Source organism: Pedobacter sp. 01N310 (assembly GCF_056399805.1).
This window is the reverse complement of the sequence record NZ_JBFTSB010000006.1, coordinates 1-57,671: the sequence shown is the minus strand read 5'-3', so window position 1 is coordinate 57,671 and position 57,671 is coordinate 1. Positions and strand designations below refer to the sequence as shown.

Sequence of the window (57,671 nt, the reverse complement as noted above, 5' to 3'; positions counted from 1 at the left end):
ACTTCTACACAAATAGTATTAATGAGTATTAATAAATATACATAAACATATTTTTATGATGATTTTTATCAATACAAAAATAATGCGTAAAAAACTAACTCCGTTTTTTTATTGTTGGCCGATTTAAACAAATAGCGTTAAAAAACGTTGTTAATTAGGCATTGACCAATAACATTGAATTATAATGGACAATGAAACTATGCATTATTCATCACCTCCTTAAAAGACAATAAGTAAATCTTACTTTTCAGTTTATTTTTTTTTAAGCATCTTTAACCCATATATTAATCATCTTTAACCATATTTTGCGTGTAAGCCATTGCACAAACTTATTTCCTCATCCCAAATTATGATCCCAACAAAAGCAATATTAAAATCTGTCTGTATTTTATTCATTTGCTCAATTTTTGTAGGTTGTGCTTCCAGAAAAGAGCATAGTCTGTTTAATGCCCCGAGTGATATAGTTACCGACACCATTAAACAGGTATATGTGGTAAATGATCAGGGAATTAGTGATGCCTATTACAAAATAAAGGTGAATGATCAGTTGGCCATCCGAAACCTGCAAAATAAAGAATTTGGTGCCACGGCCTCTGCCAACAGTAGTACAAGCAGTAATCAAACAGCAGGTGGATCCATCAATAATAGCCTTTCTTACTTAGTGGATACCGATGGGAAAGTAAATCTTCCTGCTATCGGAAAAGTGGAGGTATTAGGCCTCAGCAGGCGGGATGCCGCTATTAAAATTCAGGATTTATATGCAAAACAACTACTGCGCGATCCTATTATAGAACTGAGTGTGATAAATTTAAAGGTTACTTTATTGGGAGAATTCAGCAAACAAGGGAATTTTTTACTGGAACGCGAAAACACTACCTTAATTGATATTATTGGTGAAGCAGGAGGAATTAACAAAACAGCAGACCCTAAGACCCTGAAAATTATTCGTGGCGATAGAAGCAACCCGGAAATTATTTATGTCAATCTGAATGACATCAACAGTTTAGCCAGTAAAAATTTAGTCCTTCAGAATAATGACATTATTGTACTGCAGCAAACCAAGAGCTCAGCATTGACCGAAAAACTAACAAGTGTTAATAATATCGTACAACCGCTGCTTGTGGTAGTCAATCTTGCTGTATTAATCTTTACCTTAACCCGCTAATGGATAATACTACACCAACAGAAAATAAGAAGTTAGCTAGCCAGACCATTAACTATTGGAAAATCGCGTTGATTTTTCTAAGCAGGTGGTATTGGGTTGCTGGGACGGTATTGATCAGTTTTGTGATGGCCTGGCTATATGTACGCAGCATTACCCCTATTTATATTACTTCTGCTTCGCTAAAGTTAGATGGCGATCAGCAGCAACAAATGCCACCACTTCCTGGTTCGCCAGTAAATTATCGCCCCTTTAATCAAAACCAGATTCAGACTGAGGGAATCATTATGCGTTCGGAAGACGTAATTTTAAACGCATTAAAGAATCTTGATTATAAAATTAGCTACTATTTAGAAGGAAGGGTACGGGTGACCGAACTTTATCCGAAACAGCCTTTTCAAGTTGATATTTTAACCCAGGATTCAGTTAATTTCAGTAGGGCTACCTATTCTGCTAAGCCGGTTGATAGCAAAACCTTTGAATTATCGAGTAGCGACGACAATAACAAGAGTTCTAAAAAGTATCGTTATGGTCAAGCGATTAACGTTGGAAATATGGTGTTTACGGTTAAAACCGAAATTCCGTCTACCGGGAATTACAGTTTCAAATTCAATGGGATCAGAGATTTATATGGCAGAGCTGCAGGGGGATTAAATGTATTCGAACAGGAGAAAAACACCAATATTATGGGTGTTACCCACACGGATAGCAATCCTGTTTTCTCTGCCAATGTGCTCAATGAGATCATTAAACAATATGTAAAAAATGATGCAACGCTTAAGAAAAGATCGGCCAAACAAACTATAGATTACTTGGATAGCCAGATCGCATTTTTAGATGCACAGGTGAATAAATCTGGCAACAAACTTTCTAGCTTTCAAAGCGATAATAAATTAATCGATCCAGCGAGCGACCGGCAACTCGGAAATTCGAAACTGAGCAATCTACAAAACCAGATTGCAGAATTACAATTACAAGAACTCGGTATCCAACAATTAGAAACTCAGGTAAAAAACAATAAAGATAGAATACAATTTAATCTTAACCTGGAAGGCACCAATAGTACCCTCTTAACCGGTTTAATTACACAGCTTAATGGACTTATCATTAATAGAGAAAATAAGTTACAGAATTTTAATGCCGACGCTCAGCCCATCCAGGATATTAACCGGCAGATTAATGAAGTGAAACAGGCCATTGTAACCAATATCCGTTTATTGCATGAACGTAACCAAAAAACAATCAGTTACATCAATGGGCAGATTGGCCAGGCAAATCAGGCACTGGGCAGCATACCGGCCAAACAAAATGATTTCGCCAAATTACAGAGTAATTTCGATATCAACCAACGTATGTTTTCGATGCTATTTGAACGAAAACTCTCTGCGCAGATCAGCTCCGCAGCCGTAATTTCTGGTGCTACAATTATCAGCGTAGCACAGCCTTCTTTTTTTCCGATTTCTCCTGTGCCTAAGAAAATTTATTCCTCTTATTTATTTATGGGTTTGTTTTCGGGGCTGGGCTTAATTCTATTGGTCAGGATATTAAATCCTTATCTCTACGATATCGAAACCATCGAGGGTCTAACCGCAACCCCGATTATTGGTGTAATTTTAAAATATCCCAAAAAAGTTCAACCAGGCCAGAGTGTTTTGTCTATAGAACGACCAAAATCAATATTTGCCGAATCGGTTAGGTCGGTGAGAACAAATTTGAGTTTTATGGCGAGTGATCAGGACACTAAAGTAATTTGTATCACTTCTGAAATTTCGGGTGAAGGAAAATCGTTCGTAAGTTTAAATCTTGCAGGTACCCTTTCCATTATAGACAAGAAAGTGATTCTGATTGCCGCAGATTTACGAAAATCTAAACTTCACCATGCCTTTGGCTCAGACAACCACATTGGTTTAAGTAGTTATTTATCAAAACAGGCCGATTTAGCTGATATTATCTTTACCGATGAACGGCACAATATCGACTACATCACCTCTGGCCCAGTACCCCCAAATCCTTCAGAATTGCTGCATCACAAGGCGATGGAAACACTGATCGAAACACTGAGAGAGCGCTATGAATATATCATTATTGATACCGCTCCTGTAGGCCTGGTTTCAGATTCTGTACCGCTCATTAGAAAAGCAGATATTAATTTATTCATTATCCGTTCAGGTGTTTCCAAATTCAGAGCCGCCACTATTCCTGATCGTTTATCAAAAGAATATGGGCTAAACAACATTGCTATTATTTTAAATTCATTTGGTGATGAGAAGTTACATGCGAACATTTATACCACCAATTATGCCCATAGTAATACCGGAACCTACTACTATTCTAATTACACAGGCTATGGAAAAAGTGGTTATTACGATGATGAGAAGAGCTGGTGGGAATTTTGGAAAAGAAAATGACCTCTCCCCCCGCCCTCTCCTGGAAGAGAGGGGGGCTAAATAGCACGACGGAGAAGGTGAGAAGGATGATGGAAGGACTGGTTTAGGGCTTAGTGGTTAGAAATGGAAGATGGAAAAGATTAATCGCTAACTGTTTAGATTGGTTAATTTACAAGATGGAGTTTAATCATTGATATAGTATAATGATAGATCAAAATTACAGGTGGTATCCGGTTTATACACGTTCGAGAGCAGAAAAAAAGGCGAATGAAGAATTGAACAGGAAAGGAATCCAAACTTATTTACCTCTTAAAAAGGCAGTTAAGCAATGGAGCGACCGTAAAAAAATCGTCGAAGAGCCCTTGATTAAATCTTATCTATTTGCGTATATTTCGGCCAGAGAATATGCAGAAGTTTTGATGACCAATGGTGTTGCCAGATTTATTTATTTCTCCAGCCAAGTCGCTTCTATTCCTGATCAACAAATCCATGACCTTAAGCTCTTGCTCGCTACAGACGCCGATCTGGAGCTCATTGATTATGACATTAAACCAGGTGAAAGCGTATTGATTAAAGCTGGACCTTTTAAAGGCATAATTGCCGAATTGGTATCGTTACAGAACAAACAGCGTATTATTTTACGTTTACAAAATATGGGCTATTCGATTAATATTAATACATCGATAGCATTTGTAGAGCCACTCTAGGGTGATGTGAGATCTGAGATTTGAGATAGGGCTCGACAAGATATAAAAAAATGATCAGTTCATTTTGAAAATAAGATGTGACTGAGGGGGCGAAGCTGTATCCAATACACATTAAAAAGCTTCTAATTGGTTGATAAAATAAGATTATGTGTCGCATAGCGGGCATTGTAAACAGTAGAAATTCATTCGAAAAAGTTAATCAACAGGTAAAAGCCATGTGCGATAGTATGCAACACGGCGGGCCTGATGATCATGGTATTTATGCTGATAAAAAATCATCCGTATGCCTGGGTAACCGTAGGTTAGCCATTCTAGATCTCAGTTCTAGCGGTCACCAGCCAATGTTAAGCCACAAAGAAGATATTGTTATCACATACAATGGAGAGATTTATAACTACCTGCAAATTAGAACCGAGTTAATTAATTTAGGCTACATTTTTAAAACACAAACCGATACTGAGGTAATACTTTATGCCTACCAGCATTGGAGAGAAAAAGCTTTCGAAAAACTGGACGGAATTTTTGCTTTCTGTATTTTCGATAAGCGGCATCAATGTATCTATTTGGTAAGAGATCAAAACGGGATCAAACCATTGTATTACCACTTTGCCAATGGATCCTTGATTTTTTCATCAGAAGTAAAGGCTTTTAAACACGTCGATATTTATCAGGAAAATGAAAATTGGCGGATTTACTATCTTGCATTCGGCCATATCCCAGAGCCATACACCACATTAAAAGATGTTTGCAGCTTAGGTAAAGGCTGCTTTCTGAAATATAACATCAGAAACGCTGAGTATTCTACACAATCATACCATGAGTTTGAAAGCACATCTTACATTAATAATGAAAGCTACGCGATAGAAAGAATCCGCGAACAACTTGGCCATTCTATCAAACAGCAGATGATTTCTGATGTTGATATAGGTGTACTATTTAGTGGTGGCCTCGATTCGAGTATCATTACGATACTGGCTAATCAATATAATAACAAACAGTTATCCAGTATTTCTGCCAATTTTAATGAAATAGATTTTTCCGAAAAAAAACAGCGGAATAGCCTATTTGAAAAAATAAATATTCAAAAAATTGAACAGCTTATTACCTATCGCGATTTCGTACAGAATTTCGAAACCGTTTTAGCCGATATGGATCAACCTACAAATGATGGAATTAATACCTGGTTTGTGTGTAAAACAGCAAAAGAGCAAGGAATAAAAGTGTTGTTATCAGGTTTAGGTGCCGATGAGCTTTTTGGGGGATACCCTTCTTTTGATCGGATCCATAAAATACAAAACCTAAATTGGCTGAGTAAAAGCGTTCTGCGGAGCATGCGTTTCTCCAACAACACCAAATTTAAACGGTTATATTACCTTAGCTTAAACTCTCCCATTGGCGAATACCTGTGCTTGCGGGGCGTTTACTCACCAGATGTAATTGCAGAACTATTAAACATCGATATGAAAACGGTTATCGATTGCCTGGAAGATATCCCGCTTCACCCCGGAATAAAGAAAACCAGTAATGAAACACGTGCAAGCTGGTTTGAATTTAACATGTACATGCAAAATCAGTTGTTAAAGGATACCGATTTTATGAGCATGAGTCATGGCGTTGAAGTAAGGGTTCCGTTTCTAGACCGTAATTTTGTCGATCTGGTTCTTTCCATTTCAACAGAAATAAAGTTTAGTTACGAACAGAAAAAAAAACTCCTCGTAGAGGCTTACAAAGAAGATCTACCTGTAGAAACCTGGAAAAGGCGGAAAATGGGGTTTACTTTTCCATTTCAGGAATGGATGAGAAAAAACTGCGACATTGCCGATCCATCCCGATATGCAAATAAACGGGCAAAATCGCTCATACAAAACTTTGGAAAAAACAAATTGCACTGGAGTTCTGCCCTAGCCTTATACAGAATATATCATGCCGATTAAGATTTTATTTTTAACGCTTAAAACTTTTAGTTTTACCGGTGGTATTGAAAAGGTTTGCAGAAGTTTATCCCGTGTGTTATACGACTTAAGCGAGGAAGAGCTCGTTCAATCGACAGTATATTCCATGTATGATAAAAATACCGACCGCGATTCCAGGTACCTGAGCAAACAACAGTTTCAAGGTTTTAATGGAAATAAAGAACGCTTCGTGGTGCAATCTTTTTTAAGTGGATTAAAAGTAGATGTGATTTTGTTAAGCCATATTCATTTGATCAATATTGTCTATTTCATCAAGAAAATACATCCCCATAAAAGAATCTATTTATTGGCCCACGGCATTGAAGTTTGGAAAAAACTATCAGATTCCAAACTCAAAATGTTAAACCAGTTGGATAAGATTATTTGCGTAAGTCATTTTACTGCCGATAAAATTATGGAAATGCATCACATTTCTGCAGATCACATTGAAGTATTAAACAATTGTCTTGACCCCTTTTATTATCTGCCTACCCAGTTCGAAAAACCACAGCGTTTATTGAATCGCTATCATTTAAATCGCGAAAACTTAGTGCTATTTTCACTATCACGCTTATCTTCTTCAGAGAAGTACAAAGGATACGACCACACCATTGAGCTATTGCCACAACTCTTGGAGAAATACCCAAACCTGGTTTACCTATTGGGTGGAAAATGGGATGCCGTGGAAAAGAAACGATTAGAAGATTTAATTGTAACGAACCAACTTCAAGATCATATCAGAATGGTCGGTTTTATTGATGAAGCTGAACTTACCGAGCATTTCCTATTGTCTGATCTTTTTATTCTACCCAGTAAAAAAGAAGGTTTCGGCATTGTATTCATCGAAGCCCTGGCCAGTGGCCTCAGGGTTATTGCCGGTAATAAAGATGGCAGTGTAGATGCGCTTCAAAACGGGGCGCTTGGTGCATTGGTTGATCCTGACGATCAGCAAGGCATTCTAAGCAGCATATCTATACTGCTAAAGCATAGCCAAAATGAAAATGAGAAAATGACCCTTCAGGAGAAATGTATCAAAGCATTTGGTTATACACACTATCTTCAATCGGTCAAAAACTTGATTGTAAATGGCTCAATTGATCATATAGGATCTAATAATGATAAACAAAACATGCAGCTAAACAAACTTAATAGCTATGGTTAAGGAAGAAGAGCAATGGACCATTGAGGCAAAATCATCCTTGTTCGACCTAAAACTGTATGAAGTTTGGGCCTATCGCGACTTGTTGGTACTATTGGTCAGGAGAGATTTTGTTTCATTCTACAAGCAGACCATTTTAGGACCGCTCTGGTTTTTTATTCAACCCTTGTTTACCACCATTATCTTTACCTTTATTTTTGGCAACCTCGCTGGTATCTCAACTGATGGTTTACCAAAACCCCTATTTTACATGGCTGGCATTACAGCATGGAATTATTTCGCAGATTGTTTAACCAAAACCTCCTCTGTTTTTAAAGACAATGCCAGTATTTTCGGCAAAGTATATTTCCCACGGTTAATTATGCCATTAAGCATTGTGGTGAGTAACCTCGTGCGTTTCGGGGTACAGATGGTATTGTTTCTCATCTTATTGGCTTATTATTATTTCTCTGGCGCAAATTTTAACATCACCTGGGCAATCTTATTATTCCCACTAATATTGGTTTTAATGGCCTTATTGGGCCTGGGTTTGGGAATGATCATCTCTGCTATGACCACGAAATATAGAGACTTGTCATTCTTGATCGGTTTTGGCGTGCAGTTGCTAATGTATGCTACTACCGTAATTTATCCACTATCTACAGCGATTGAAAAATATCCTAAGTACAGTTGGTTAATCGAATTTAACCCAATGACAAGCCTTATTGAAACTTTCAGATATGGTTTTCTGGGGAATGGATCTTTTAGCTGGGCCTATTTAGGCTATACCTCAGTGTTAACGCTAATCATTCTGCTCATCGGAATAATAACCTTTAATAAAGTGGAAAAGAATTTTGTTGATACTGTTTAACCACCCATGTCGAACATAGCCATTAAAGTAGAAAACCTGAGTAAAGCTTACCAATTGGGCCAAATAGGCACTGGAACCATTAGTAGGGACTTGGAACGTTGGTTTGCCCGCATCCGTGGCAAGGAAGATCCTTTTTTAAGAATTGGCGAAACCAATGACCAAAATACCAAAAGCAATAGCGATATAGTTTGGAGCTTAAAAAACATTGATTTTGAGATAGAGCAAGGCGATGCCGTAGGAATTATTGGCAGAAATGGAGCTGGCAAAAGTACCCTTCTAAAAATTCTAAGCAAGATTACTGCCCCTACTACTGGAAAAATATCAGGTAAAGGCAGAATTGCAAGTTTATTAGAAGTAGGCACTGGTTTCCACCCAGAGTTGAGCGGTAGAGAAAATATTTTTTTAAATGGCGCCATTTTGGGCATGCGTAAAAAAGAAATCCAACGTAAGCTTGATGAAATTGTAGATTTTGCTGGGATAGAACGGTATTTAGATACGCCAGTAAAAAGATATAGCAGCGGCATGTATGTCAGATTAGCCTTTGCCGTAGCTGCGCATTTAGAAAGCGAAATATTGATTATAGACGAAGTATTGGCTGTTGGCGATGCAGAATTTCAGAAAAAATGTTTAGGCAAAATGGGAGAAGTGAGCAAGGGAGAAGGAAGAACAGTGCTGTTTGTGAGCCATAATATGGGCGCGGTAACCGAACTTTGTAGATCTGGGATTGTACTTGAAAATGGACTGTGTAACTTTACAGGAACATCACAAAAAGCTGTCGACTATTATTTGAAAAACCAAAGCCAATTTTTATTTAGCGAATACACGACGTCAAATATTGTCTCAAACCCAAAATTTACAAACATCGAATTACAACTTGGAGGATCCCAACCCTCTCATACACTTCAAATAAAATTTAAGGTTAACAAAACATTATTCTCAACAGCTGCATTTGCCGTATTTGGCATTAAAAATAGTGCTAGTGTTACTATAATGGAGGCAATTCCATCTTTAGATAATTACATTAATTTTGAGGATAAAGATAAAGTTTATACCTGTATTGTACATTTAAATAGCTTCATACCTGATGAATACACCGTTTATGCCTGGCTAGGTGCTAGTGAAGCAGAAACTTACGATTGGGTAGATGATAAGTTAGGATTTGAAATTATTGATTCGCCCACACCAAAACGTACTTTTCCATTCTCTACCAGAACAGGATCGCAAATTGCAAACTCTTACTTAATCCCATGATCGAAGAAGTAAAAAACCGAGAGCAACTTTTATCAATAATAATACGCGCCCACTATAAAAAGGAAGGTATTTCTTTTTTTACCCCTGGCGACTTTTCTCAACAGCTCGGTTATATGAACCGCCCTAAAGGGTATGTTATAGATCCTCATGTGCACAGTCTAGTTGAGCGAAAGGTTGTTCTTACCCAAGAAGTGCTTTATATTAAATCAGGAAAAGTTAGGGTAGATTTTTATGATGATGAACGAGTCTACCTGCAAAGTAGAATTGTAGAAACTGGCGATGTAATTTTATTGGCAGCTGGCGGACATGGTTTCGAAATGTTAGAAAACTCCGAAATGATCGAAATTAAGCAAGGCCCCTATTGTGGTGATGAAGACAAAATTAGATTTGACTACAAGCCTGAAAACATCAACTTAATAACCAAAGGTAATGGGCCAAAACTTTAAGCTTTATAGTCAATATTACGATTTGCTTTATAGAGACAAAGATTACGTGGCAGAAACCGCCTATCTAATTGGTTTACTTGATAAATACCACTCTAAAGGCAATAAAATTATAGAGTTAGGCTCGGGAACTGGCAAACATGCAAACTTGTTGGCAGAGAAAGGATATCAAATTCTCGGTATTGAGCAGAGTGCTGAAATGGTCAAAATTGCGAACCAGAATAAAAAAGAGGGAGTGAGTTTTCAAATTGCAGATATTACTGACTTTAGATCAAACATCTCTTTTGATATTGCCATATCTCTTTTCCATGTGATCAGCTACTTAACTACCAATGAAAATTTGATCAAGACATTCAAGAATGTTCATCAGAACTTAAACAGAGATGGTCTATTCATTTTCGATGTTTGGCACAGTGCTGCCGTACATTTCCAAATACCGGAAAAACGAACTAAAATACTTCGAAATCAAAATATTGAGGTTACTAGAAATGCAAATCCTGTAATCTATCCCGAATTAAATGTTGTTGAAGTTAATTATGATATTACCGTAAACGACCTTAAAGACGGTACAATTCAATCCTTTAAAGAACAACATCCAATGCGGCATTTCAGCAGGCCAGAAATAGAATTACTAGCTTATGCCACAGGATTTGAGCTAATTCACAATGAAGAATTTCTGAGTCAGAACATACCCACAGTCGAAACTTGGGGCGTTTGTTATATTTTAAAAAAATTATAATGCATCCGATCCCGGTTAACACTCCCCTGCTCAATGGCAATGAATTAAAATACTTAACTGAGTGTATTGAAACAGGCTGGATCAGTAGCGAAGGCCCTTTTATTACTAAATTTGAGGAACAGTTTAGTAAATATATTGGTAGTTCGTACGGAATTGCGGTTAGTAACGGTTCTGCAGCCTTAGATATTGCGATTAAAGCTTTAAATATTGGCCATGGAGACGAAGTAATTATGCCTACTTTCACGATTATCTCTCCAGCGCAATCTGTGGTTACCGCTGGTGCGTTGCCAGTTTTAGTAGATAGTGATCCAATCACTTGGAATATGGATGTGACCCAAATTGAGTCCAAAATAACCGCTCGTACGAAGGCGATTTTGGTAGTACACATTTACGGTCTCCCAGTTGATATGGATCCCATATTAGCATTGGCAAAAAAATATAAGCTAAAAATAATCGAAGATGCAGCAGAAATGCACGGCCAAACCTATAAAGGCAAAATGTGCGGTAGTTTTGGTGACATCAGCATTTTTAGTTTTTATCCAAATAAACATATTACTACCGGCGAAGGCGGTATGCTCCTCACTAACAGCCGAGAGCTGGCGGATAGATGTAAAAAACTCCGGAACCTGTGCTTTGAGCCTGATGGTCCTCGCTTTGTCCATCACGAAATAGGCTGGAACTACCGAATGACAAACCTACAGGCAGCCCTAGGTTTGGCCCAGCTAGAACAACTTGAAGGTTTTATAATCAAGAAAAGAGAAATAGGTGCAAGCTACCAACAAGGGCTTTCTTTCTTACGAGAAAAAGGGTACCAGCTGCCTCTTGCAAAAACAGATTTTAGTAAGAATATTTATTGGATATTCGGTTTGATTGCACCAACCTTAGCCGAAAAAGAAAACATAATAGCGCATCTCACCAAAAACAAAATCGGTACCCGGCCTTTCTTTTGGTGCATGCATGAACAACCTGTATTTCAAAAAATGGGGTTGTTCAAAAATGAAAATTATCCTGTTGCAGAAAGGTTAGCTAGAAATGGCTTTTATTTGCCAAGTGGTTTGGGCCTTACAGAAGAAGAAGCTAACCAAGTAGTAAAAATAATCTTAAATGGAAAAATTTAAAATTGCTGTTTGGGCTGACAAAGAGACATCTCCGCATAATGGAGGCTCATTCACTTATCCTGAAGCGCTGATTACAAATATCGACACTTTCGAGTTTGATCCTGAGTTAGAAATTGTATTTACTGGCTTTTTAAAAGATAGCAAATTCAAAAAACCTTATATTAAACTTGAAAGCGAGGAAAGTTTTTTAAGCAGAAAACTAAGCAACTTATTCCATAAATTATTTCGTTGTGACGTGAATCTTACCGGAAGATCTAGAAGGAAGCGAAAACAAATCAATTTTGATATCCTGAAAAAGAATAGGGTAAAATTGATTTTCTATCCCGTTAATTTCATGCAGTATACAGACTTCCCATTTATTGTTAACAATTGGGATTTAGGACAACTTAGCACCTATGTTTTTGATGAATTTGCCTATACCTTCGATAGTAGGGAACAATATTTTACATTGATAAAAAAGGCGCTCTTTATTTGCGCCGATTCTGAAGCAGGTAAGATAGAAATGATCAATTACCTCAATTATTTCCCCAATAAAATCAAAGTATTGCCATTTTTCCCTGCGAGTTTTGTTGGATCCGAAACCACTCCCGTAAAACCTGATTTCATGGGGCAGAGTGATGAATATTTCTTCTATCCTGCCGCTTTTGGCGCACATAAAAATCATTATGGACTGATTATGGCCTTTAAGCAGTTTTTGGATAAGTATCCTCAAGTAAAACTGGTATTTACCGGTGGCGATTATAAGAACAAGCTCTATCTTCAAGATTTAGTTAATGAATTAAATATTGCTGATCGCGTTTTTTTTGCTGGATTTGTCGAAAAATCGGTCATCAAATGGCTCTATATGCATTCTTTAGGTTTAGTGATGCCTACATATCTTGGGCCAACCAATATGCCATTGTTGGAAGCACAAGCCTTAAATTGTAGAGTAGCTTGTTCCAATTTTGACGGACATAGGGAGTTATTGGGCGATTATGGCATATATTTCAATCCAGAAAGTACGAATGAAATTCATGACAGCCTCATTCAACTCTACAATTTGCGAAATCAATCGGTAACCCAAAAAGAACTTTCAAAATATAATATTGAAGAGACCATGAAAAAACTAAATCAAATCTTCATTGAGTCGATTAATGTAAGAAGTACATGGGATTATTAGCTTGATGTAGCATGTCAATTTTCGGAAAAATTCGCAGTTTTCTGCACCTTCAAAAGCGAGCGATAAAATACATGAAGGCTTTTGGTATCGAAGGATTAAGTATCTTACGTCAAGTTGAACTGGAAGACAATGATGAACTGATCGTACTTCAACTACCGCGATTAAAGGAAAAAATCTATTTAAGAAAAAACACTTCTGATATTGGGGTATTCCAAGAGATATTTATAGATCAAAATTATGAGGCCTTATTAGATTTAAAAGACCACAATATTGTTGTTGATGCTGGAGCAAATATTGGTCTTTTTGCTTTATACATATTGAAAGAACACCCTAATGCACAGCTTTTCTGTATTGAACCCGAGGATTCAAATTATGAAATGCTCAAAAAAAACACAGCAGGATACCCTCACATCACCATCTTAAAACGTGGTCTATGGAACTGCGAAACCTATTTAAAATTTATTGATCTAAAGGCTAGCAAATGGGCATTTCAACTTACAGAAAGTACAAATAATAATTATGACATTCATGGAATTTCAATTGCTGACATTTATCGTGATTTTAATTTAGACCATATTGATATTCTTAAAATCGACATTGAGGGAAGTGAAAAAGAGCTCTTTGAAAAGAACACCTCATGGCTATCAAAAGTAAAAAACTTAATGATAGAAACCCATGAAGACATGAGACCTGGTAGTACATCATCAGTAATGGATGCGCTATCACCCTATTACTTTGCGTATGTAAAACTTAACAATAATCTTTTTTTCACAACAGTTCTGAACCAATCATGCATTTAAACAGTGAATTATTATTCAAAAAATATGCAAAAACATATTTTAAAAATAACCTAAAAGTTTTAGAGATTGGTCCTGACATGATTCCTTCTAGCTTTTCTACTATGATTGGCAATCCTACTATCACCTGGCATACTTTAAATATAGTGGCGGGCGAGCGAACTAGCAATGCTAAGAATGAGGATTTAGACATTTTGTCGACTGATGAATATAATTATCCGATAGCAAATGATACTTATGATATTATTATTTCTTCTAATGTGCTGGAACATGTACGTAAATTTTGGACCTGGTTTGCTGAATTGAAAAGAATATTAAAACCAGGAGGGCTGATCATTACTATCTCACCAATTAGTTGGCCTTATCATGAAGCTCCGGTAGATTGTTGGAGGATTTATCCCGAAGGAATGGCTGCACTATATGAAGAATTAGGCTTGATGAATGTACTCACACTTTTCGAAAGCTTGGAGAGAGAAAGATTTACAGACCAACCTTACACACCACTTATTCCTTGGGCTTCTACGGTGAATGAAAATAAAATAAGATACATCAAATGGTACAACAGATTATTGGCATTTTTTCCATTTACTAAAGCAATAAGAGCAGGGATTACCATTTCCTATGATCAAATTTCTATTGCGACCAAATAATGTCTAGGTCCTTTGTAACCATTGTTCCGCACATCGAAAACCTTGAACTAAAAAAGGATACTGGTCAAATTCCCTATCAATTTTTTAAAATTTTGGGGTATAATTCAACATTAGTATCTTATTTCCATTCATTAGAAGGAGGTCGAAAAGCCGGCCCATGGAAAAAACCTCCAACTGAAACAAATGTTATTGAGGCTAATTATCCTTATTTAAAAACTGAAGTTCCTGGTTTAAAACTCCACTTTTTACCAAACGAAGGTAGAGGTAAATTTTTTGAACGATCTATTTATGCCTATATCAGGCAGCATGCGAAAGAAATAGAAATCCTCAACTTATTCCATTTTAGCTCTGAGAATATTTTTTATGCCATTGTATATAAATTTTTTCATCCTCATGGGAAAATTTACCTAAAACTAGATATTGATTTAGATTTCCATAAAAATCAAGCCAGCATATTCAACTCAGCTGGAATATTAGGAAAAGTAAAAAGCTGGGGCTATCAGCAAGTGCTATTACCGTTATTCTTTAGGATGGTAAAATTAATTTCTGCAGAATCTATAGATGGTTACCGCTATTTTAAAGATAGATATCGAGTGCCTGAAAAGAAGATGGCAATGATACCTAATGGTGCCGATTTGGATCGTCTTTTTGCCCTAACCAAAGGGGTGAAAAGTTTTGCGGAAAAAGAGAATATTTTACTTTCTGTTGGAAGAATTGGTAATCCACAAAAAAACAATGAGCTATTGTTAGAAGCGATTCCAAAATTGTCTGTCCCAAATTGGAAATTCTATTTCGTCGGGCCAATCGAACCTGAATTTAAAGGTTATATCAATAAATATTTCGAAAATTATCCTCATTTAAAAGATCAGGTCATATTTACTGGAAATATCTCCGATCCTGCCCAATTGTATGCCATTTACAATCGCTCAAAATTATTCTGCTTAAGTTCATTGTGGGAAGGTTTTCCATTGGCAGCAGTAGAGGCAGCTTGTTATGGAAATGTTTTAGTATTACATAATAAAATTAAAGCTTTCAGCACGTTGACCGATCATGGAAAGAATGGGGTCAGTTTTAATCAAGACAATATTACAGAAGTCTTAGCAGCTATTCTAGCGGATGATGAATTACAGCAAAAAATGTATCAAAATGTACTGATTTATGCCCACGAGCAATTTTCTTGGCACAATTCTGTAAAAAAAATAGATACAATTCTTAATTTTTGACCACCCCCACAACAATTTATTTTTCAAGTACCATTATTCCATTGAAAGATGGAGGTGGTGGCAGTGTAGTGATCTACAGGCATTTGAAGAGATTCCAACAAGAAGGGCATCATATCGTCTTTTTGAATTGTAGTCCAAATCATGGAGTAAGGACTGAATTTACCCAAATCAATATCCCAAAGAGATGGTGGCATCCGCCCTTGCGAAAATATACTCCATTGCTTTCAACATTCCGATTTTGGCTTCACTACCGTTTTTTGAAAAACAGATTAATTTTTCAAAAGGGAGATAAAATTCTGGGGATTTTAGAAGACACGGGCAGTCTTTTAGCACAAATCATAGCTTCACAAACAAAGTTGCCTTACTATCTTTTTTTCCACGATGACAATATTTTCAGCAAATATTTTGAAGGCCATCTATTCAGCTTGGGCAACCTCAAAAACATCATTCGTCACTGTAAACATTTCTTTGTTGTTTCAAAACCTATGCAAGAATTGCTGAAGCAAAATGGTGGGAAAAACGCTATTGTAATCTATCCTATTCCAGAAGGCAGCTCCAGAAAGAAAGATTTGGCTAAAGTAAATTTTAAGGGACTTCAGCTTTGCTATGCTGGAACGATACTTCCATTTCATGACCAACTGATCAAGAAAATATTTAAGGCAGCACAATCGATGAATGGGCAATTAACTTTGGTTACGAATTCAGACCTCGCCATAGCTGATCGATTTCGAGATTGTGAAGGAATAAAAATAAGGAGGCCATTGGAAAAACTTCATGACCTTTTCACCATGTTACTAGAAAAGATGGATGTATTGCTCATATTTTACTCTTTTAACTTAGCTGAGGAAATTAGGGCAACACACAGTTTTCCGAGCAAATTCGCTGAATTTTGTCATTTAGGAATGCCAATTCTGATCATTGCACCTGAGAAGAGTGCTATTGGCCTTTGGGCGAAAGAACATAAGTGGTTATGCTACGTGAATAACGATTCGGTGATTCATATTTCCGCTATGATCAAACGTTTACAAACCAAAGATTTTTGGGAAGAATGCCGCCTTCAAGCTATTCGATTGGCAGAAACTGATTTCAATCCTACCATTATCCACCAACGGTTATCCCTGATTTTAAATGAATGATTTAGTTTCAGTTATTATTCCTACATATAACGCAGAGCGATTTATCGAAGCGACCATTCAATCTGTATTGGATCAAACTCATCAGAATCTGGAAATTATTGTAGTTAACGATGGCTCTACAGATCAGACCTTGAAAGTAATTGAGGATATTCAAAACTCAAAAATCAGGGTCATCACGAAAGAAAATGCTGGAGCAAGCGCTGCTAAACAAACTGGGCTGGAAGCGGCAACTGGGGAATTTATCCAGTATTTAGATGCGGATGATCTCTTGAGCGAAGATAAAATTGCTAGTCAAGTTGAGATTTTAAAACAGCATCCAAAGGCAATCTCATTATGTTCAACAGTCCATTTCTTTGACCAAACAGATCATCAAAGCTATCCGGTGATGGAGGATTGGTACGCAAATGAACAAAATAGTTCGATTGATTTTCTAATTAAACTTTATGGAGGAGGCTATATCGGACCAATTTATGGCGGAATGATTCAACCTAATGCATTTTTAACGCCCATCGATATCATTAAAAAAGCTGGTCCATGGAATTACTCTATTTCTCCTTGTCCGGATGAAGATAGTGAATATTTTTGCAGGGTGATCTTGGCCTCAGATGAAGTGATATTTGCAAAAAAAGGAATCAATTACTATCGAAAATTCAGGCAACAAAATAGTCTAAGTGCGGTAAGAAGCTATATTGCCTGTAAAAACACGCTCCAATCTACCTTGCTCAAAACTGAATATCTGTTAGCCGCAACACCTAAACTTGAGGCAAAAATAGCCATGAGCAATCAGCTATGGGGCGATGCTTTTATCTTCTATCCAAAATATAAAGATTTATCAGCAATGGCTGCCCAAAAAGCTAAGGAGTTGTACCCTAAATTAAAGATTGAGCCTTTCAAAAGTCCTGTCAAAAAAGTGATAAGTCGGCTATTTGGATGGAAAACTGTGATGAAAGTTGATTATTTTAGATTTAAATAATGAGAAGATTAATTGAACGCTTTTTCATCAAAATATTGAAACTCCTAAAGGTAGACCTCTTGGCTCATGCTCATATTCAGTTGGGAGTTGGTCATAACACTTACTTTTCTGGAGAAGCATATATTGTCACTACAATTGTTCCCGACTTACTCCAAGATGAGCCCAAAGTAATTTTTGATGTGGGGGCAAACATCGGTGAATATGCTTCTTTCCTTCGGAAAAATTACAAGCAATCAACCATTCATTGCTTCGAGCCTATTGCTAAGACTTTTAAAACCTTGGAAGAACGCTCCAAAACGGATTATTTCATCTGTAATCATTTTGGTTTGAGCGATAAGGCGGAACGAGCGAACCTTTACATTGCCAGTAAAGATGATGATGCAAGCATGGCTACTGCCTATCCTGCTTCCATTAATGATATTTTCACTTTTGTAGGGAACACATCCGCAGGAACTGAATGCAATTTTGTTACCTTGGATGAGTATTGTGAAACCAATCACATTAACCAAATTGATTTCTTGAAAATTGATGTTGAAGGTCACGAATTAAGCGTACTAAAAGGGGCGAAAAAAATGCTCAACAAGCAGGCCATTTCAATTATCCAGTTTGAATTCAACGAATTTAACATCACCTCAAAAAGCTTCATGATTGATTTCTACAAAATTTTGCCGAATTATAAGCTCCATCGGATCATGCCCAACAATAGATTACTGCCAATGGGTGAGTATAATTCTAAACATGAAATTTTCAGGTATCAAAATATATTGGCTATAAAAAATAGCGAAATAAGCAAAGCTGCTGTCGATATATGATTTCACTTGTCATTTTTACTTGCGAAGGACGTGAGCATCTGTTAAGTCAAACCATCAACTCATTTCGCAAACATTTTAGCTATAACTGGACGAAGGTTATCCTTGCTATAGATGGACAAGTTAATCCTCAGCTGATCAACGAGATCAAACCTGACGTTATTCTTCAGCATCCTCAAAGAAGCGGATATGTAAATAGCATCTCTACTACGCTGAAAACAATCAATACCCCTTACTTTTTTTGGTTGGAGGATGATTGGACTTTTCATTCTTCGGTAGCCCTAGAAACGCTTGCCGAACAGCTTGAAAACCATCAAGATTGGGCAGAGATTGTGCTCAGCAAAACCGGACCATTAACCCAAGAGGAGAAGATTAATCCATTGATGGGGAATTTTTTTAATTCTATCTATGGGTTTTCCGCTAATCCATGCCTTTGTAATACTAAACAGTTGCAAGATGGATTTTTCGCATTGGAATTAGCGCCAAAGGGTGGACAATTAGGTCAGGATGGTTTTGAGAATTTCCTCACTAAAAAATTTTCCGATGAAAATATTAAAACTGTGGTTTTAGACCCAGTAGATCAATTCTCCATTTCACATGAAGGTTATCTGGAAACAACGCCAAGAAAATGGCACATGACCAACTCCTTAGAAGGAGCTAAGACGCAAGAACATTTGATGATTATTCCCGTTCCTCCTTTTTGGCGACGCGTGACCATGGTTTTTAAGTTGATAGGTACTTTCTTTAAACTATTCGTTGTTCAACTCTACAACAATAAGATTTACGAATTCTGCTTTAGAGTTGTAGCTTCAGCCCAATCAACACTCAAAAACAAAGATTGATGAAATCAGCTTCTGATAATCAACGCTATAACAATTTCTGTAGCATAGCAGCTACCGATGACACTGTGTTCAACACATTCAGGCAAAATGAAGTTTATCAGGAAATCCTGGAACATTTCTCTTATGAGGATGGTCTAACCTATCTCAATCAACTCAAAAAACATGCGCCATCATTATTAACGCAAATCAATGTATTCAAAACAAATGATGATTTTGGTGGCGCCGATATCCACCATTATGAAGAAATTGGGGATATTGCTCCTTCTACTCTGCATTACATCCGCCAGTTGGCTTATCTAGAAAGCAGCTTTGGAAACCTAGACGGTTTACATCTGGTAGAAATTGGCGGTGGATATGGTGGTTTGGCCAAATTGGTGATGGACGGTTTTAACATCTCTTCCTACACCATGTACGACCTGCCGGAAGTGAACTTACTCACCGCGAAATATCTTGGAAAGTTTGGAAATCAATATTTGGATAAAGTAATTTTTGGGAATTTGGATGAAGCGGAAAATCGAATCTATGATATCTGCCTGAGCAACTGCGCTTTTACGGAGTGTACACCATCCATTCAAGATCAGTACTTAGAAAAAGTAATTGGACATGCCAAGAGCGGTTTCATGATCTATAATTTCAGGATTGAATCTTATCATCCTGTTATCATTTTCAATAAAATGGAAGCCCTCGGTTTAAAGAAAATGGGTATACTTCCAATTGAAAATGCCAATGGGAATATTTTCATCCTGGCTTGGAATACGCGATTATCGCTGAATGCACTCCCTTATAAAAGAAGATTTATCCATAAACTTTCTCCAAAACTTTACCATTTCGGATTAAAAGTCTTTCAACGAATTAAAAATAGGTGATGCAAAGGCAAGTCATCACCTTAGCAACGGGGAAAAAATTATATGTCGACTTAGCTGTTCATTTAGCAAGGTCGTTTAAGAGATGGAATGATCCTGAATCGATTGCTTTCATCATTGTTACCGATCAGCCTGCATTTATTCCGGACGATATAAACGCTTGGGCAAAAACAATCATCATCGAAGAAGGGGCTTTCGGACTTGGTTTCTCCCCAAAACTTCATCTTGATCAAATTGCACCTGCCGGACAAACGCTTTTTATCGACAGCGATTGTTTGATTTTCGGAAACATTGAGCCCATTTTTGAGCAGTTTCTAGGAAAAACGGTCAGCGTACTTGGTGGATATATCAGCGATGGGGAATGGTTTGGAGATGTTAAATCGGTTCTTCAACAGTTCAATCTTGTTCAGATGTCCAAATTTAACGGCGGCATTTATTACCTAGAAAATAGCGCAACAGCAAAAGCCATTTATGAAACAGCAAGAGAGCTGGAAACGCGATACGATGAAATTGGCTTCAAAAGATTGAGAAACCGGCCAAATGATGAGGTGATCATGGCCTTGGCGATGGAGCTTCATCAAATGCAACCTTTATTCGACGATGGAACTGTAATGAGTGATCCGCAAGCTTGTCCCGGTGGCTATCAAATTGATGCGGTGAGTGGTGAAAGATGGTTGATCAATCCGCCAAAACCTCATCCCTTACATCAGGATTGGTATCCATTTGAAAAAGTTGAACCCCTCATTTTTCATTTCCTAGGCTACTACACCAAACATTACCCCTATCAAAGAGAGGTTTTCCGCTTAAAACATTTCTTAAACCAAAAGTTAAATTGGCTAACGGAATTACAAGCGAAATTTGGCATCGAATGGCCAGCAAGAATGAAGATTGCTGCGAAAAATACACTCCGCCCGATTTACAGAAAATTGTTTGGGATTAGAAAAATCGAGCAATCTGAACGTACAGTATAAATGGATATCAGCATCATCATTCCAACCTATAATCGTTTGTGGAGCTTACCTCAAGCCATAGCAAGTTGCAAAAATAATTCCTGTTCAACTGAAATCATTGTAATCGATGATGGCAGTACCGATGGCACTTGGGAATGGTTAGCGGCACAACCCGATATCAAAGCGATTAAACAAGAAAATTGGGGCAAATGCTGGGCAGTAAATCGATGTTTTGAATTGGCAAAAGGGAAATATATTCGCTTTTTGGATTCTGATGATCTACTTTCTCCAAAGGCCAATGATGAACAATTCATCTTGGCAGAAGAAACGGGAGCTGATGTGGTGGTGAGCGGTTATCGGGTAATTGATGAAAACAATGATGTGCTGAGAAGTCAGCAGTGGATAGACTGCGATGATTTTATCGCACAACAGTTGGGAGAATGCGATTCGTCACATTATTCATCTTATCTGTTTAGAAAAGATTTCATTAAGGATATTCCGCATCGCCCAGATTTTGCTTTTCGCGATGATCGTTTATTTGTACTTGAAACAGCACTGAAAAATCCAAAAGTCTCTATCCATCAAGAATATGCACTTTTACATCGTGTACATACTCAAGGAAGGTTGCAGTTTACCTCGGCGAGCAATTACGTTATTCAAAATTCCCAACATTTAAAGATTTACCAAAAAATATTGGGCCAATTAGCTAACAATAACTCCTCAAGTCAAAGGAGAAAAGATGCTGGTTTACCAGTTTTGTGGGCTTTGGCACATTGGATTGCCAAATATGATCTCAAAGAAGCTGTCTCTGTTGTCGATTGGATTTTTGAATTGAATCCGAATTTTAATCCGCCAGAAAAAGGAATGCTTGGCAAATTATACCGTACGCTTGGATTTAATCGTACAGAAAAGATATTAAGTCTTAGAAGAACTTTGCTTAGAAAATGAAAATTTTCATCTCCTTTCTTCAATCACCGATTCAGCATCCCGTTGCGCCCTATAGTTTTTGGGAATATTACATCAAAAATGGAATCGAAGAATTCGGTGCAACCTGGGTTGAATGTAAAGACATTGATTGGGCAAAAGGTTTGGTTCAGCAGAGCGATGAAGAATTTTCAGCGTGGAAAACCTCGTCTTGGGAAAAAACAGTCGCTTGCTTGAAAGAAAATCCAGTTGATCTTTTCTTAAGCTATCTTTATCCGGAACAGGTTGATACAGCTGCCATTGCCGAAATACAAAAAATGGGCATTCCATGTGTCAATTTCTTTTGCGACCATGTGAGGATGTTCAAGAAAGTACCAGAGGAATTTGCTATTTTCGACCTGAACTGGGTTCCAGAACACAAAGCCGTCAAATTTTACCAAAAAGCGAAATTACCTTTCCTGAACCTCCCCATGCCGATGTGGGTGGAACAAAAATACCGTAATATCGCCGCTGAAGAAACAGATCAGATTGTATTTATCGGTTCAAAAGATATTCAAAGACATCTATTTTTTGAACAGCTACTGCAACAGGCGCCAAGCAGCAAAATCGATATCTATGGAAGTGGTTGGATAGATAAAGCCCCAGAAAGTGCCAGTCCGGTTTTTTCTACCTTAGGAAAACTGAAGAACCAGATCAACTTTATATCGAAATATGGCATCCGTTCATTTTATCATAAACTCAAACATAAATCTTATGATCCAACGATTAGTGAACTTTTATCAGTGCTACTGAAAGGCAAACCTCGTTTTGATGATTATGTAAAAATCACTCGAGAAAGCGCCATCACCTTAGGGATCAATCGCTACCCGTGTTTCAACTTTCCAATGCATCAACCCGATACCTATTCAAGATTAAGAGATATTGAAGCACCTATGCTAGGGGCATGTTACCTCACTGAATATACAGAAGGATTGGAAGATTTATACGATTTAGATCGAGAAATACTAACTTACCAGCAAGTTGACGATTTTCTAGACAAGTGCAAAATGTTGGCTCAAGATAAACAACGCAGAACTAATCTACGTACTGCTGGACAGCAAAAAGCATTAAATCAGCTAAATATTTCTAGCACCCTTCAACAAATTATTAATGTTCTAAATGGGCAAAATAGAAAATAGAATTATCATTTATTTCCATTTAGAGAAAAGCAAAGACCGTTTTATTCCCGGCGATCGTTACCTTATTCCTTTGCTACGCAATCTTATCAAGAAGAAAAAGACCAGTGGAATTGAAAAAGTTTTTAAAAATCTCTGTAAATCCTTTGATAAGCTGAATATTAAATATGAGATAAACATCCCATTTGAGCGCTTAACAACTAAAGATCAAATCATTGTATTAGGTGGGCCCAAGGTATTGGAGCATTACCATCAATCAAATAAAATTGTTGCAGGTATTGCATTAATGACACATCCAGCTGAATGGCCAGATTTATTTGAGCAATATCCTGTAGCTACTTATCTTCAGCATTCTCCATGGACAGTATCACTTTACAATCGATGGTATGGTACAGGAAAATGTAAAACCTGGCCGAGTGGAATAGATACAGCATTTTGGAAGCCTAGTTCAGGTGCAGCTAAAAGAATGCTGATTTATGTGAAATTCCTTTGGAATAAGGCTGAAAACGAAGAAACATTACTCAAGCCTATATTAAATCAACTTGACCAAAAAGGTATTGACTATCACCTCATTCGTTATGGATATTATGATATCAAGACCTATCAAAAGCAACTATCCAACAGCTATGGCATGATTTTCCTTTGTGAGCATGAAAGTCAAGGTATAGCCTATCAGGAGGCAATGGCCATGAATGTTCCCATTTTGGCATGGGATCAGGGATTTTGGTTAGATCCTCATCGATTAGCGTGGGGCGAAACGGAAGCTGTACCTGCAAGTTCAGTCCCCTATTTTTGCGAAGATTGTGGAGAAAAATTCAAAGATTTCAATGAATTTAAAGAAAAACTACCTTTATTTATGAAGGGCGTGTCAAATGACAAATATGCCCCAAGGAATTACATTTTAAAGCATTTGAGCTTGGAAAGAAGTGCCGAACGGATCTTGGAAATTTTAAACGAGGTTTATTCATGAGAATTTTATTGATCATGGACCCTGGAATTCCCGTCCCACCGCCACTATATGGCGGGCATGAAAGACTGGTTTTTATGTTTGCCGAAGAATACCATAAACTTGGGCATGAAGTAAGCTTATTGGCTGGGCCAAATTCACACATCAGTGGAAAGGCTTACAGCTTTGGCAAAAATGATTTGAAACGGTCTAAATTTCAGCATTTTAAAGAGGTATTATCTGCTTGGAAGTTTCTTTTTGCTAAAAGAAATGAGTTTGATCTCATTCACAATTTTGGTCGCTTAATTTACCTTTTACCCATTCTAAATGCTAAAGCCCATAAAATCATGACTTATGGTAGGCCTGTTGCACAAAAAGGGATTAAATTGGCGACATCGTTGCCAAATAAAAATTTAGTATTTACTGCCTGCAGTAATTATTGCGTGAGTACAGGTAATGTAGCGGGAACCTGGAAAACTGTTTACAATGCCATTGATTTTTCCAATTATCAATTGCAAGAAAAGGCAGTTCATGATGCCCCATTAATGTTTTTAGGGAGATTAGATAAGATAAAAGGCCTTCATACAGCCATAGCTATTGCAAAAAAAACAGACCATAAACTATGGATTGGAGGAAATATCCCAACTACTCTAGATAATTATACCTACTTCAAGAATGAAATTGAACTTTTGTTTGATGGAGAGCAAATTATTTACCTAGGTGCCTTAAATGATGAGCAAAAAAATGAATATTTAGGAAAAGCAAAAGCCTTACTTTTCCCCATAGAATGGGATGAACCTTTCGGGATGGTGATGGTGGAAGCCATGGCATGTGGCACTCCTGTGATTGGTTTTAAAAGAGGCTCTGTTCCTGAAGTAATTGACGAAGGAATATCTGGTTTCATTGTAGAAAATGAAGAAGAGATGCTTAAGTCTTTGTTAAAAGTTAACGCCATAAACCGAAAACTTTGTAGAGAGACCGCTAAGCATAAATATGATACCACAGTTATCGCTAAAGAGTATTTAACGTTACTAAAAAATGATAAAAAAACTGATTATTAAGCTCATCCCCAAAAAGCTGGTTGAGATTATAAAAACTAAATTTGAAGTACCTTCCCAAAAATCTTCATTTACAAGACTGAAGAAATTGGGTTTCAATCCTAAAAAAATTATCGACATTGGTGCTTATGAGGGGCAGTGGGCTTTGGAGATTAATCAGATTTTTCCGGGTGTGCAGCTATTGATGATTGAAGGACAGCAAAATAAAAAACCTCTTTTAGATCAGGTATCAAAGCAAATCTTTGGTTCAAAAGTAAATATTGCCCTTTTGGGTGCTGAAAAAAAATATGTTGAATTTAATATTTACGAATCAGCGAGTTCCATTTTCAAAGAGGATAATGAAACCAATGCAAAAGTGGAGACTATACAACTTCAACTTCTAGATGAAATTGCTGTAGAAACAGGTTTCGAATCTGTAGACCTTATTAAACTTGATACCCAAGGGTCGGAAATTGAAATCTTAGAAGGCGGTTTGAACGTTTTAAAATCTGCTCAGGCAGTACTCATAGAAGTTTCCATGCTGGGGATCTACAAAGGTGCACCATTAGTTAGCGACGTCATTTCATTTATGAAGGATAATGGGTTTATCTTATATGATATATGCTCAATTATGCGTAGGCCTTACGATAAAGCACTGTTTCAATCAGATTTTCTATTTATTAAACAAACACATCCGTTAGTTTCATCAACACGATGGCTCTAGCTAAACTATGAAAGTTGTATTGATTACATCAGGACAACCCTCCACAAACCCTAGGCTTGTGAAAGAGGCTTTTGCCCTAATAAATGCAGGCTATGAAGTAACTTTGATTTACCAATTTCGTATAGCTTGGGCCGAACGCCTGGATTTTGAAATTTTAAACGAGACAAGATTAAAATCCATCAAGGTTGGAGGGCATCCAACTGAAAGTAGAATAACTTATCTTTCCACAACAATTAGGCATAGGCTGGCACGATGGTTAGCAAAGCTTATTGGTATTAAATTTACAGCACTTTATGCTATTGGAAGATGTACTCCTGAATTGGTTAATCAGGCTAAAAAAATAAAAGCAGATGTTTATATCGCCCATAATTTAGCCGCACTCCCAGCAGCAGCACTCGCTGCAAAGAAAAACAAAGCGAAATTGGGCTTTGATGCTGAGGACTTTCACCGCCATGAAGTATATGATGACCCTCAGCAATTTGATGTGCGTTTAAAGGCACATTTGGAAGATAGATATTTACCAATTTTAGACTACTTAAGTACTGCTAGTCCGTTAATCAGTAAAGCTTACCAGCATCTCTATCCAAACTTAAGACCACACACCATTCTTAATGTTTTTCCAAAAGAAAACATTAATGAAGAAATTATACATGATTACCCTATTAAATTGTTTTGGTTTTCTCAAGTCATTGGTAGAGATAGGGGCTTGGAAGCTGTTATCAAAGCTATTGGTAATTGTAAGCAAAAGTTTGAATTACATTTATTGGGTGAGCTTAAGGATGGAGTTAAAGATTATTTTAATCAAATTGCGTTAGAAAATGAGGTGTTTCATCCAATATGCTATTATCATCCTATTTCTCCGGACCAAATTATTTCATTTGCCCAAAAGTTTGACATCGGCTTAGCAACAGAAATTGGAATTCCGAAAAATCGAGATATCTGTTTAACCAATAAAATCTTTACTTATATCCAGTCTGGATTAGCAATTATTGCATCAGACACCACTGCTCAAAAACTATTAATTGAAGATTACCCTAACATGGGAATAATCTATAAGAAAAACGACCCTGAGTCTTTGACCCATGCCTTAAAAATGTATTTAGAAGATAAATATTTATTATTTGCTCATCAAAAACAAGCTTTTAAGTATGCAGGTGAAACTTTAAACTGGGATATTGAAAAGGAAAAATTTCTATCTAATGTAAAATATACAATCGAAAATTGAAATTTAGTTGAAACGCGTTCTCATCATATCTCCTTATTTTCCTCCTGCCAATACAGCGGATATGCAACGCATTAGAATGAGTTTGCCATACTTTGAAAACTTTGGATGGGATGCAGAAGTTGTAACTGTTGAAGATGAATATATTGATACAGTAAAAGACCCACTTTTATTACAATCTATACCAGATAAGATAAAAATTCATCACGTAAAAGCGCTATCAAAAAAATGGACAAGTAAGCTTGGACTTGGGAGTTTAGCTTTACGCTCTTTATGGTTTTACCGAAATAAGGTAAATGAGTTACTAAAAAAGGAAACATTCGATTTAATATATTTTTCGACTACTGCTTTTCCAATTTGTATTTTGGGCGCTTATTGGAAAAAAAAACATGGTATACCTTATGTTATCGATATGCAAGATCCTTGGCATACTGATTACTATCAAAGTAAAACAAAAAAAGAAAGACCTAAAAAGTATTGGTTCTCCTACCGTTTGAATAAATATTTAGAACCAATTGCCATGAGAAGTGTTGATGGCTTAATCAGTGTTTCAGCAGGTTATATTGATACTTTAAAAATTCGTTATGCATATTTAAAAGATAAACCAAGTGCTGTGATTACTTTTGGCGCTTTTGATTTGGATTTTAAAATTGCAACAATCAATGGTTCAAACCTAAAAATTCGATTTGACAGCAGTCACATTAATTTGGTTTATGTAGGCAGAGGTGGCTATGATCTGCATCCAGCGCTGAATACACTTTTTACATTATTCAAAAAAGGACTAGAATTAAACCCCACTGTGTTCAAGAAAATTAGAATGCATTTTATAGGTACAAGTTACGCACCACAAGGAAAGGGTGAGCACACAATTTTACCTATGGCCCAACGCTTTAACATCTTACCTTTTGTGCATGAGCAAACGGATAGAATTGGTTTTTACGATAGCATAAATTGCTTGCAACAAGCTGACGGTTTGCTTATCATTGGATCGAATCAAGCTGCATATACAGCTTCAAAACTTTATCCGTATATCTTAGCTAAAAAACCGCTGCTTGCTGTTTTGCACCAAGCAAGCAGTGCTACACAAATCATCAACGATTGTAATGCTGGATATCATTTGGATATTGATGCAATTGAAAATTCTGCCTTTGATCAACTAAATGAATATCTACAAAATGTTGTGCAAAAATTAATCCCTCAAACAAATTGGAAAGCATTTCAACCCTATACAGCATCTGCAATGACAAAAGAGCAAGTAAACCTATTCAATAAAGTTATTTAAATGCAATCCATTTATAAATTTATTTTAAAAAGACCTTTTTTTAGAGGGCAGGATAGAATATTTAATTATCTTTTTACTAAGCATAAATTAAAAAAAGCAGTCCAAATTGCCGAACCATTGGAAGGTAATTTCAAAATCTATTGCGATACTTCAACATGGATTGGAGGAAAAATTGCTTATACAGGAGATTACGAACCAGAACTTAAAAAAGTTTTTAAATCTATTATTAAACCAGGCGATCATATTTTAGACATCGGAGCAAATATTGGATTTCATACCATATATTTTGCTCAGCTTACAGGAAATACGGGTACAGTGACTGCCTTTGAGCCTGTTCCACATAACTATATTGCCCTCAAGAAAAATATTGAGTTAAATAATTTTACGAATATTAACCCCCAAAATATTGCTTTAAGCAATAAAAATGAGCAAATTAACATCCAAGCAGATTTAAGGAGTACCAATCCTGGTGCTTACAATCTATTCGACCAAAATGGCGATGTTTCTATAAAGTGTTTTGTAGGTGATGAAGTTATTGGGGATCGAAAAGTCGACTTCATAAAAATTGATGTTGAAGGGTATGAAAGTTTTGTTTTAGATGGATTGATAGAAACAATAAAGAAAAATAAGCCAAAAATCATTTTCGAGTACGATAAACATTACCATATAAAAACTGGTCGGGCAGAAGATTATATACTTACCTTACTGGCTTCATTAAATTATGGCTTTGAATATATCCATAGAAATGGGTTGAAGAAAATTATCAGCTTTGAAAATTTAGTTTCGGGTAATATTATAGCTATGCCTAATGATTAAAAAACTCGCTATAATTACTACCCACCCTATCCAATATTATGCGCCAGTTTTTAGGCTTTTAAGCAACAAAGTCGAACTTAAAGTATTTTACACGTGGGGAGAAAGTTCACTAAATAAATTTGACAAGGGATTTGGAAGGCAAGTTGAATGGGATTTACCACTTTTAGATGGATATGATTCTGCGTTTCTAGAAAACATAGCTAAAGATCAAGGCACACATCATTTCAATGGTATTGTGAATCCCAATCTCATCGACACGATACAAAGCTTTAAACCCGATGCCATTTTAGTTTATGGATGGGCATGGCGCAGCCATTTAAAAGCAATTCGATATTTTAAAGGGAAAATCCCAGTTTATTTTAGGGGCGATTCTACCCTACTCAATCATCAATTTGGTTTAAAATCTATTGTGAAAAATATTTTTCTTAAATGGGTTTACCGTCATATCTACGTAGCTTTTTATGTAGGTAAACAAAACAAGGCTTATTTCAAAAAGTATGATGTAGATGAAAAACAACTGGTTTTTGCACCGCATGCGATAGATAATGAACGGTTTGCAGAAGATAGACATATAGAAGCAAGTTCTTTAAGAACTAAGTTCGGCATAGATTCTAGTGAAATATTAATTCTTTTTGCAGGTAAGTTTGATCTTGTTAAAAATCCTTTCATTTTATTAGATGCTTTTATTAATCTTGACTTGAAAAATACACATTTACTTTTTATTGGAAATGGAGTGTTAGAGGGGAGTTTGAAAAGGAAAGTTGAGGGATTAGGAACGAAGAGATCCTTCGACTACGCTCAGGATGACAGTATAAAAAAGAGAATTCATTTTATTGATTTTCAGAATCAAACAGCAATGCCAGTTGTGTATCAGGCCTGTGATTTATTTTGTTTGCCATCTTTGAGCGAAACATGGGGATTGGCTGTTAATGAAGCCATGGCTGCCGGAAAAGCAATATTGATCTCTAATAAAGTTGGTTGTGCTGCGGATCTGGTTAAATCTACAATTAATGGAGAAATATTTAAATCGGGAGATTTGGGCGATCTCAAACAAAAACTTAGTGCATTAACTGAAAATAAAGATAAATTAGCACAAATGGGAAGCCTATCAAGACAAATTATCAAAGATTGGTCGTTTGAAAAACAAGTGAAGGCCATTGTAGGTACAATTCATAATAACGATGCAAAATAATAACCCAACCAAACTTATTTTAACGCTATACTTTCCTGTTTTGGTTTGCTATTTATTAATCAATAGTCCAATCATTTCCTATTTTGTGGCATGGTTTGGTTCGCTTTTTATCTTTTATACCACTATTTTGTCACCCGCCGCAATTATTAATAGAGATTTGCCTATTAATAAACAGATTATGCGGCCCTTATTCCTCACCCAACTCATTTTTGCCGGATTTATGTGTACCACTTCCATATTTTATTTTATGGATCATTTAGGCTACCGATATTTAACTGAAGTTAATTATGGCAAACAGTTTAAAGAAAGTGAACAAACTGCACTGATTGCCAGTTGCCAGCGCATGAGTTTACTGGCACACGCTACATTGGTTACTGGTATGCTTTTGGTTCAAAAAAATCTTATTAAAATTAAGAGTATAAAAGCCTTTGATGACAATGATGATTTTTTAATCTGGCTCAGTATTATTGTATTTGGAATAGGATCGTTAGCTCAAAATTTTTCAGGACTTAGCCAAATTGCACTCCCACTTACACTGGTTGGAATATCTTGTGCAGCTGTATTATTTGTTAAAGGATTTAATACCAAAAACATCAAATACCTTGGAATAGGTGCTACTATTTTCACCCTGAATTTCATACATGCATCTCTCTCAGGCTACAAAGAGCCAATTATTATCAATATCATTATTATTGCGTGCGTATTTTTCCCTTATTACAAAAGGCCTATACTTTATCTGACCCTCCCTGTTGCTTACATATTATTATACTTCTTACCCACTTATAACAATACTGTAAGGCAAAGCTGGGGGGGAGAAGTAAGTGCAGAGGAAGCGCAAAGCCAGGCTTTTGAAAATCTGGACTTAAAGAATGAAGTACAAATTGAAGATACGAACTGGGGCTTTCTAACCAGAAGACTAAGTGAAATGGAGATGTTTACCCAATTTGTGGAATATGTACCTGACCACCACCCTTATTATGATTGGGAAATAGTAGAAAACTCTTTGGAAGGACTTATACCCAGAATTTTCTGGTCGGGTAAACCCAGTATGGAAATGGTTTCGATGCAAAGGGTTTACGATGCGGGTGTAGCGCACCAAATGTCAACAGTTTCGGCAAAAACCCGTCCTGTAGTTGACGCTTATTTAAGCTTCGGTATTCCTGGGGTTTTCTTTTTCATGTTATTGTATGGGATGTTGATTCAACATTTTTCTGATTTAGCTGAAAGTTTATTTGGAGGTTACGAGCTAGGCTGTGTAATTATGTTCAATAGTATTTTTCAAGGTCTTTGGCGGGGAAATAACTTCGAATTTATGTTCAATAATATTTTTTGGGGTTATGTAATTATGTGGTTCCTGTTTTATCTGCTCAGAACCATAAAGGTACTAAAACCAACATTTGATTAACATTATCTAACCTTTGAAAATCATTCATATTACCGCATCTTACAAACCTGCCTATATTTATGGTGGGCCTATACAAAGTGTAGGGAAGTTGTGCGAAATCCTGTCAGTTGATAAGCGGTTGGCGGTTGACGGTAATGCCACTGTACATGAACTGGAGGTATTGACTACTACAGCAAATGGCAAAAATGAGTTAGATGTTATAACTGGTGTACCTATTTTAGTTGATGGCGTGCCTATTACTTATTTTAAACGATTGACAAAAGATCATAGTCATTTTTCGCCTGGGCTGTTGTTGAATTTACGGAAAGAGATCCTTCATTGCATTCAGGATGACAAGAAAAGTGATAAGGATGACAAACTAAACACAGCTAATCAAAACCTAAAAGGACCACCCCGTCTTACAGACTCCCCTCCTTCGGAGGGGAGTGTTGTACACATTCATGCCTGGTGGAATTTAGTTTCGGTATTAAGCTGTTTGGTTGCCAAATGGTATAAAATACCCGTTGTTTTGTCTCCACGGGGAATGCTCACCTCCTATTCCTTTGGTAACCGGAATTCTTTTTCAAAGAGGATCATCCATAAATTAATGGGTGAAACTTTATTAAAATATTGCCATATCCACGCCACCAGCGAACAGGAAAAGAGAGATATTTTAAGGATAGTGCAACCTAAAAGTATTAGGGTAATCCCCAATCTGGTTAGTTTAGGCGCTGGAGCAATAGCTAGTGAGTATCGCAAATCAGTCGTGAAAGACGAGAAATCACCTGCTTTTAAGATGATATTTCTTTCCCGCGTTGAAGAGAAGAAAGGACTTGAATTACTTTTTGAAGCTTTGGCACTTGTCGATATCCCCTGGCAGTTAACCATCGGCGGTACAGGTAAGGAAGAATATGTACAAAGTTTAAAATATAAAGCTGAGCATTTAGCACTAAACAATCGAATGAATTGGCTTGGACAGGTAAGTAATGAGCATAAGTTTAACTTAATGGCCGGGCATGATCTAACTGTGCTTACCTCTTACAACGAAAATTTTGCCAACGTAGTGGTAGAAAGTTTAAGTGTGGGCACCCCTGTATTGATCAGCAAATTTGTTGGTCTTGCCGATTATGTGGCCGATAAGAACCTCGGATGGGTTACTGGACTACACATTGAAGAGATCAAAACTGGAATAATTCAGGCTTATCAGGATATGGAAAAAAGAAAAGAAATCAGAACTACTGCTCCATTGCAAATCAATGCTGATTTTAACGATGATACATTGGTTAAACAATATATTGAACTTTACAAAGAAATTCTAGCTAGCCCATCAGCAATTTAATCCTTGTATGAATCGAAATTTTAGCTTTATCATTTTAACCTTTAATGAGCAGCTCCATCTGCCCAGGTTATTGGAATCGATCAAAGCCCTAAATGCAAAAATGTTCATTTTGGATAGCGGAAGTACCGACGAAACCTTGAAAATTGCCGAACACTATGGTGCTGAGGTAAAACAAAACCCTTTTATAAACCACCCGAAACAATGGGATTTCGCTTTAAAAAACTTTAAAGTAGAAACACCCTGGACAATCGGCCTCGATGCGGATCAAACCGTTACACCGGAGCTGTTTGAAATGCTGGCTAACTTTAAAGAGGAAAACCATCTCGGTATTAACGGTATTTACTTTAACCGCAAAAACTTCTTTCAGGGAAGCTGGATTAGGTTTGGTACCTTCTACCCTTTTTACCTTTTAAAAATGTTCAGGACAGGGATCGGGTTTTCTGATCTCAACGAGAACATGGACCACCGTTTTATTGTAGCGGGCAAAACTGAAATCTGGAAGAAAGGTTGGATTTTGGAAGAAAACCTAAAAGAAAATGATATTGCTTTTTGGAAAGCCAAACATGAACGTTATAGTGATCTGGTTGCACAGGAAGAGGTAGAAAGGATGTTAAAGCTACGGTTCCAAAGTTTAAAGCCTAACTTACTGGGCAGTCCTGATGAAAAGCGGGCATGGTTAAAACAATTGTGGTGGAAACTTCCACTAGGGTTTCGCCCCTATCTTTACTTTGGCTATCGGATGTTTTTTAAACTGGGCATATTTGACGGAAGCACGGGTATTAAGTTCCATTATCTTCAAGGCTTCTGGTTCAGAAAGCTGGTAGATAAAAAAATTAAAGTAATTCAAAAAAACAGAAGTTAAATTTATAATGCCGATAACATATGACCCCAGAAGAAGCAAAAAAAGAAGCGAATAAAAAGGCCATCAAATTTGTGGTTGCCCTGCTTATATTATACATCCTGTTTAGCCAGGGTAATCTGTTTATGAATAGTGTGATGACACCTGGTTCAAGATTTTATAATGCTTATATTGCTGATCACTTTGATTATATTCAAGGCTTAAAAACAGCATTAATTGTACCTGCGGTACGGATTATTAAGGCTTTTGGCTTTTATGCCATTCATAATGAAATGGACGTTATGGTAGTATCCGGGCCTTATCTTCGCGTGAATTATTCCTGCCTTGGACTTGGCGTAATGAGTTTTTTGGCCGCTTTTGTATTGGCATTCCCTGCATCATGGAAATCGACTTTTAAAATGCTGGTGATCGGTTTTATTGCCATCTACGTGCTGAATGTATTGCGTATTGCAGGTTTGGGCGTATTACTGGGCTTCTTTAAATCGCAACGGAACAATTTTACCTATCACCACGAAATTTTTAATATCATTGTGTACATCTGCATTTTCGCAATGTTATATTTTTGGATCAAAAAAAGCAATAAATTAGTTAAAAATCAAACCATTGCCAACAACAAATAAAGAGGAAAATTTGCTAAAAACACAGCTACACAAGAATTTTGATACTGGTAATTTTAAGGTTGGTGCTTCCATCCTCAAGCAGATTTTGTGGTACTTTACCAATGTCATCTTTTTTAAGAGCCGTTTGATGCCAGTCAGTTCGGTACTGGTTGCTTTGTTACGGTTATTTGGTAGCAGGATTGGCATGGAAGTACGGATAAAACCGGGCATTCACATTAAATATCCATGGAAACTGGAAATTGGCGATTATAGCTGGCTCGCTGATTGTTATATAGACAATTTGGATCAGGTAAAAATTGGAAAAAACTGCTGTATTTCGCAACAGGCTGTTCTCATTACCGGAAATCATAATTATAGCCGCACAAATTTCGACTTAATGACTGGCCCCATTGTGCTGGAAGATGGCGCTTGGATTGGTGCTGCAGCTACAGTTGGTCCTGGTGTAACGCTACATAGTCATGCTGTTTTAACAATGGGAAGTGTGGCGAACAAAAACTTAATGCCTTACAGCATTTACCAAGGCAACCCAGCGGTAAAGGTTAAAGACCGTGTAATGAAAGCGTAATACAAAATTCAGATTAAAATATAAAGCGGATTGCCAAACTGGTGTGACCCCAAAAGTTGGACAAAAACTTTTGGGGTTTATCATTTAACTATTTATTGACAAATATCAATGGTTAAGATTTCTTTAACAATCAAAATTATCTTATTTAAAAAATTATGAGGACATTTGCATTGTCTATTCATAAAACCTATTTAAGTTGGTAAATTTTAAATTAATGAAGAATAAGTACTCCTTATCTTCTAACCTTATTTTAATTACTTTTTTAATCGGGATTGTAAATCTATTTTTTTACAATTATGAGAGTACGCAGGAGTTGGTTATTTTTATATCAATACTCATCACGCGCTATCTGCTTTTTATCCTGATCAAACGCAGGTTCAAATGGAGCAAGTACTTATTGGTGCTCATTATTATAAGAAGCATATACCGCCTATATGTTGTAATGGGCGATGTAGATATTAATCCGGTAACCAAGATAAACCTCTATTTACAGGCCTTTATTTCCATACTGGTTTTTGCTATCCTGGTTATTTTCCCAAAGTTAAAAGAATGGATAAATGAGCGGAGGAGATATCTTTCTGCAGCCAGGGTGTCTAACGCCCAGCCTTAGTTTTTATCTGAAAGGCATAAAGAAAATATGCTTTAAAGGAAAAACCGACCTTCATTTCTAAAAAAACGTTCAGTTTGCCGTTTCTCATTAACTAGAAAATGGCCGATCTTTCCACTGGCTCTACATAACAATTATTTCAACGAAAAACGGTATAATTGCCAAAAAGCAAATAAAATGAATGTTATCCTGGCCTCTACTTCTACGCTGTTTGGCGGTAATTATCTGGAATACCTAAAAGATGAGCTCATTACGCTCTTTGCCGGAATAGATGAAATTATATTTATCCCTTATGCAAGGCCAGGAGGCATTTCGCATGAAGAATATACTGCCAAAGCCCGAAATTTTTTCTTACCGCTAAATATCAGCGTTAAAGGCCTGCACGAATTTAACAACCCCATTGAGGCGATCCATGCAGCCAAAGGTTTTTTTACCGGGGGAGGCAATACTTTTCTGCTGGTAAAAACACTTCATGAGCTGGGACTGATGAAGCATCTAAGTGAAAACATCAAACTTGGTAAAGCTTATTTAGGCTGTAGTGCCGGAAGCAATATTGCTGGCATAAATATGAAAACCACCAATGATATGCCTATTGTGTATCCGCCCTCTTTTGATTGCATGGAACTAGTTCCTTTTAACCTTAATCCCCATTACCTCGACCCAAATCCGGAGTTGAAGCATAATGGAGAAACAAGAGAAACCAGGATCATGGAATTTCTAACGCAGAATAACATAAAGGTAGTAGGGCTGCGCGAAGGTAACTGGATCAGGATACTAGGTGATGGGATCACTACACAGGGAATTGAATATACCAGGATCTTTGAGGCGGGCAAATCCCCTTATGAGCTGAGTCCGGGTAGTTCGTTAATATAACCAATGTTAAAGCCTAAAATTCTCAGGTAGAACACATATACATTAAGTAAAATGAATAAAAATTAACATAAAGTTAGTAAAACGAATTATAATTTTTTGCCGTTCTCTCATTGGCTTTATCTGCCGATCTTCGGTTCTTTCACCTTCTCAAGCCTGCCACGGAAGCTGTCTGCCTTCCACCGTATTATTCCATTTGTAAGAATTAATATAGTTACCGAGAATATTAAAAAAAAGAAAACACAAAAAAATAAGCAGATGAATATCTTAAGATCTATTCATCTGCTTATTTGTAGGCTATTTTAACATTTTAAGCGCCCTCGTTTTTTGTTTTGGAAAGCCCACCTTTAAAACCTCAACAACCTGCTATATATGCAAACGCAGCTACCAGACCCTTATCCGCTGCGTTCCACTTTTTATTATCTCAAACGGACCAGGCGACGGATTGAGCACGTTTCGTTTCCGGTTGAAATAGTCCATCTCAATCTTTAGTGGAGAGCCATCTGGATTCTCAAAAGGTAAACCAGGGACAATGGCCTTACCCAACAATTGGCTTGTTACCAATTTCCTTTTCTGTTTGATCAGCCAGTTTTTATCCAGCGCTATTTCAAGGTACATTTTTTCTTTTTCAGTTGTTAACTTTGTAGTGGCATCAAAATTTTCATCCACCAAAAAATCCGTTTCCACGGCATCCTTGTCCGGCACATTTTTAAGCTTTTCTTTCGCTGCTGCACTAATTTCTCCAAAGCTTCTTTTTTTATTACCAGAGATCGCCCTTATGGCCCCCTTCACATAAACATTTCCGGTAAAGCTTACCGGCAATATTGCTTTTTTGTATTCCGAAGCATCGCCACCGTTCACAAATAAATTGTTGATGAACTGGCAACCTCCCCCGGCATTGTCATGTAGCCCTGCCATAAAGGTCGAATGCGGCTTAAGATAAGGGGTGAGCCTGTTGTCGTAAGAAACTACGTTCATCTTGCCTCCAAATATATTGTGTACAAATGCGGCGCCGCTGGAGTTCATCAGCAAACTGGTTTTGGAAAGTAACACATTGTTACTGACCAGCATAGGCCCATGATCGACCTCTAAAAAAACATCCAAACCGTTATCATGCATCAGGTTGTTTTTTACTTGCACCCCCTGTGCCATCCAGTCGAGCCAAACGCCCATATTAGTGCGATAGATATGGTTGTTACGGATCTGCACGTCAACAGCCCCATGAAATTTAATACCGGCCATTTCATAACCACCGAATAACCTTCTCACGTGAATATCGTGAATAGTGTTGCCTTCAACAACGCTAAATGCACAACCCATACTGCCTACCACACCTGTCTGCTCGCAATACGCGATTGTGTTATTGCGAACAATATGCCCGCCAACTGTGCCTTTATTCCAGCCGAATGCCAATGCCCGCTTGATGGTACCTACATACCCCTCCGCCGATTCGGTATTGTTATTATCCCATTTATCCCCGTATTTACCCAGTGCAATACCCACGCATTTTGAATATTGAATGATATTGTTCTCAATGATCCACCCTTTACTCCAATGGGTGCCAACAAGTCCCATTTGCTCGGCTGTAGGTGGCGCCCAATTTGTTGCCGCATGCTGCATGGCGAAACCATGAAGTGTGATGTAATTAATAAATGGTTTATCGGGATAAAAAACCGTCTGCCTCACATTGATCTCAACGGTTTCGTTATTAGGTTCCGCATTTTTAAATTGCGCCCATATGGTTGTTGTGGTTGAATCGACCGTTGCAAACCAGCGTGGGTCTTTTTCGTTTACCGCTTTCATTACGTCATCTTGCGTGCGGGCTTCCATTAACCAGTCCCCATTCAGATACACCGCCCCAGTATGATATTTACTATCTTTGGGAGCCACGTACCAGTCGCCGCGGATCAAATCACTATATGGATTAAATTTTCCGAAAAAACTATTCGGGATCTTTACCATCCAGGTATCATTCCCTGTTTTTTGCCAGCCTTTGATCACTTCCGAACCTTTGATCTCAACCTTCTCTCCTTTGGCTGCCCTGTAAACTATCCGTTCCTGTTCTGAATTGCCACCACGAGGCGGCGTAATCTGTTCGCGATACACACCGGCGTGAACAGTGATTACATCACCCGGCATAGCCACATTTGCCGCTGCAGATATAGTCTTAAAGGGTTTAGCGAGGCTGCCCTCATTGGTATCGCTCCCATTTACCGCTACGTGATACTCCTTGGCCATGGCAACAAATGTTGTCAATACCAATAAAACCATCAGGTTAATTTTTTTAAACATCATCTTATTTTTTTTATAACTCTTTTTTAGTTGCAATGAGATTACTTTAGTTTTCATTGTTTTTGTTTTAGTTCGTTTTTACCACATATTCTTACCGGAATACCGGCTACAGGTCTGCCAACATTAGCTATTGCGTTATGCCAACGAAATCCTTATATAACGGCCCGGCGCCGATCCTGCCATACTTTTATCCATTGCCTTCCGCTTTTTCTTATCACAAACGGCCCCACCCCGGGATCCTTTGCCTTCCTTGCTATACCCAGATAATCGGTATCGAAAAGAAAGGCATTACCGTTAGGATCTTCAAACGACTGGTGTGGAACTACCGCCTTTCCTAGCAATCTGGTGTCGATAAGTCTGGGTTTTATATTTTCTGACCATGAGGTTTTTAAATTAACGCTAAGATACCACATCCCGTTTTTTTCTTCTATTTCAACAGCAGGGCTGTGATCAGGATTCCGCATGGGCTGCTGTTCGTACTTAGAAGACCTGGCGTCCGCTAAATACACGTTACCCTCCATTTTCACAGGCAACGCCGCATTATCGTAAGGCGACAGGTCCGTCCGTCCCAGGAATATATTGTTATAAAACCGTGTATCGCCACAGGGGTTATTGTGAAAACCGGCAATCGAGGTTGAATGTGGTTTCAAAAARGGCGTTGGGCGCGGATCAAGGTCATTGGTATCCCAAAGTTTCCATGCAATTAAATTGTTTACAAATGCTACGCCCTGCGACAACCTCACCTGGGCCAATTGAGGGGAAAGAAATAAATTGCCATCAACTACCACGGGACCATGGTTAACTTCCAATGAAAAATCCTGTACCCGGTTATTGTGCAGGAAGTTTTTGGTTACCCGCGTTCCCTGCGCCATCCAGTCGAGCCATATTCCTCCTTCTGTATTATATATATGATTATGGCTTATTTCAACATCAATGGGCGCATGTAACTTTATCCCGGCCATTTCATAGCCCCAAAATAGTTTTTGTTCTGCAATGTCATGGATGGAATTTCCGGTAATGGTACTGAAAACTGCCCCCAGACTGCCTGCAATACCGACCTGCCCGCAATCGTGGATCTGATTATTTCTCACCAGATGGCTCCCGATGTGTTCTTTGTTCCACGAATGATCCAATGCCCGCTGGGTGGTTTTAATGAATCCCTCTACCGAGCCAGACTTATTGTCCCATTCATCGCCGTACTTACCAAGGGTAATACCGGCACATTTTGAATAACTGATATCGTTATTTTCAATGACCCAGCCCCGACTCCAGTGCGTACCGATCAGCCCGAACTGTTCGGCAGTAGGAGGCACCCAGGGAGTCGCGGCCTGGCTCATTGTAAAACCTGAAACACCAATATAGTTGATGCCCGGTTTCGAAGGATAAAATACAGTTTGGCGGACATTGATTTCAACCATTTCCTTATTGGGATCTGCATTAAAAAAATCTGCCCAGATAACGGTATTGCTTTCATCAACCTTGCAATACCACGCTGGCGCTTTGATAGTCGCCGAATCCAGCTGTTTTATATCCTTAACTTCTGTTAACGGTTTCCCGTTCAGGTACACTTCACCCGTATGGCACCAGTTTCCTTTTTCAAGCCAGTCGCCATGGATTGTATCGCTGTATGGATTAAATTTTCCGAAAAAATGATTGGGCAGCGTAACTGTCCATTTCGTTGCACTTAGTCTCTTCCAGCTTTTGATGATTTCAGATCCTTTTATTTCAACCTTTTCGCCTTTGGCAGCCCTGTACCAGATCCTTTTCTGATCCGAGCTCCCACCCCGTGGGGGCGCCACCTGCTCGCGGTACACGCCGGCATGAACGGTGATCACACTACCGGGCTGGGCTACATGTGCTGCTGCAGTTATAGTCTTGAATGGTCTTCTCAGGCTTCCATCGTTCCCATCATTCCCATTTACAGCGACATGGTACTGCTGAGCCGAGGCGCCAAAAGCGCTCAGTATAAATAAAACCAATATTTTAATCACATTTCCCATCTTTATCTAATTATAACGCGCCCTCAATACCTGCATCATATAAGCATTTACCGTCCATTGATCAGCAATGGGCTGCCCGGTAAAGGGCAATGGGACCATGTAAGGGAACGGTCCGAACTCCGGCGTGATGCTTAAGATTGCCCCAGGTCCTTCAAGTCTTTTACGCTCTGCTACCTTGTCCCACCAGCTTAAATGCATGTTCAGTGCATACTGCCATTCAGTGGCGCGCGGATCAGGCACCTGCGGCCCTTCCTCATAGCCTACCCTTGCGTGGATATGTGCTGTTCTTTCAATGGCCAGTTGCATCGCATCCTGCTGATTTTCTAACAACGATTCAGCCACGCAGACCCAATGTGATGCATCCAAAGTAATCTGCAGATCAGTTATCCTTTGAAGGTAGTCTTTGGTAATATGTGCAGCAAAAGAGAATTTGTTCCGATGGGTTTCATGATATACTTTAATGCCCGTATCCCCGGTGAATCCACGGGCCGCACCGATCAGCGCACTGTTCTCTTCGAAGCTGAAAAAATCCTTACCGGTCTGGGAATTGATCATAAATGGTTTATAGCCCTTCATTTTCCAGAGCCAATTGTTATAGGCATCATAATGTTTGTGATAGTCTGCCTCACTAGTATCATAATGCTGGACTATCAATAACATATCCTCCCTGGCAGCTGTGTCAAAAATATCATCAATCGCTGAGACTGGCAGATCGCCTGCAATAGCATACTCTACACCATCGTACCCCTGCTGTCTGGCTTGTTTGAAAAATTCAGCCAGCTCGGTATTTTCACTTCCCCAACGCGGGCAAAAAAACTTCAGTTCCATAGGGTTATAGCGATGTTTTAATTTTCAGGGTCTCGGGCCTTAGGTAAGGTCTGTTCACATCAATTGTGCCTTTATAGCCGTAAGGATCCTCGCCCGAAACCATCATAATATCCCTCAGATCGTCTGTCGGATCGAATTTACCGTCCTGGTCCCATGGCAGCATCGATTCGGCGCTCATGTAATGATTGACCAATGCAGTACGGAAACAGTCCTCTGTCTTATTTTTCTGGGAACTATGCAGCGTATATCCGTTAAAGAAAACCACTGAACCACTTTTCACTTCCACAGGGATAATATTTTCCTTTTCAAAACCTGAGACGTCGACGGTATCCACATCTGCATATTCGGCACTAGTATTGGGTACCCTGTCCATGATATAACCAGACATGTTTGATCCCGGAATGATCCATAAACAGCCGTTTTCAAGGCTGGCGTCATCAATGGCAATCCATACGCCTGTCAGTGACCTGTCTCTGGTAGGAATATAATATTCATCCTGGTGCCAGGACTGTCCCGCTTTGCCCGGGGCTTTTACAAACAGCATAGACTGCATGCATTTTACATTGGGGCTTATGATCTTGGTAAGTACATCGGTTATCCTCTGATGAAGAAGATATGATTTGATCACCGTGGATATTTTATGCGGAAAATGTATCGCAATATATTTTTTAAGTATCTCCTCATTTGTCAACTCCCCGGGATCGACCAGTCCATCAACATGGCCGCGGTTCCCCTTGAATATCTCTGCAGTTTCCATTCTCAGCTCATCGATTTCATTCTCAGTCAGTAGTTGCTCTGCAACAAGGTAGCCATATTCTTTATAAAACCCGATGTTAGCTGGCGATACCTTTGCATTCTTTATATGCGCATTTTCAAAATTCATAGCATTGATTATTTCTTGATAAAAATGGATTCAATTTCTTCCAGTGACCTGCCTTTTGTTTCAGGTACCCTAAAAATCACATAGATAAAGGCGATCAGGCAGAATGCGGCATAACAGAACAGTGTATTTGAAGTGCCCAGCTGCCGGGTCATTACTGGAAAGGTATAAGTAACCATAAAATCAGCAAGCCATAAGGCGAGGGTGGCGACCGACATTGCGATCCCGCGGACCCGGTTTGGGAAAATTTCAGAAAGATATACCCAGGTAACTGCGCCCAGCGTACATCCGAAGGTCCCTACATATACCACCATGAGCCCGAGTACCACATAATTATCAAAATACCGGAAGTGAAAACAGAGCGAAATAGCCACTAACGACAGTCCCATCAACAAGCTTCCTATCAATAGGAATTTTTTTCTGCCTACCTTATCTACCAGGCCAATGGCGATAAAAGTTGATACCACGTTCACTACACCGATGCCGATGGTCTGCAATAAAGAAGATGTATTGCTCAGACCGGTTTCTTTAAATATAACAGGCGCGTAGTAAAGTATGGAGTTAATTCCTGTTACTTGCTGAAAGACTGCGATCAGTACCCCGATGAACAGTACTGGGCGGTAAGTCCTACTAAACAATACTTTTAAACCAGAATCTTTTTCGCATTTGAAAGTATTTTCAATTTCCGCAATTTCCACATCAGCGGCTACACTGCCCGATATTTTTGTCAATATCACTAATGCTTCTCCTTTGAGCCCTTTTTTGACCAGCCAGCGGGGAGTTTCAGGAACAAACAACAAGGCCACCAGGAATAAAAACGAAGGGATAAGCTGTGAAATAAACATATACCTCCAGTTGTTTTCTCCAAAACCTTCAAAAAAATAATTGGAGAAATAAGCCAGCAATATCCCAAGGACAATAGCTAGCTGGTATAATGCAACCAGCCTGCCGCGCAGTGAGGCAGGTGTGGTTTCTGCAATGTACATTGGCGAAATCATGGCAGCAGCTCCTACCCCCAGTCCGCCGATCAATCGGAACAGGACGAAGAAAGTAAAATTTGATACCAGACCTGCTCCCAGGCCCGAGAGCGCAAACAGCAGTGCGCATGCGATCAGCGTTACACGGCGCCCGTATTTATCTGCAAATAGCCCAGCCGCCATCGCACCTGTAGCGCAGCCGATCAGTATTGAGCTAACCGCCCAGCCCAGCGAATATCCGTCAAGTCCAAAATAAGGCGTAATGTAAGGTATCGCCCCGGAAATAATAGCGGTATCAAATCCAAATAATAGACCACCTAATGCAGCCACCATACTAATAACAATAATAAACCTGGTGTTTATGGTTTCGGTTTTTGGCGCAGCTTGCGCTGACGGTTTTAAAGCAGGTGCTATAGCCATATGAACTGGATCGGTTTGGTTAGGTAAATACTAAGCTAGCTGGTTTTTATTTTGATCCCTTACACTTTCCTATCAAAAAAGTAAACTATCTTATTAAAAAAAAGAAAAAATCATTAAATTGTGATCAAAAACGTAAAATATCGTCAATCCATGAAGCCCTTTATTCAAAAGCTAACTCTCGATGAAACGACTTCGTTTGTGGCCAAAACTTTTAGAACGCCGGATTTTGAGGTGGGCTGGCACCAGCATATCGAATACGAACTGATCTTGTTTACCGAAGGCTCCGGACTAGGTTTTGTTGGCAATCACGTTGGTGAATTTGAAACCGGCGATATTTATTTCCTAGGTAGTAATCTTCCGCATACCTTTCAGAAAAGGGAACAGGGATTGATTACAAGTGCAGTGGTGGTCCAGTTCAGAGATGACTTTTGGGGCACTGAAATATTGAATATACCCGAAAGCCGCTATATCAAGAAGTTATTGGAGAGTTCATTGTTCGGCCTGAAAATCACGGGCAACAGTAAACGCCTGCTTTTTTCACTCATCAGCGAGCTGGAAACCACAATAGGGTTCCAGCGTATCCTGATCCTGGGCAAATGTCTCGACATCATTGCAACAGGTAAAGAGTATATCGAAGTATCAACACAGGACCTAAAACAGCCCAATAATAAAGATAGGGATTGTATCGACCGCATCTTCCAGTTTACCATCGATTCTTTCAGGGAGCCGATCTCGCTTTCCAGAGTGGCTGGTATTGCCTCAATGAGCGTGCCTGCATTCTGTAATTATTTTAAAAAAAGCACAAAAAAAACGTATATCGATTTTCTGAACGAGATCCGGATCGGATATGCCTGTACCTCACTTATGGAAACCAGGAAAACAGTTCTGGAAATATGTTTCGACAGCGGTTACAATACCATGGCCAATTTCCATAAACAGTTTTTAAAGGTAAAACAGACAACGCCATTGCAATACAGAAAATATTTTACTGCGGATTAATCAGCTATTATGAGAACGATACAGCAAAAGAACAGGAAGCCTGGCTTTTAGATCACCGCAAAAAAACATCAGCTCATTACCCGCGCGCAACACACGCTGCGCTACTTTAATACTTAGCAAAAAAACCGCCTCATAGTTGATTTATGAGGCGGCTCCTTTTTTCTGTATATCTGATTTATTTATAAAGACAATTCATTGCAATTAACATTCAAATCGAATGTACGATTATCACTGTTGAACAAGTGTATTCTATCCCTTATACCAATTGTACAGATTTGCTCTTTTTTCGTGAACGCAGGTATAAAACCAGTCCACCGAACGCGACAATCAATATCACAGGGATAATCAGTGTAGCCTGCAGGATTTCTGGGCCTGCAAGATTTTTGGCATTGGCAAGCGCCTGCCCCGATGCTGAACTTTCTGGAGCTTTTAAATAAACGTCAAGCGAGGCACCGGAAGGTAAATGTTTAACGATCAGGTTATCGTAAAAACTCCCCATAAACATCGTATAGATAGAAACCGCAAACATCCCCGCGCCTCCCATTAGATTTAGGCCCAACGCTCCGGATTTAGGGACATTCTCAGCGACAAAACCGATCATAGTTGGCCAGAAATAACAAACGCCTATACCAAAGATAATTGCTGCGAAAAAAACAGAATTCCCGGTAAATGTACCCAGCATGTAAAGTCCCAATGCGGCAAATATTGCAGATAAGAGCAGTACGCCCTGAGGGGCAAGACGGTGAACCACAGGTTCGGCAAAACCCCGGCCAATTACCATAATTCCGGTAGTCAGCGTGAGCAATAAAATGGCATTATCGGTTACATTTTTCAGTAATAAACCTATCCATTGCCCGGTAAATAACTCGGTAATGGCCGTACCGAACATACAGATAAACATAAAGATAAACAATGGAGAAAGTACTGCTTTATACATATCTGAACTGGAGTAACCGGATGATACCCTTTCGGTAACCGGAAAATCCAGCTTTGAAAACAGGTATCCGTAAATCAAAGTCGGAATGATCATCATGGCCACCTGCACCTTCCAGCCCAGTCCGAGCTGAACAAACAGGGTAACCAGCAAGGTACCGATCACAATACCTCCGGGAAACCATAAGTGAAAATGATTTAAGCGGGTAGTTTTATTTTCCGGATATAAAGCAGCTACAAGTGGATTACACGCAGCCTCCACCGTGCCATTGGCAATGCCGATCAATAGCGTTGATAAAAACAGGCTCCAGTAGCCCTGAGCAAAAATGGTCAGCACAATTCCGGCCAGGTGAAAGATAAAAGCCATCACCAGCAAACGTTTCATGCCGATCATATCGACCACAAATCCTCCGACTACAATTGCCAGCGGAAATCCCCAGAAGGCAGCAGCAGTAATGGTACCCAACTGACCGGTAGTCAATTGAAAATCGATGCCGAGCTGGTTCATGATACCGGCACGGATGCCGAAGGAAAGAGAGGTAACCAATAACGCCAGGCAGCTTGCCCAGAATAGTTTGGTGTTTTGAATTTTAAGCATATGTTTAGGTTTATATTTGGTTTAAAATTTGTTTATCTGCGGTTGTTCCGATGCACTTGCTACCCAGCCCTTTGCTTTTTACTTGTAAGATCCTGGTCAGTATCTGCACAAAAGTATTAGTCGCAATTAGTTTTTCATTGTGCATTAGTTATTTAATACGGTAAATTAAATATTTTTTCTAAAAAAACAATCGATTGCTTAGAAATAATAGCTGGAGAGGCCAACGACATCAGTCCGTAGCATACTCCGTTCGCTTTCTAATTCTTATAAATTTCTCTGATTATTCTGAAAAGTTCTTGTAGATGTTGCAGTGGTATATCCGATTCCCCGCCTAAGCTGTGTATTTCAGTGAAAGTTAAAGCGAAATGTGGTGACAGTTTAAATGCGGAACGGGTGGCCGTTTTTCCCGAAATGCCCCGTTCATTCTCAATTCAGAAATATCTCATCTAAAAATAACCAGGCTGGCTGTCCTTTAGCGGGATGCCATTCCGGTAGTTTCTTCAGGTTTTTGGCAATAATCTTTAGATAGGAAATCCGCTGAGGCTTAAACTTGGCTTCAATTTTAATGAGCTCGCGTTCCTCCATTTTTTCTGGCATGTTGGGTCTTACCCTACCCAGTAAATGCAGTTTATCTTTATCCGTCCCGCCCCATATCTCTACTTCGGTAGGCGGGAATATGTAGGGCTGTATCTGCTTCATCGCATGTAAGGTTACCGACTGCATCGTGACCGGCCTTTTAAAGTAAAGCATCGCCTCCATATTATTTTCCCTGAAAGCGATCCACTTGCCCAGGTTGAAATCATAATCTCCTAATTGACCGTCGGTCAGCACCGTTGCTCCCCCGGCCCTGTATTTCTCGTTGGCCGGCAATAAAAAGAAGATGCTGTCTGGCTTATAAGTGCTTCTGTAAAAATTAGCACTCAGCAGATCACTGCCGTACCAGCCTGGCTTGTATGCCCTGGCCTTAACCGTGGTATTCCCGCTAAGGACAATTTCCTTGTTATAAATGGGGGATTTAAGGCTGTCGGGTTCTGTCCCATCTGTAGTATACCTGATTTTAACCCCATTTATCAGGTGCTTCAATTGCAGGGTAATGGCATCTTTAAAAACAGTAACATCCGTATTCAGACGTGGCTTGTTCAATTTAACGGGGTGTTTTCCATCATCTTTAAAGCCCGCAATCACGGTCAGGTTCTTGCTTATTTTTTGTAGCTGAGACACTTCCGCTTCAGTCAGTCCTGTATTCCATAAAGTCAGCTGTTTGAGGCCATTCATGTTTACAACCTGTTTGACAAGATTATAACTCACTCTGGTACCAGAAAGGGACAAAACATTTAAATGTTCTAAAGCTGTTAAATATTTTAATCCTGTTCCGTTGATGTTCGTAAAATTCAGGTTCAGTTTACGCAGGTTTTCAAAGCCAGCGATGATTTTCAGGTCTTCATCGCCCAGGGGCATACCGCTCAGGTTTAATGATACAATCTGTTTTTTAACCTCGCTCAGTTCCTTTAACACTGATGGTTTATAAACACTTTTATTATAGATATTTACCGCCAAGGCCGGCGATTCCTTAGCTAAGGGGTAAATATTTCTGTAGTTATTGTTCAGTTTTTTAACGGTGGTCTCATCTGCTGCTGCAAACCCGAATTTCTCCTCCGGCGCATTGGTCGGGGCTAAAAAGGTGGTCGCCAATGAGCGTAAAGAATCATTTGCAGGTAAATCCATAACCTTCTTCTTCATTTCAGCATTGCTTTTTACCCAAAGTCTCAAAAGCTCCATCTCTTTTTCGCTCAGTTGGGATTTCCCTCTAGGGGGCATATGCTTTTTTTCATCCAATGGCAGATGTATCCGTTCCAGTAGCAAGCTGAGCCCAGGTTTTCCGGGTACAAAGAGCTTTCCCGTTTTCCCGCCTTTAAGAATCGAGCCGGCATTATCCATGATCAGATTGCCTTTCGCCTTTTCGATATTATGGCAGCTGAGGCACTTCTGAGAAAATATGGGCATAACCACATCTTCAAATATTTTTGCCTGCTCCAGCGGAACACTGGCCTTTTCAGCAGGGGTGCTTACCGGTTCCAGCACAAAATTATCTCCATGGGTCAATGCCGCACCATAGTGGCCGGCAAGGATTACAAAGAATATGGTAAGCACAGCTCCAGCCCTTGCCAGCGGCAGTTTATACCAGGCAGAATTCCTGCAGTAATAAATAAGGGTGGTGATGAGGACGATACTTACTCCCGTCCATTTATGCCATTGCAACGTGCTTCCCGAATACGCCTCCTCTTTAGAGAGGAACAGCCCCATGATAACGGTTACCGCTGAAAAAAGAGTACCGGAAAGCAGTAGCCAGGAAGTAAAATCATGGTAGAGTTTTTCTTTGGCATAAGCATCTTTAAAGCGGAAAAACTCCAGCAGCATCGCTAGCAGCAGAATAACGATCGGAAAATGCAGTACCATAGGGTGCATCCTTCCCAGCGGCTGTAACCAATATGGAACTGAAATCCTGTGGCCAAAAACCAGTAAAAAAATAATAAAGGCATTTGCCATGAACAGCATATTCTCTGCAAAACCCTTCAGCGTGATTTTCATTATATGCGTGTGAATTTATATGGATATACTTTTCCCGATGCCCATTGTGCGACATATAGATTTTCATCGTTATCTACGCACACATCGTGCGGGTTCAACAAAATCTTTTCCGCCTGGGCCATAGGCTGCAGCACTCCGTCTTTGTAAACTGGCAGCGTTCCCCCTATATTGGATATTACTTTATTGTTTTTATCCAAAATGGTCATAAAGCCGCTTCCGTCCTTACTTAGGTCAGGCGAGCGCAATACTGCCGCATACAGGTAATCATTTTTTATCACCGGCCTGCAGACGCAGGCCCCTGGAAGCGAGATAATCTCTTTCAGATTACCCTGCAGATCAAAGCGTTTAAAGCAGTTGCGGGTACGGTCTGTAACCAGCAAGCTTGGTGTGCTACTGCGTTTATCGATGCAGACCCCGTGGGCGTTATCAAGGTGTTTGGTTTCAGCTCCCCTGCCCCCGAAATAACTGAGCAATTTACCATCGGCACTATAATGGAACACATACTGCAGGCCATAACCGTCAGCAATAAAAAAATCACCGTTATCAGCTACCGCGGTTTCAGTTGGCACAAATTCTTCTTTCTTTTTATATAGACCAGTTTCCATCGGGCAATCAATGGTCATCAGGATCTTGCCATCCAATGTGGTTTTATAAACCTGGTGCCGGTTGGTATCTGTGATAAAAAGAAACTCCTTACCGTTTTCCTTTGCCAGGGTAAGCCCATGGCCACCGGGAAATTCATGTCCCCAGCTATCTAGCAGTTTCCCTGATTTATTATAAATGAGGATATTGTTTTTAGTCTCGTTGGTCAACAGGATAATTCTTCCCTTGGCATCCTGTACCATTTCATGGCAATCATTTACCGGGTTTTTCAAAGGGTTTAGCTGTCCCCATTTGTTATCCAGCATATAGTGCATATTGTTATGCCCATAAACAGGTCCCTTAGGTTTTGCCAGCAGATCTTTGGCAATAAAGAAACTGGCAGATACTACTGTAGTATGTTTTATAAATTTTCTTCTGTCCATAAACGGGATTTATATTAAAATGTCATTGATTACCTTACCGCTCACATCGGTCAGCCTATAACGGCGGCCCAGATGTTTGAATATCAGTTTCTCGTGGTTTAACCCAAGCTGATGCAGCACGGTTGCCTGAAAATCATGCACGTGTACAGGATCTTTAATGATGTTATAACCGAAGTCGTCAGATTCGCCATGCACGATCCCGGGTTTCACTCCCCCGCCCGCCATCCATATGCTGAAACAGCGCGGATGATGGTCACGCCCGTAATTATCTTTGGTCATCTTGCCCTGGCTATAATTGGTCCTGCCGAATTCACCACCCCAGATCACCAGGGTTTCGTCCAATAGCCCGCGTTGCTTAAGATCGGTGATCAGTGCAGCCGAGGCCTGATCCACATCTTTTGCCTGCGAGGCCATCTCCGAGGGAAGATTTCCATGCTGGTCCCATCCCTGGTGGTACAACTGTACAAAGCGGACGCCGTTTTCACTTAGTTTTCTGGCAAGCAGACAATTGGCCGCGAAGGTTCCCGGCACCAGGCAATCCGAGCCGTAGAGTTTGATGATATCATCCGGTTCTTTAGAAAGGTCGGTAATTTCGGGCACCGCAGTCTGCATCCGGTAAGCCATTTCATATTGCTGTACCTTGGCATTAATCTCTGGATCACCAAATTCCTTATACGACATATCATTCATCTCCGCCAGCTTATCAAGCATTTTTCTGCGTTCAAACCTGTTGAGCCCTTCAGGGTCTTTAAGGTAGAGTACCGGATCTTCTCCACTACTGAAGCGTACCCCCTGATGCGTTGAATCCAAAAACCCGTTTGTCCATAATTTCGAGTAAACCCCTTGCCCGTTACCTTTGCCGCGAGAGAGCAGAACGGTAAAAGCCGGCAGGTTTTTATTTTCGCTGCCAAGCCCATAACTGAGCCAGGCGCCCATACTTGGCCGGTTTCCCTGTTGCGCCCCTGTCTGGAAAAAAGTCAGTGCCGGATCATGGTTTATCGCCTCGGTAAACATGGATTTAATGATACAGATATCATCAACCACCTTTGCTGTATGGGGAAACAGGTCGCTTATCCATGCTCTTGATTCGCCATATTGTTTAAAATCATAGTATGAGCCCACCAGTGGAAAGGACGCCTGATTGGCTGTCATCCCGGTAAGCCGCTGCCCTGCACGGATAGATGCAGGAAGTTCCTGTCCCATCATCTCCCTGAGCTTGGGCTTATAGTCAAAAGACTCGAGCTGCGAGGGCGCCCCGTTCTGGAACAGATAGATTACCCTTTTGGCCTTTGGTGCAAAATCGGGAAGGCCAGCTAAAATATCGCTTTCATCCATGCTGCCCGAAAAGAGATCAGGCATCAGCAGGGAGCCAAGGGCAACGCTTCCAAGCCCTAAGCTTAGCCTGGAGAGAAAACGGCGCCTGTTAAAGTTAAGACCATGTTCTAAAATATCCTTTTCCATATATCAGGTTTTTGTAATGGTTTCCTCTAAATTATAAATGGTGGTAATCACCTCCATCATTGCAGCCAGTGAGACCTTGTTGATGTTTTTAGGAAGTGGGTACTCGCCCACAGTCAATACTTTTTCTGCATCTTTCCCACCTTTAAATATTTTTTGTTGATCTGCATAATAAGAGCTGAGCAGTTTTATCTCCTTTTCATTTGGAATCCGGCATACAATCAACCGGAATGCCTTCTTGATTTTATCCTCAGTAGTGTTCTTTTCCTGTAGGAGTCTCGCTGCAAGAACGCGTGAAGCCTCCAGTACCGTTGGATCATTTAACATCACCAGAGCCTGAAGCGGGGTATTGGTGTTTAACCGTTTCACCTCGCACTGATCGCGATTACTGGCATCGAAAACACCCATTGAAGGCGGTGGGACTGTACGTTTGATAAATGTATACATTCCCCTACGGTAAAGGTCTTCGGCATGGTCCTGGCGGTAAGAGGCCAGTATACCACGTCCGGAGGTCGCTCCTTCCCAAAGCCCAGCAGGCTGATAAGGTTTTACACTTGGACCGCCTATGGTCTTAACCAATAAGCCACTACTAGCCAGCACCACATCTCTTATGGATTCTGCAGGGATGCGGTAACGAGGTGCCCGCGCAAGCAGGATATTTTCAGGGTCGGTTTTTAATTTCTCTTTTGATACGACTGCAGATTGCTGGTAAGTCGCTGAGCTTACGATCTGTTTGACAAGACGCTTGATGTTCCAGCCATGGTCCATAAAATCTACCGCCAGCCAGTCCAGTAGTTCCGGATGCGAGGGAAGTTCGCCCTGCATACCAAAATCACCTGAGGTCTTAACAATACCACGTCCAAAAAACTCCTGCCAGATCTGGTTCACAAATACCCTTGCTGTAAGCGGGTTTTTCCTATCGAAGAGCCACTGCGTTAAACCCAGACGGTTCTTTGGATACTTATCGCTGAAAGCGAGCAAAGATTTCGGGGTACCGGCCTGTACTTCTTCTCCGTGCGCATCATATACCCCCCTATTGAGGATATAGGTTTTACGTAGTGTATCCCTATCCCCCATTACCGAAACAATCAATTTATTGGTATCTCTCTTATTTACAAAAGCCAATATCTTTTTGATGTCTTCATTTCTGATTTCCATCAACGGTTTTTTCGCGTAGGTTTCAGCCCCCCCGACGGTTGACTGAAGTCCGACTTCTTTAACATTGTTAAAAAAAGCATATAACTGATAATATTCCTTTTGAGAGAAGGGATCATATTTATGATCGTGACAGTGGGCACATTCTATTGTGGCAGCCAGCATGGCTTTGCCAAAGGTATTTACCCGGTCTGTTACGTATTCAACACGGTATTCTTCATCAATTACCCCGCCCTCCTCGGTGATTTTGTGGTTCCGGTTAAAGCCAGTCGCAAGCAACTGCTCCTTGGTAGCATTAGGCATCAGGTCTCCAGCGAGCTGCCAGCTGATAAACTGCTTGTAGGGCATATTGGTATTGAAAGCATGGATGACCCAGTCCCTCCATGGCCATTGACTGCGGTAGTTGTCGTCCTGATAACCATGCGAATCGGCATAACGGGCCACATCCAGCCAATGCAGGGCCATCTTCTCCCCATATGCGGGGCGCTGAAGGAGTGACTCCACAACCTTTTCATAGGCATTGTTGCTATTATCGGCCATGAACCTATTCATCATCTCCATATCCGGTGGTAGGCCGGTAAGGTCGAGGCTAACCCGTTTCAATAACCTTTCTTTATCTGCCTGTTCATTTGGTTTTATCCCTTTTTGCTCCAGTTTCTGCAGAATGAAATAATCGATTTCATTTTTTGCCCATTCCTTATTTTCCACTTTTGGGATCTGATGGCTTTTTGGCGGCGTAAAAGCCCAGTGCCGCTCATATTTAGCTCCCTGTTTGATCCATTTCTCGATAACTGCAATTTCATGCGCGGTTAGTTTGAGATTGGAGGATTTAGGAGGCATTAGCTGGCTTGAATCCTGACTAGAGATGCGCAAAAAAAGTTCAGAGGCTAAGGGTTTAAAGGGGACAAGCGCATGCGCCGAAGGTTTGTCTTTCAAAGCTTTATAAGCTTCTTCCGCGATATCCAGCCTTAAATCGGCTTCACGTTTATTTGCATCAGGACCATGACAGATAAAGCACTTATCGGACAGTATCGGCCGGACATGAAAATTATAACTGATGCTATCGGGTATCTGCTCCTGTGCAACCTGGCTCGTGGACGAACTATTGCATGCCTGTATGGCATATATAATAGCCGAAAACAACAGCATTAAATAAAAAAGCCTACGGTTCATACTGATTATATTTGGTTCTGGCGCTGATGGTGAGGTGATCATCGTCAGCGCCACTATAATAATAAATAACTAAAACGGTTAACACAATGGACTATCCTACACAATACCATGGACTATCTTATTGTGAATGAACAGAAACATTGTTCTATCCAATGTAATCAGCGCTTAATTTAAAATAAAACTGGCGGGACCGAATGATGTTAAATCAGTACTGAACAGGTTATTTTTCACTTCTATTTTCTGCCCGGTTATCTCTCCCCTTAAATTTACAGGTGTTGCGTATTTTACGCTCATTTCTCCAGGAAGATTGATCGTTACCTTCCCTTTAATCCCTGCCTGTTCCCAGATCCGCAGCAGCGTACCCCGGTTACTGTCAGGGTCTGCTCCGAAAGCAGTTACCAGTATGCCTTTACGCGAAACAGAAATCCCGCTTTTTTCGCGCGGCAGCTTTGTACCTATACCGCTTGTGGTGATAGATAATAAGGGCATTCTGGCTTCCCAAGACTTAATGGCAATATTTTCAGTGGTATTTTCATTTTTCCCTATCGTCCAGATCCTCACCTTTTCACTCCAGGTGCCCTCTGTCCAGTATGGGAAATTGGTATTCCACATGTTATTATAAAGATTTACAAAAGCAGAAGCTTTTTTGGGCAAATAGTCATAATCATATTTCCAGAGCCCAGGTTCTCCAAAACTCATTAATGGGGCATCAACTGCACAGATCCCTACCCCAACACCTCCATGCTCTTTTAACGCGGCACCAGTATTTACACCATAGATATAGCGGTTGCCTCCAGTAATCTGATCCGTTGCCAAATCCATCACCCCACCGATTCTTCCTACCTTAAAATCAGGCTTGTTGATGTTAAAAGGAAAACATAACCAGCCTCCCTCTGGAAGGGTGCTAGGGACTTTATCCTTGATCCTCCATTCTACATCAACAAAAGGCTGCGCTTTGGGAAAGGTAAATCTTAGAGATACAGATTTGGCGATGCCTTGCGTATTACCAGTGGTCAGGGTAACAATATCAGCAAAAGCGGACTGCACAACATTCATCTTCCAGTTGTTGAGCGCAACAGCTGAATAGGGAATATTCTTTGGCATGTTCGGCTTTGTTGAAGCATTAAATGAATTGGAAAGCGTGCAATATTTATTATAATAATCTATTGTCTGTTGATAGCTGAATTTCTCGTGTAAAAACTGTCCCAGTACAAAATTATCGCCCTTCGAAACAAGTTCTTTTCTGCTTGATTTTTCGATCAAAGAAGCAATACCACCGCGGCTGGTATCAAAACGTACCGTAAAATATTTCGTATCCAAAATAGCTGGATGATTAGCTAAAGTAACCCCATTTTTCTCATCGTTCTTTATAACCTTATAACCGTTGGCCGGTATATCATTGACCCAGATCTTTTTGCTGCCAATACTGATCTCTCCACTTCTTGCCCATGGCAATGTATTGTATACGATGATTTCTCCGGCCTTCGCCTTTACATTCTGTGCAAGAATGGCTAACCTTTTATCCAGTTCTTTTGAGACAATACTATCTGTAATTTTTATATATCGCCTGTGCTCCTCAAAACTGCTTTCAAACTTTTCATAAAAGCCTTCGGCCCTCGCCCGGATGAAATCATTGCCATAGCGGTACCTTTCATTGCCCATATTTTTACCATCCATGGAGAAAAAGCCCCACCCGGGTGTCATCGCTCCCCAGGTATGTTCGCCATAAAGCATACTGTTTTCATAGGAAACAGTCAGTTTGTCCTCAACTGATCCACTCCGTAGCTTCCAGAGGTTTAACTGCGTATTTAAAATATCCAGAACAGGTTGAAGCGGACGGATATTCCTCGACATTTTGGTTTCCTGAGGCATAGCCATTACACCATGGATCCATGGATCGACCATATCGCCCTTTATTACTGGCAGATCAGGATTTTCGGATAATAATGCATTTGCAAAATCATCCAATGTCCCAATATGAACTTTAGCCCCTTTTATTTTCCCCGCTTCTTTCTTTACTTGTTCTACCTGACCCGGAGAAGGGGGACCTTCGTTATCGTGAGTCATTGAAACCGCTAAATAATTTTTCGAAGGCCAGTCATCGGGAGGCATTAGCTTTGATCCGTACTCTGTTGAGTAATTACAGAGTATCCTTGAACCGTCCGGACCCTGCCACCAAAATAGTTCAGGCAATATAGGTCCGCGATTAGCATAATTCCTTCCGATCTGCAAGAATTTGATTCCTGCATGATGCAATAATGTAGGTAAAAACCAACTGTGTGCAGGTACATCGGTCATCTTTGCCGCAATAGGCAGTTTTAGTCCGTACTTCCGGGCTATTTTAGAGGAAAATCCAAGCGACCGAACATAATCTTCTTCTTCAAATACATCAGTATGGATCGTGGCCGGAAAAGCATGCACATTTATATATCCTTCCGTCAAGGCCTGTTCGATTTTCTTTTTCCGTTCTGTAGTCTGCTGATCACCCAGAATATCTCCCCACATCGGCCAGCCGGCAATGGTCCATTTAAACCGCTCCGAACTTTCTTTGTTCCTTTCCTGTTCAATAAGCCTAATTGCATTGTCCATCATATCCACCCGGTATTTCTTTAAAACCTCTTTTGCAGACATGGTATAACCTAAATCGCAATGGGTTTTAAAGACGATCCAGATATCGGTTACCCCAGGAGAAGTATGCCCAAGTAATAAATTTGAGGGTTGTTTAGGAACTTGAATCGGAGATTTTGGCTGATCTTGCCCCATTACATCTTGATTAAAAAACAATATGGGTAGAATGACGCCTATAAAGCATTCCAAGATATTGTATTTCCATAAATAATTTTTCAATCTCATGATTACAATCTTATACAGGTAGCCTAGGCGCCAAAGAAACAACACCCAGAATTTCTAACTGTATAAAGGTTAAAATATAACCCGTCCTCAACTACAAGTAATTTGACAATTAGTTATGTTTTTTTGTGATTGTAAAAATAAAAAGGCGGTTGCTGGGTAAATAAGATGTACAAACGTTTTCTGTTCCTGATAAAGCTAATCATGATTTTGGTCTAAAAGAAAGTAAAAATTACACTTTCAAGCAGCAATGCCGCTTTTGATATTCTATTGGGGTTAGAAGTTAGTTTCGCCCCCCTCATCTTATTGTTTTGCAAAGCTTTTGAAAACCACATCAAAAATTCATCATTATTGATCAATATTTATGCAAAATGGAACGCTGAAAATAAAGTTCTTTGTTATTTAAGCATGTACACTACTTAAGTATTTGTGAATAAGCTTTTAAGGCTATAACAAACAATGAGAAAGTTAATAATATTACTGTTTTTTGAATTATTCCAATATGGATTATTCTAACACAAAACTTGCCGGTGCATATTCATTCAGGAAAAACTTCAGTGTCCCTTTGACAACTGGTAGCTGCTTGCCGATTATTTCACCACGCAAAGTTACAGGGCTTGCCTTGGTGTAATTTGAGCCTTTGGGCAATGTAACGGTAACAGTACCGGAATTTCCTGCCTGTTCCCACAACCGTAACAGTGTACCCTTGTTTCCATCAGGATCGTCACCAAAAGCGGTTACAAGTATACCATACCTTTACGT

48 protein-coding genes are annotated in these 57,671 nt (G+C 39.4%); 37 read left to right on the top strand and 11 right to left on the bottom strand.

All coding sequences use genetic code 11. The features are described from left to right. The first annotated feature begins 349 nt into the window (after nucleotides 1-349). The 36 genes from AC1DNH_RS13930 (at nucleotide 350) to pepE (ending at nucleotide 36,735) form a co-directional block, all read left to right on the top strand. Nucleotides 350-1,165 (top strand): polysaccharide biosynthesis/export family protein, encoded by an 816-nt coding sequence (locus tag AC1DNH_RS13930; RefSeq protein WP_477578814.1) that lies wholly within the window; start codon nucleotides 350-352, stop codon nucleotides 1,163-1,165. Then, complete coding sequence (locus AC1DNH_RS13925; protein ID WP_477578812.1) at nucleotides 1,165-3,570, top strand: GumC family protein; 2,406 nt, start codon at nucleotides 1,165-1,167, stop codon at nucleotides 3,568-3,570. The genes AC1DNH_RS13930 and AC1DNH_RS13925 overlap by 1 nt, the downstream gene beginning before the upstream one ends. A 182-nt stretch (nucleotides 3,571-3,752) precedes the next feature. Beyond that, nucleotides 3,753-4,256, top strand: a complete 504-nt coding sequence (locus tag AC1DNH_RS13920) for a UpxY family transcription antiterminator (protein ID WP_477578810.1) — start codon at nucleotides 3,753-3,755, stop codon at nucleotides 4,254-4,256. Between the two features lie 146 nt (nucleotides 4,257-4,402). Continuing rightward, nucleotides 4,403-6,190, top strand: a complete 1,788-nt coding sequence (gene asnB / locus AC1DNH_RS13915) for an asparagine synthase (glutamine-hydrolyzing) (protein ID WP_477625446.1) — start codon at nucleotides 4,403-4,405, stop codon at nucleotides 6,188-6,190. Beyond that, entirely contained in the window at nucleotides 6,180-7,370 is a 1,191-nt protein-coding gene (locus tag AC1DNH_RS13910; protein ID WP_477625445.1) for a glycosyltransferase family 4 protein, read from the top strand. Before asnB ends, AC1DNH_RS13910 begins: the two co-directional genes overlap by 11 nt. Next, entirely contained in the window at nucleotides 7,363-8,217 is an 855-nt protein-coding gene (locus AC1DNH_RS13905; protein ID WP_477625444.1) for an ABC transporter permease, read from the top strand. Before AC1DNH_RS13910 ends, AC1DNH_RS13905 begins: the two co-directional genes overlap by 8 nt. A gap of 6 nt (nucleotides 8,218-8,223) precedes the next feature. Beyond that, nucleotides 8,224-9,468, top strand: a complete 1,245-nt coding sequence (locus AC1DNH_RS13900; protein ID WP_477578802.1) for an ABC transporter ATP-binding protein — start codon at nucleotides 8,224-8,226, stop codon at nucleotides 9,466-9,468. Further along, a complete protein-coding gene (locus tag AC1DNH_RS13895; RefSeq protein ID WP_477578800.1) occupies nucleotides 9,465-9,914 on the top strand; it encodes a cupin domain-containing protein in 450 nt (149 codons plus the stop codon). Before AC1DNH_RS13900 ends, AC1DNH_RS13895 begins: the two co-directional genes overlap by 4 nt. Beyond that, nucleotides 9,898-10,650, top strand: coding sequence for a class I SAM-dependent DNA methyltransferase (locus AC1DNH_RS13890; RefSeq protein WP_477578798.1), 753 nt, complete (start codon nucleotides 9,898-9,900; stop codon nucleotides 10,648-10,650). The genes AC1DNH_RS13895 and AC1DNH_RS13890 overlap by 17 nt, the downstream gene beginning before the upstream one ends. Next, a complete protein-coding gene (locus tag AC1DNH_RS13885; protein ID WP_477608871.1) occupies nucleotides 10,650-11,768 on the top strand; it encodes a DegT/DnrJ/EryC1/StrS family aminotransferase in 1,119 nt (372 codons plus the stop codon). The genes AC1DNH_RS13890 and AC1DNH_RS13885 overlap by 1 nt, the downstream gene beginning before the upstream one ends. After that, complete coding sequence (locus tag AC1DNH_RS13880; RefSeq protein WP_477585258.1) at nucleotides 11,755-12,927, top strand: glycosyltransferase; 1,173 nt, start codon at nucleotides 11,755-11,757, stop codon at nucleotides 12,925-12,927. The genes AC1DNH_RS13885 and AC1DNH_RS13880 overlap by 14 nt, the downstream gene beginning before the upstream one ends. 71 nt (nucleotides 12,928-12,998) lie before the next feature. After that, nucleotides 12,999-13,727, top strand: a complete 729-nt coding sequence (locus AC1DNH_RS13875) for an FkbM family methyltransferase (RefSeq protein ID WP_477608869.1) — start codon at nucleotides 12,999-13,001, stop codon at nucleotides 13,725-13,727. Beyond that, nucleotides 13,718-14,374, top strand: a complete 657-nt coding sequence (locus AC1DNH_RS13870) for a class I SAM-dependent methyltransferase (protein ID WP_477585256.1) — start codon at nucleotides 13,718-13,720, stop codon at nucleotides 14,372-14,374. The genes AC1DNH_RS13875 and AC1DNH_RS13870 overlap by 10 nt, the downstream gene beginning before the upstream one ends. Next, nucleotides 14,374-15,597 carry a glycosyltransferase family 4 protein gene (locus tag AC1DNH_RS13865; protein WP_477608867.1) on the top strand — a complete coding sequence of 408 codons (1,224 nt, stop codon included), beginning with the start codon at nucleotides 14,374-14,376 and terminating at the stop codon, nucleotides 15,595-15,597. The genes AC1DNH_RS13870 and AC1DNH_RS13865 overlap by 1 nt, the downstream gene beginning before the upstream one ends. Then, complete coding sequence (locus AC1DNH_RS13860; protein WP_477582690.1) at nucleotides 15,594-16,733, top strand: glycosyltransferase; 1,140 nt, start codon at nucleotides 15,594-15,596, stop codon at nucleotides 16,731-16,733. The genes AC1DNH_RS13865 and AC1DNH_RS13860 overlap by 4 nt, the downstream gene beginning before the upstream one ends. After that, a complete protein-coding gene (locus AC1DNH_RS13855; RefSeq protein WP_477582692.1) occupies nucleotides 16,726-17,706 on the top strand; it encodes a glycosyltransferase family 2 protein in 981 nt (326 codons plus the stop codon). Before AC1DNH_RS13860 ends, AC1DNH_RS13855 begins: the two co-directional genes overlap by 8 nt. Further along, nucleotides 17,706-18,518, top strand: a complete 813-nt coding sequence (locus AC1DNH_RS13850) for an FkbM family methyltransferase (RefSeq protein ID WP_477582694.1) — start codon at nucleotides 17,706-17,708, stop codon at nucleotides 18,516-18,518. The genes AC1DNH_RS13855 and AC1DNH_RS13850 overlap by 1 nt, the downstream gene beginning before the upstream one ends. Beyond that, nucleotides 18,515-19,357 carry a glycosyltransferase gene (locus AC1DNH_RS13845; protein ID WP_477582696.1) on the top strand — a complete coding sequence of 281 codons (843 nt, stop codon included), beginning with the start codon at nucleotides 18,515-18,517 and terminating at the stop codon, nucleotides 19,355-19,357. Before AC1DNH_RS13850 ends, AC1DNH_RS13845 begins: the two co-directional genes overlap by 4 nt. After that, nucleotides 19,357-20,223 (top strand): putative sugar O-methyltransferase, encoded by an 867-nt coding sequence (locus AC1DNH_RS13840; RefSeq protein WP_477582697.1) that lies wholly within the window; start codon nucleotides 19,357-19,359, stop codon nucleotides 20,221-20,223. Before AC1DNH_RS13845 ends, AC1DNH_RS13840 begins: the two co-directional genes overlap by 1 nt. After that, nucleotides 20,223-21,191 (top strand): hypothetical protein, encoded by a 969-nt coding sequence (locus AC1DNH_RS13835; RefSeq protein ID WP_477625443.1) that lies wholly within the window; start codon nucleotides 20,223-20,225, stop codon nucleotides 21,189-21,191. The genes AC1DNH_RS13840 and AC1DNH_RS13835 overlap by 1 nt, the downstream gene beginning before the upstream one ends. Beyond that, on the top strand, nucleotides 21,192-22,118 hold the full coding sequence (locus tag AC1DNH_RS13830) for a glycosyltransferase family 2 protein (protein ID WP_477625442.1): 927 nt from the start codon (nucleotides 21,192-21,194) through the stop codon (nucleotides 22,116-22,118). Next, complete coding sequence (locus AC1DNH_RS13825) at nucleotides 22,115-23,272, top strand: glycosyltransferase family protein (protein WP_477610907.1); 1,158 nt, start codon at nucleotides 22,115-22,117, stop codon at nucleotides 23,270-23,272. Before AC1DNH_RS13830 ends, AC1DNH_RS13825 begins: the two co-directional genes overlap by 4 nt. Further along, nucleotides 23,253-24,239, top strand: a complete 987-nt coding sequence (locus AC1DNH_RS13820) for a glycosyltransferase (protein WP_477625441.1) — start codon at nucleotides 23,253-23,255, stop codon at nucleotides 24,237-24,239. The genes AC1DNH_RS13825 and AC1DNH_RS13820 overlap by 20 nt, the downstream gene beginning before the upstream one ends. Further along, nucleotides 24,236-25,276 carry a glycosyltransferase gene (locus AC1DNH_RS13815; RefSeq protein ID WP_477584850.1) on the top strand — a complete coding sequence of 347 codons (1,041 nt, stop codon included), beginning with the start codon at nucleotides 24,236-24,238 and terminating at the stop codon, nucleotides 25,274-25,276. Before AC1DNH_RS13820 ends, AC1DNH_RS13815 begins: the two co-directional genes overlap by 4 nt. Further along, on the top strand, nucleotides 25,254-25,976 hold the full coding sequence (locus AC1DNH_RS13810) for an FkbM family methyltransferase (RefSeq protein ID WP_477584849.1): 723 nt from the start codon (nucleotides 25,254-25,256) through the stop codon (nucleotides 25,974-25,976). The genes AC1DNH_RS13815 and AC1DNH_RS13810 overlap by 23 nt, the downstream gene beginning before the upstream one ends. Before the next feature lie 7 nt (nucleotides 25,977-25,983). Continuing rightward, on the top strand, nucleotides 25,984-27,201 hold the full coding sequence (locus AC1DNH_RS13805) for a glycosyltransferase family protein (RefSeq protein ID WP_477625440.1): 1,218 nt from the start codon (nucleotides 25,984-25,986) through the stop codon (nucleotides 27,199-27,201). Between the two features lie 7 nt (nucleotides 27,202-27,208). After that, entirely contained in the window at nucleotides 27,209-28,480 is a 1,272-nt protein-coding gene (locus tag AC1DNH_RS13800) for a glycosyltransferase (RefSeq protein WP_477584777.1), read from the top strand. Continuing rightward, nucleotides 28,481-29,296 carry an FkbM family methyltransferase gene (locus AC1DNH_RS13795; protein WP_477584776.1) on the top strand — a complete coding sequence of 272 codons (816 nt, stop codon included), beginning with the start codon at nucleotides 28,481-28,483 and terminating at the stop codon, nucleotides 29,294-29,296. Continuing rightward, a complete protein-coding gene (locus AC1DNH_RS13790; protein ID WP_477584775.1) occupies nucleotides 29,289-30,488 on the top strand; it encodes a glycosyltransferase family 4 protein in 1,200 nt (399 codons plus the stop codon). Before AC1DNH_RS13795 ends, AC1DNH_RS13790 begins: the two co-directional genes overlap by 8 nt. After that, complete coding sequence (locus AC1DNH_RS13785; RefSeq protein WP_477625439.1) at nucleotides 30,478-31,893, top strand: exosortase Y-associated Wzy-like protein; 1,416 nt, start codon at nucleotides 30,478-30,480, stop codon at nucleotides 31,891-31,893. The genes AC1DNH_RS13790 and AC1DNH_RS13785 overlap by 11 nt, the downstream gene beginning before the upstream one ends. Before the next feature lie 13 nt (nucleotides 31,894-31,906). Beyond that, nucleotides 31,907-33,211, top strand: coding sequence for an XrtY-associated glycosyltransferase XYAG1 (locus AC1DNH_RS13780; protein ID WP_477585090.1), 1,305 nt, complete (start codon nucleotides 31,907-31,909; stop codon nucleotides 33,209-33,211). 7 nt (nucleotides 33,212-33,218) lie between these two features. Continuing rightward, a complete protein-coding gene (locus AC1DNH_RS13775; RefSeq protein ID WP_477608132.1) occupies nucleotides 33,219-34,073 on the top strand; it encodes a glycosyltransferase family 2 protein in 855 nt (284 codons plus the stop codon). A 20-nt stretch (nucleotides 34,074-34,093) separates the two neighbouring features. Next, the gene (xrtY, locus tag AC1DNH_RS13770) at nucleotides 34,094-34,690 is read left to right on the top strand and encodes an exosortase Y (RefSeq protein ID WP_477608130.1); all 597 of its coding nucleotides are present in this window, start codon (nucleotides 34,094-34,096) and stop codon (nucleotides 34,688-34,690) included. Then, entirely contained in the window at nucleotides 34,674-35,255 is a 582-nt protein-coding gene (locus AC1DNH_RS13765) for a WcaF family extracellular polysaccharide biosynthesis acetyltransferase (RefSeq protein WP_477581392.1), read from the top strand. Before xrtY ends, AC1DNH_RS13765 begins: the two co-directional genes overlap by 17 nt. A 214-nt stretch (nucleotides 35,256-35,469) precedes the next feature. After that, nucleotides 35,470-35,865 (top strand): hypothetical protein, encoded by a 396-nt coding sequence (locus AC1DNH_RS13760; protein WP_477581394.1) that lies wholly within the window; start codon nucleotides 35,470-35,472, stop codon nucleotides 35,863-35,865. A gap of 174 nt (nucleotides 35,866-36,039) precedes the next feature. Then, the gene (gene pepE / locus AC1DNH_RS13755) at nucleotides 36,040-36,735 is read left to right on the top strand and encodes a dipeptidase PepE (protein WP_477608128.1); all 696 of its coding nucleotides are present in this window, start codon (nucleotides 36,040-36,042) and stop codon (nucleotides 36,733-36,735) included. A gap of 381 nt (nucleotides 36,736-37,116) precedes the next feature. Here pepE and AC1DNH_RS13750 read toward each other — a convergent pair whose 3' ends face one another. The 5 genes from AC1DNH_RS13750 to AC1DNH_RS13730 all read right to left on the bottom strand — a co-directional run bounded on the left by AC1DNH_RS13750 (nucleotide 37,117) and on the right by AC1DNH_RS13730 (nucleotide 44,129). Next, nucleotides 37,117-39,081 carry a right-handed parallel beta-helix repeat-containing protein gene (locus AC1DNH_RS13750; RefSeq protein ID WP_477608126.1) on the bottom strand — a complete coding sequence of 655 codons (1,965 nt, stop codon included), beginning with the start codon at nucleotides 39,079-39,081 and terminating at the stop codon, nucleotides 37,117-37,119. A gap of 95 nt (nucleotides 39,082-39,176) precedes the next feature. Continuing rightward, a complete protein-coding gene (locus AC1DNH_RS13745) occupies nucleotides 39,177-41,024 on the bottom strand; it encodes a right-handed parallel beta-helix repeat-containing protein (protein ID WP_477608124.1) in 1,848 nt (615 codons plus the stop codon). Between the two features lie 6 nt (nucleotides 41,025-41,030). Next, nucleotides 41,031-41,852 carry a sugar phosphate isomerase/epimerase gene (locus AC1DNH_RS13740; RefSeq protein ID WP_477581401.1) on the bottom strand — a complete coding sequence of 274 codons (822 nt, stop codon included), beginning with the start codon at nucleotides 41,850-41,852 and terminating at the stop codon, nucleotides 41,031-41,033. Between the two features lie 4 nt (nucleotides 41,853-41,856). Continuing rightward, nucleotides 41,857-42,735, bottom strand: a complete 879-nt coding sequence (locus tag AC1DNH_RS13735; protein ID WP_477625438.1) for a phytanoyl-CoA dioxygenase family protein — start codon at nucleotides 42,733-42,735, stop codon at nucleotides 41,857-41,859. A gap of 8 nt (nucleotides 42,736-42,743) precedes the next feature. After that, nucleotides 42,744-44,129, bottom strand: a complete 1,386-nt coding sequence (locus AC1DNH_RS13730; protein ID WP_477625437.1) for a sugar porter family MFS transporter — start codon at nucleotides 44,127-44,129, stop codon at nucleotides 42,744-42,746. Nucleotides 44,130-44,279: 150 nt separating this feature from the next. Here AC1DNH_RS13730 and AC1DNH_RS13725 point away from each other — a divergent pair, with 150 nt between their 5' ends. Then, the gene (locus AC1DNH_RS13725; protein WP_477581405.1) at nucleotides 44,280-45,128 is read left to right on the top strand and encodes an AraC family transcriptional regulator; all 849 of its coding nucleotides are present in this window, start codon (nucleotides 44,280-44,282) and stop codon (nucleotides 45,126-45,128) included. A 256-nt stretch (nucleotides 45,129-45,384) separates the two neighbouring features. On the opposite strand, the gene AC1DNH_RS13720 is transcribed toward AC1DNH_RS13725, so the two are convergent. From AC1DNH_RS13720 to AC1DNH_RS13695, 6 genes are all read right to left on the bottom strand, one after another. Then, nucleotides 45,385-46,659, bottom strand: a complete 1,275-nt coding sequence (locus tag AC1DNH_RS13720) for an MFS transporter (RefSeq protein WP_477581406.1) — start codon at nucleotides 46,657-46,659, stop codon at nucleotides 45,385-45,387. Between the two features lie 426 nt (nucleotides 46,660-47,085). Beyond that, nucleotides 47,086-49,248 (bottom strand): FN3 associated domain-containing protein, encoded by a 2,163-nt coding sequence (locus AC1DNH_RS13715; RefSeq protein ID WP_477609304.1) that lies wholly within the window; start codon nucleotides 49,246-49,248, stop codon nucleotides 47,086-47,088. Further along, on the bottom strand, nucleotides 49,248-50,273 hold the full coding sequence (locus tag AC1DNH_RS13710) for an NHL repeat-containing protein (protein WP_477609306.1): 1,026 nt from the start codon (nucleotides 50,271-50,273) through the stop codon (nucleotides 49,248-49,250). The genes AC1DNH_RS13715 and AC1DNH_RS13710 overlap by 1 nt, the downstream gene beginning before the upstream one ends. A 9-nt stretch (nucleotides 50,274-50,282) precedes the next feature. Continuing rightward, nucleotides 50,283-51,734 carry a DUF1501 domain-containing protein gene (locus AC1DNH_RS13705; RefSeq protein ID WP_477581411.1) on the bottom strand — a complete coding sequence of 484 codons (1,452 nt, stop codon included), beginning with the start codon at nucleotides 51,732-51,734 and terminating at the stop codon, nucleotides 50,283-50,285. Nucleotides 51,735-51,737: 3 nt separating this feature from the next. Then, a complete protein-coding gene (locus AC1DNH_RS13700) occupies nucleotides 51,738-54,059 on the bottom strand; it encodes a PSD1 and planctomycete cytochrome C domain-containing protein (protein ID WP_477610259.1) in 2,322 nt (773 codons plus the stop codon). A gap of 165 nt (nucleotides 54,060-54,224) precedes the next feature. Further along, nucleotides 54,225-56,912, bottom strand: coding sequence for a glycoside hydrolase family 38 N-terminal domain-containing protein (locus tag AC1DNH_RS13695; RefSeq protein ID WP_477625436.1), 2,688 nt, complete (start codon nucleotides 56,910-56,912; stop codon nucleotides 54,225-54,227). Nucleotides 56,913-57,671 lie beyond the last annotated feature (759 nt).

What these genes read in the sequence shown, in the direction of transcription:
- AC1DNH_RS13835 (WP_477625443.1), top strand. Translation starts at nt 20,223, where the DNA reads ATGCAAAGGCAAGTCATCACCTTAGCAACGGGGAAAAAATTATATGTC.
- AC1DNH_RS13700 (WP_477610259.1), bottom strand. Translation starts at nt 54,059, where the DNA reads ATGAACCGTAGGCTTTTTTATTTAATGCTGTTGTTTTCGGCTATTATA.
- AC1DNH_RS13760 (WP_477581394.1), top strand. Translation starts at nt 35,470, where the DNA reads ATGAAGAATAAGTACTCCTTATCTTCTAACCTTATTTTAATTACTTTT.
- pepE (WP_477608128.1), top strand. Translation starts at nt 36,040, where the DNA reads ATGAATGTTATCCTGGCCTCTACTTCTACGCTGTTTGGCGGTAATTAT.
- AC1DNH_RS13840 (WP_477582697.1), top strand. Translation starts at nt 19,357, where the DNA reads ATGAAATCAGCTTCTGATAATCAACGCTATAACAATTTCTGTAGCATA.
- AC1DNH_RS13845 (WP_477582696.1), top strand. Translation starts at nt 18,515, where the DNA reads ATGATTTCACTTGTCATTTTTACTTGCGAAGGACGTGAGCATCTGTTA.
- AC1DNH_RS13925 (WP_477578812.1), top strand. Translation starts at nt 1,165, where the DNA reads ATGGATAATACTACACCAACAGAAAATAAGAAGTTAGCTAGCCAGACC.
- AC1DNH_RS13805 (WP_477625440.1), top strand. Translation starts at nt 25,984, where the DNA reads ATGAAAGTTGTATTGATTACATCAGGACAACCCTCCACAAACCCTAGG.
- AC1DNH_RS13830 (WP_477625442.1), top strand. Translation starts at nt 21,192, where the DNA reads ATGGATATCAGCATCATCATTCCAACCTATAATCGTTTGTGGAGCTTA.
- AC1DNH_RS13790 (WP_477584775.1), top strand. Translation starts at nt 29,289, where the DNA reads ATGATTAAAAAACTCGCTATAATTACTACCCACCCTATCCAATATTAT.
- AC1DNH_RS13930 (WP_477578814.1), top strand. Translation starts at nt 350, where the DNA reads ATGATCCCAACAAAAGCAATATTAAAATCTGTCTGTATTTTATTCATT.
- AC1DNH_RS13795 (WP_477584776.1), top strand. Translation starts at nt 28,481, where the DNA reads ATGCAATCCATTTATAAATTTATTTTAAAAAGACCTTTTTTTAGAGGG.
- AC1DNH_RS13720 (WP_477581406.1), bottom strand. Translation starts at nt 46,659, where the DNA reads ATGCTTAAAATTCAAAACACCAAACTATTCTGGGCAAGCTGCCTGGCG.
- AC1DNH_RS13815 (WP_477584850.1), top strand. Translation starts at nt 24,236, where the DNA reads ATGAGAATTTTATTGATCATGGACCCTGGAATTCCCGTCCCACCGCCA.
- AC1DNH_RS13715 (WP_477609304.1), bottom strand. Translation starts at nt 49,248, where the DNA reads ATGAAAATCACGCTGAAGGGTTTTGCAGAGAATATGCTGTTCATGGCA.
- xrtY (WP_477608130.1), top strand. Translation starts at nt 34,094, where the DNA reads ATGACCCCAGAAGAAGCAAAAAAAGAAGCGAATAAAAAGGCCATCAAA.
- AC1DNH_RS13850 (WP_477582694.1), top strand. Translation starts at nt 17,706, where the DNA reads ATGAGAAGATTAATTGAACGCTTTTTCATCAAAATATTGAAACTCCTA.
- AC1DNH_RS13855 (WP_477582692.1), top strand. Translation starts at nt 16,726, where the DNA reads ATGAATGATTTAGTTTCAGTTATTATTCCTACATATAACGCAGAGCGA.
- AC1DNH_RS13735 (WP_477625438.1), bottom strand. Translation starts at nt 42,735, where the DNA reads ATGAATTTTGAAAATGCGCATATAAAGAATGCAAAGGTATCGCCAGCT.
- AC1DNH_RS13900 (WP_477578802.1), top strand. Translation starts at nt 8,224, where the DNA reads ATGTCGAACATAGCCATTAAAGTAGAAAACCTGAGTAAAGCTTACCAA.
- AC1DNH_RS13705 (WP_477581411.1), bottom strand. Translation starts at nt 51,734, where the DNA reads ATGGAAAAGGATATTTTAGAACATGGTCTTAACTTTAACAGGCGCCGT.
- AC1DNH_RS13820 (WP_477625441.1), top strand. Translation starts at nt 23,253, where the DNA reads ATGGGCAAAATAGAAAATAGAATTATCATTTATTTCCATTTAGAGAAA.
- asnB (WP_477625446.1), top strand. Translation starts at nt 4,403, where the DNA reads ATGTGTCGCATAGCGGGCATTGTAAACAGTAGAAATTCATTCGAAAAA.
- AC1DNH_RS13865 (WP_477608867.1), top strand. Translation starts at nt 14,374, where the DNA reads ATGTCTAGGTCCTTTGTAACCATTGTTCCGCACATCGAAAACCTTGAA.
- AC1DNH_RS13910 (WP_477625445.1), top strand. Translation starts at nt 6,180, where the DNA reads ATGCCGATTAAGATTTTATTTTTAACGCTTAAAACTTTTAGTTTTACC.
- AC1DNH_RS13810 (WP_477584849.1), top strand. Translation starts at nt 25,254, where the DNA reads ATGATAAAAAAACTGATTATTAAGCTCATCCCCAAAAAGCTGGTTGAG.
- AC1DNH_RS13895 (WP_477578800.1), top strand. Translation starts at nt 9,465, where the DNA reads ATGATCGAAGAAGTAAAAAACCGAGAGCAACTTTTATCAATAATAATA.
- AC1DNH_RS13750 (WP_477608126.1), bottom strand. Translation starts at nt 39,081, where the DNA reads ATGAAAACTAAAGTAATCTCATTGCAACTAAAAAAGAGTTATAAAAAA.
- AC1DNH_RS13825 (WP_477610907.1), top strand. Translation starts at nt 22,115, where the DNA reads ATGAAAATTTTCATCTCCTTTCTTCAATCACCGATTCAGCATCCCGTT.
- AC1DNH_RS13775 (WP_477608132.1), top strand. Translation starts at nt 33,219, where the DNA reads ATGAATCGAAATTTTAGCTTTATCATTTTAACCTTTAATGAGCAGCTC.
- AC1DNH_RS13875 (WP_477608869.1), top strand. Translation starts at nt 12,999, where the DNA reads ATGAAGGCTTTTGGTATCGAAGGATTAAGTATCTTACGTCAAGTTGAA.
- AC1DNH_RS13920 (WP_477578810.1), top strand. Translation starts at nt 3,753, where the DNA reads ATGATAGATCAAAATTACAGGTGGTATCCGGTTTATACACGTTCGAGA.
- AC1DNH_RS13880 (WP_477585258.1), top strand. Translation starts at nt 11,755, where the DNA reads ATGGAAAAATTTAAAATTGCTGTTTGGGCTGACAAAGAGACATCTCCG.
- AC1DNH_RS13695 (WP_477625436.1), bottom strand. Translation starts at nt 56,912, where the DNA reads ATGAGATTGAAAAATTATTTATGGAAATACAATATCTTGGAATGCTTT.
- AC1DNH_RS13890 (WP_477578798.1), top strand. Translation starts at nt 9,898, where the DNA reads ATGGGCCAAAACTTTAAGCTTTATAGTCAATATTACGATTTGCTTTAT.
- AC1DNH_RS13740 (WP_477581401.1), bottom strand. Translation starts at nt 41,852, where the DNA reads ATGGAACTGAAGTTTTTTTGCCCGCGTTGGGGAAGTGAAAATACCGAG.
- AC1DNH_RS13905 (WP_477625444.1), top strand. Translation starts at nt 7,363, where the DNA reads ATGGTTAAGGAAGAAGAGCAATGGACCATTGAGGCAAAATCATCCTTG.
- AC1DNH_RS13725 (WP_477581405.1), top strand. Translation starts at nt 44,280, where the DNA reads ATGAAGCCCTTTATTCAAAAGCTAACTCTCGATGAAACGACTTCGTTT.
- AC1DNH_RS13885 (WP_477608871.1), top strand. Translation starts at nt 10,650, where the DNA reads ATGCATCCGATCCCGGTTAACACTCCCCTGCTCAATGGCAATGAATTA.
- AC1DNH_RS13730 (WP_477625437.1), bottom strand. Translation starts at nt 44,129, where the DNA reads ATGGCTATAGCACCTGCTTTAAAACCGTCAGCGCAAGCTGCGCCAAAA.
- AC1DNH_RS13710 (WP_477609306.1), bottom strand. Translation starts at nt 50,273, where the DNA reads ATGGACAGAAGAAAATTTATAAAACATACTACAGTAGTATCTGCCAGT.
- AC1DNH_RS13870 (WP_477585256.1), top strand. Translation starts at nt 13,718, where the DNA reads ATGCATTTAAACAGTGAATTATTATTCAAAAAATATGCAAAAACATAT.
- AC1DNH_RS13785 (WP_477625439.1), top strand. Translation starts at nt 30,478, where the DNA reads ATGCAAAATAATAACCCAACCAAACTTATTTTAACGCTATACTTTCCT.